Source organism: Nocardia sp. NPDC004260 (genome assembly GCF_053603155.1).
The window spans coordinates 1-55,720 of record NZ_JBSGEZ010000018.1; the positions used below are offsets into that span (position 1 = coordinate 1).

A 55,720-nucleotide genomic window follows, 5' to 3' on the forward strand; every position below is an offset into this window, starting at 1 on the left:
GACACGCAACTGAAGCGACACAACCGACTCCGCCTCACCCACCGACCGGTTCGCAAATTTGACGACCAGGTCAAACCCTTATGTGAGCGGCATTGCCCCTAGGTGGGCGGCGCATCCGAACGCTTGACGGCCCCTGCTAGAGTTAACGGGAACGATTTCCATTATGATCTAGAGCACGGCCAGGAGTACCCCACGTGAGAACCCGATTCGCCATCAGTTGCGCAGGTGTCGCCGTGGGAGTCGTCTCCGCCCTGACGCTGACCGCCTGCGGCGGCTCGAACGACGACGGGCGCCCGAACGTCGTCGCCTCCACCGACGTCTGGGGCGATATCGCCGCCGCCGTCGCGGGCCCCGACGCCGCCGTCCGGTCGCTGATCACCGATCCGTCCGCCGACCCGCACTCGCACGAGACCTCCGCGGTCGAGTCGGCGGCGCTCAGCGATGCCGACCTCGTGGTCTACAACGGCGGCGGCTACGACCGGTTCGCCGAGAAGGCGGTGGCGGGCACGAACAAGCGCACCGTGGACGCGTTCGCGCTGCGGGCCGATCAGAGCGACGACAACGAGCACGTCTGGTACGACGTGCGCACCGTCGACGTGGTCGCCGACCGGATCGCCGCCCAACTCGGCGAACTCGACCCGGGCAACGCCGCGGCCTACGCCGAGCGCGCGACGACGTTCAAGAACCGGCTCGCCACGGTTGCCGCCATCACGGGCACACTCGCCGCCGAGCATCCGAAAACGCCGGTGCTGCAGACCGAACCCCTCGCGCACTATCTCGTGGTCGCCGCCGGAGCCGACGACCGGACTCCGCACGAGTTCCAGGAAGCCATCGAGCAGGAGACCGACCCGGCCCCCGCGGCCGTCGCGGCGACGCAGGACCTGCTCACCGGCAAGCGGGTCCACGCCCTGATCTACAACGTGCAGACCGAGGACAAGATCACCAAAGACCTGCGCGCGACCGCGCAGCGCGCGGGCGTCGCCGTCGTCGACGTGACCGAGACCCTGCCCGACGGCGTGGATTACATTCAGTGGCAGACGAAGAACGCGCAGGCGCTCGCCGCCGCGCTGGGCTGAGCAGATGAACAAGGGAGCCGCGCTGACCGAACACGCCGACGAGGCGGAACGGCGATCGACCATCGGCGAATCGGCCGCGGTGCGACTGGAGGCCGCCCGCTTGTCGTTCGGGGACCGAACCCTTTGGGCGGGACTGGATCTCACTGTCGCGCCGGGTGAATTCGTCGCGGTCCTCGGGCCGAACGGTTCGGGCAAGACCTCGCTGCTGAAGGTGCTGTTGGGCCAGGTCGGCCTGAGTTCGGGCGCGGCTCGGATCGCGGGCTCTCCCGCGCGCACCGGCAATCACGACATCGGCTACATACCGCAACAGAAGACTATCGACGCCGGGGTGCAGTTGCGCGGTATCGATCTCGTCGGCCTCGGCGTCGACGGGCATCGCTGGGGGCTCGGGCTGCGCTCCCGCGCCGAACGCAAGCGGAAGGTGGCCGCGGCCATCGCCGACGTGGGCGCCGAGCGATTCGCCCACGCGCCACTGGAATCCATGTCCGGCGGCGAACAGCAGCGACTGCGGGTGGCGCAGGCGCTGGTCGGCGATCCGAAGGTGCTGCTGTGCGACGAACCGTTGCTCAGCCTGGACCTGGCGAATCAGCGACTGGTCGCCGAACTCATCGATCGCCGCAGGCGCACCCACGACACCGCGGTGCTCTTCGTGACGCACGAGATCAACCCGATCCTGCCCCTGGTGGACCGGGTGCTGTACCTGGTCGACGGCCGGTTCCGGATCGGGACGCCGGAAGAGGTGATGACCTCGACGGTGCTGTCGGAGTTGTACCGCACCCAGGTGGACGTACTACGGGTACGCGGGCGTCTGGTGGTCGTCGGCACCGGCGACACCATGGACGCGCTCGGCACCGCGGGCGGCCACTGCCACGGCCCGGCCGGCGACGAGTTCGCCCACGGCGATTCCGCCGGTAGCCCCGCACCGGACGATGACGCCACCTCGACCACGGGCTCCGTCGAAAAGCCGGCCCCCGCAGCGCCGATCTCAGCGCATGCCGCCGTCGCCGCCACCTCGACCGGCACGGAAACCCGCACACGAACCAGCCGCTCGGACACCAACGGCAGCGCCCCAGCCGAACGAACACCGGCAGTCCCGACGACCGACGCCCCGACTTCAGGCAGATCGTCGACCACCGACGAGGCACGCGTCGATGCGGCCTCGACCGACACGGGAACCGGCACACGAGCCGGCCGCGCGGCGACACACGGCACCGCTCCGGCCGAACGAACACCGGCAGTCCCGACGACCGCCATGCGCCCGAACTCGGGCCCACCCTGGATCGTCGAGGTGACGAGTGGTGGCTCGACGCCGATCGACCCGAAGACGAACGAACCGGCGGTGAGCAGCGCGCCGGTGACCGAATCGACATCGAGCGGCCTGGCATCCGCGGTCGACACATCGCCGGGCCCGGCGAACGGCAACGCGCCGACGGGCGACGTGGTGGCCGGCCGCTCGATACCCGGCAACGGTTCGACGGCGGGCCTCTCATCGGCGGAGCGTGTCCAAGGCGACGGCGACCGTCCGGCGGCGGATCCCGAGCAGAGCGGAGTGCGTTCGTGACCGACAAGCTCTCCAGCGTCCTCGGCAAGATGCTGGACTTCGGCACCACGGCGAACCTGCTGTCCTACGGTTTCGTCCAGCAGGCGCTGCTCGCGGCGGCTCTGCTGGGACTGCTGTCCGGCGTGATCGGTCCGCTGATCATCAGCAGGCAGATGTCGTTCGCGGTGCACGGCACCAGCGAGCTTTCGTTGACCGGTGCCGCCGCCGCGCTGCTGGCCGGTGTCGGGGTCGGTTTGGGCGCCATCGCGGGGTCGGTGGTCGCGGCGGTGTTGTTCGGCCTGCTCGGCGCGCGGGCGCGGGAACGCGATTCGGTGATCGCCGTGGTGCTCTCGTTCGGACTCGGACTCTCGGTGCTGTTCCTGTGGTTGGGCCCCGATCGCGCGGGATCGAAATTCTCCCTGCTGACCGGCCAAGTGGTCAGCGTCGGCAACAACGGGCTCGGCCTGCTCGCCGTCTGCACCGCCGGAGTGATCGCGGTGCTGGCCTTCGTCTACCGGCCGCTACTGTTCGCCAGTTCCGACCCGGAAGTGGCCGTGGCGCGCGGTGTCCCGGTGCGGGCGCTGTCCATCGTATTCGCCGTCCTGCTGGGCATCACGGCGGCGTTCGGCGTGCAGATCGTCGGCGCGCTGCTGGTCCTCGCCCTGCTGATCACCCCGGCCGCCGCGGCCGCCCAGCTCACCGCGGACCCGGTTCGAGCGACCGTGCTCGCCGTGGTGTTCGCGGAGATCGCCGCCGTTGGCGGCATCCTGCTTTCGCTCGCGCCGGGTGTCCCCGTCTCGACCTTCGTCACCACGATCTCGTTCCTGATCTACCTCGCCTGCCGCCTGCTCGGCAGCCGCAACCGCAGACTCGCGCACGCCCGCTGAAGGCGTCGCGCGCCGGTCTACTGACGCCGCACCGGCATGTCGAAAAGTCTTCGCGATCGACGTCCGGGTGATGGCGGTGACCTCATGGCGAGCGCAACGCCGACCAGCGGTGCCGCGACCGCCAGTCCAGCGGCTATCAGTGCTGATCAGCGCCTAGCTCGGAAACCGGGCCATCTTGATGGCAGCCGCCTTCAGTCACTGGCGGATGCTTTCGTATGCTCGATCCATCGCGCCCCCGAACGAATGGTGACCAACGATGATCGACTTCGCGATTCCCGCCGACCTCGCCGCCGAACGCGACCGAGTGCGCCGCTTCGTCATCGATAAGATCGTCCCCTACGAGCGCGACCCGCGCCTGACCGCGCACGGGCCGACCGACGAGCTGCGGCAGGAACTCGTCGAACTCGCCCGCGCCGAGAAGCTGCTCACCGTGCAGGCGCCCGAGTCGCTCGGCGGACGCGGACTGACCCACATCGAGCAGGCGGTGATCTACGAGGCGGCGGGCTGGTCCACGCTCGGCCCGGTCGCGATGAACTGCGCGGCGCCCGACGAGGGCAACATGTTCCTGCTATCCAAGGTGGCCGATCCCGACCAGGTCCAGCATTACCTGGCCCCCGTGATCGCGGGCCACCAGCGTTCGGTCTTCGCCATGACCGAGCCCGACGGGGCCGGCTCCGACCCGGCGCAGCTGGCCACCGGCGCCACCTTCGACGGCGAGAACTTCACCATCAACGGCCGCAAATGGCTGATCACCGGGGCGAACGGCGCGAAGACCTGGATCATCATGGCCCGCCTCGCCGCCAACCCGCATCTGCCCGAGGGCCCCACGCTGTTCCTGGCCGACGGCGAGGAACCCGGCATCGTCATCGAACGCACGATGAACACGATGGACCGCAACTACGTCGCCGGGCACGGTGTGGTCCGCTTCGACAACCTGACTCTGCCCAGGGAAGCGCTGCTCGGCGAGGCGGGCCAGGCGCTGCGCTACGCCCAGCTCCGGCTCGCCCCGGCCCGCCTGACCCATTGCATGCGGTGGCTCGGCGCGGCCGAACGCGCCCAGAGCATCGCCGTCGAGCACGCGCGCACCCGCACCGCGTTCGGCAAGCCGATCGGCGAACACGAGGGCGTGTCGTTCATGCTCGCCGACAACGAGATCGCCCTGCACCAGTGCAGGCTGACCATCTGGCACGCGTGCTGGCTGATGGACAACGGCGAGAAGGCGCGGCACGAGAGTTCGATCGCCAAATCGTTCGTGTCCGAGGAGTTGTTCAAGGTCGCCGACCGCTGCGTGCAGGTGCTCGGCGGCATCGGCATCAGCGACGAGACGGTGGTCGAGATGATCTTCCGGGACATGCGCGCCTTCCACCTCTACGACGGGCCCACCGAGGTGCACAAGTACGCCATCGGGCGCAAGGTGCTGCGCGGATAGCCGAGGACTTTCTGCCCCGGGTCAGCTCCGCGCGCGTCGGCTAACATCCTGTGGCATGAGTTCGGAACTGCACGTCGACGTCTCCAGGGGCGTCGCCGTGCTCACGCTCAACCGGCCCGCCCAGCAGAACGCCTTCACCCCCACGATGGCCGCCGAGTTGGGCGCCGCGTTGCAGCGCTGCGATTCGGAAGACGCCATCCGTGCCGTGATCATCACCGGCACCCCGCCCGCGTTCTGCGCGGGCGCGGACCTATCCAATCGGGTGGGCGAGGTCAGCGCCACCATCGATCCGCCGCCGTGGCGGGTGCGCAAACCGGTGATCGCGGCCGTCAACGGCCACGCGGTCGGCATCGGCTTGGCCCTGGCCTTGCAGTGCGATCTGCGGTACATGGCACGCGACGCGGTGTACGGGCTGAATCAGGTCCGCCGCGGCGTGCTGGCCGACGGCTATGCGCACTGGACGCTACCCAGGCTGGTCGGCATGGCCAACGCCGCCGACATCATGCTGACCGGGCGCACCTTCGACGGCGACGAGGCGAAGGCGATGGGCGTGACCAACAGCTCGCTGCCCGCGGGCGAGGTGCTACCGACCGCGCTGGCCGTCGCGCACGACATCGCGAACGGCTCGGCGCCGCTGCCGGTGGCACTGTCCAAGCGGCTGCTCTGGGAAGGGCTCGGGATGAACCCGGCCATGGTCGGTCAACTGGAAACCGAGCTCAACCAGCACGCGACCAAGAGCATCGACGGCGGCGAGGCCATGGCCGCGTTCCGGGACCGTAGGCAGCCCAGTTGGTCGGGCAGCGTCAGCACGGAATGGCCCGCCTGGGACGCCGCCGGGCGCGAACGGCCCAGCCTGGACTAGGCGGCGCGCCCGGCTGGGTGCGATGCCGCGAATGTCACCGCCGGCGGTAGCGCCCCTCCGCCCCACGCGAGCCTCGGTCAGCGCCGCTCAGGCATTACCGCCGAGCACGATGAGCAGGAACAGCAGCGCGAAGACGATCATCAGGACGGTGCCGATGACGCCGAGGACGTAGCCGACCAGCACCTGAGCGCGACCACCGTACGCGCCGCCGGATTCCTCGATCTGGTCGAGCGCCCGCCGTCCCAGCGCCCACGCCACCGGCCCCAGCACTCCGCAGCAGAGGACGCTCGCCGCGCCGAGAAACAACACCGCCGTCGCATTCGGATGCTCGACCGGCGCGCCAATGGGCTGATTGGGTATCACCACCAGCCGAATTCTACTGGGCTCCTCCGCCTCTCCGGGTTTTTAGGCCGTACGGGTCGGAGATCAGGCCCGACGTTGGCGGGCGACTTCGGAGAGCACCACACCGGCGGCGACCGACGCGTTCAACGATTCCACCGGGCCCGCCATCGGAATCGACAAGATCGAGTCACAAGTCTCCCGCACCAGGCGGGACAGTCCTTTGCCCTCCGAGCCGACCACGATCACAGTCGGCTCGCGACCGTCGAAATCGTCCAGCGTGGTATCGCCACCGGCGTCCAAGCCCACGACCCGAACGCCCCGAGCCGCCCAATCCTTCAGCGTGCGAGTGAGATTGGTCGCGCGGGCGACCGGAAGACGAGCGGCGGCGCCCGCGCTGGTGCGCCAGGCCACCGCGGTGACGCTCGCGCTGCGCCGCTGCGGGATCAGGACGCCGTGGCCACCGAAAGCCGCCACGGAACGCACCACCGCGCCCAGATTGCGCGGATCGGAGATGTTGTCCAGCGCCACCAGCAACGCGGGCTCCGCGGCGTTGCGCACCCCGTCGAGCAGATCGTCCGGGTGGGCGTAGCGATACGGCGGCACTTGGAGAGCCACACCCTGGTGCAATCCGTTGGCGCTCAACCGATCCAAGTCGGTGCGCGGCACCTCCAGGATGGAGATACCGGTGTCGGCGGCCAGCCGCACGCTCTCGGTCAGCCGGTCGTCGTTCTCGGTGCCGACCGCGACGTACAGTGCCGTCGCGGGCACGCCGGCACGCAAGCACTCGACCACCGGGTTGCGCCCGAGCACCAACTCCGGCCCGTCCTCGGTCTTGCGTCCGGCGGGCCGTGCCGCCGCGCCACGAGCGGACGGACGGCCCTGCGCGGCTTTGGTTTTCGCGGCCGCACGCTTGGCGGCGGGATGCTTGGTGCGCATCTCCGCGGGCGGTGTGGCGCCACGCCCCTCCAGTCCGCGCCTGCGCTTGCCGCCGGAGCCGACCACGGCGCCCTTCTTGCTGCCGCTCTTGCGGACCGCGCCGCGGCGCTGCGAATTGCCTGCCATCACTTGGCCTTTCCGGATTGCGGCGCACCGAGCGCCCATTCGGGACCGCCGGCCGTATCGGTGACCTCGATCCCCGCGGACTGCAGACGATCGCGCACGGCGTCGGCGGCCGCCCAGTCCTTCGCGGCCCGCGCCTCCTGACGGCGGTCGAGTTCCGCACGCACCAGCACATCCAGAGCCCCCAGCGCGGCCGAGGAATCACTCGGGGCGTACCAATGCGGATCGAGCGGGTCGACACCGAGAATGGCGAGCATGGCGCGCACCTGGCTCGCCAGGTCGCGCGCGGAGTCGATCGCGCCGACCTCCAGCGCCTTGTTGCCCTCGTGCACCGCGCGATGGATCTCCGCCAACGCCTTCGGCACCGCGAGATCGTCGTCGAGCGCGGCGGCGAACGCGTCGGTCCACTTGCCCACCGGGATCTCACCGGCCCGGTCCACCACTCGGTTCACGAACGCCTCGATGCGCTGATAGGACTGCGCCGCGTCGTGCAGCGCCTTGTCCGAGTACTCCAGCATCGAGCGGTAGTGCGCGCTGCCCAGGTAGAACCGCAGTTCGACGGCCCGCACCTGCTTCAGCACGTTCGGCACGGAGAGCACGTTGCCCAGCGACTTGGACATCTTCTCCCCGCCCATGGTCACCCAGCCGTTGTGCAGCCAGTACCTGGCGAAGCCGTCACCGGCGCCCTTCGACTGGGCGATCTCGTTCTCGTGGTGCGGGAACACCAGATCCATTCCGCCGCAATGGATGTCGAATTCCGCACCGAGATAGAACTCGGCCATCGCGGAGCACTCCAGGTGCCAGCCGGGGCGGCCGGGGCCCCAGGGGGACGGCCAGGTCGGCTCACCCGGCTTGGCCGCCTTCCACAAGGTGAAGTCCCGCGGATCGCGTTTGCCTTCGCCCGCGCTCTCGCCTTGATGCACATCATCGAGCTTGTGGCCGGACAGCTTGCCGTAATCGGGGTAGCTGACCACGTCGAAGTAGACGTTGCCCTCCGAAGCGTAGGCGTGACCGCGATCGATCAGTCGCTGCATCATCTCGACCATCTGCGTGATGTGGCCGGTGGCCCGGGGCTCCGCGGACGGCGGCAGCACACCGAGCCGTTCGTAGGCGCGATCGAAGGCGCGCTCATGCGTGGCGGCCCACTCCCACCACGGCCTGCCCGCCTCGGCGGCCTTGGTCAGGATCTTGTCCTCGATATCGGTGACGTTGCGGATGAAGAAGACGTCGATGTCATGCGCGAGCAGCCAGCGTCGCAGCACGTCGAACGCGACTCCGCTGCGCACATGGCCGATGTGCGGCTCGCCCTGCACGGTGGCGCCACAGAGGTACACCGAAGCACGGCCGGGGACCAAGGGCGCGAAATCGCGCACGGTCCGCGTGTCGGTGTCAAAGAGGCGCAGCGTCACGGCAGTCGATCCTAGCTGGTGTATAAGGTCGTTCGCGGACCGGCTCGGGTCCGTCGGAGCTGGATCAACGACAGGCTTGCAGCAAGGCCGTCGCCACGGCGGCGACGCCCTCGCCGCGACCGGTCAGGCCGAGCCCGTCGGTGGTGGTGCCGGACACCGATACCGGGGCGTCGAGCAGCTCGCCGAGTACCTGTTGCGCCTCGGCGCGCCTCGGCCCGATCTTGGGGCGATTGCCGATCACCTGCACCGCGGCGTTGACCACCTCGAAGCCCGCCTCGTCCAGCAGCCTGCGCACTTCCTTCAGCATCGCAGCGCCGGAGACACCCGCCCATTCCGGGCGTCCCGTGCCGAACACCGCGCCGACATCGCCGAGGCCCGCCGCGGACAGCAGCGCGTCGCACAGGGCGTGCGCGGCGACGTCGCCATCCGAGTGGCCCGCGCAGCCGTCGTCGCCGTCGAACAGGAGACCGGCCATCCAGCAGGGCCTGCCCGCTTCGATCGGATGGACGTCGCTGCCGATGCCGACGCGCATGGTCACGGCGTCACCGCCCGTCCGATGCCGGCGCCGTCGAGTACCGCGTCGGCGAGCCGGAGGTCGAGTGGAGTGGTGATCTTGAAGGCGAGCGGATCGCCGGGAATGGTGTGGACCGCGACGCCCAGCCGCTCGACCAGGCCCGCGTCATCGGTCGCCTGGATGCCCTCGGGCGCGTAGGCGGAGCGCAGCAAGTCGGCCGCGAAACCCTGCGGCGTCTGGATCGCGCGCAACCGGGCGCGGTCGGGCGTGCCGGTCACCGCGCCGACCGCGTCGACGGACTTGATGGTGTCGGCCACCGGGAGGCCGGGGACCACGGCGGGACGGCCCGCGCGTAGTTCCGCCGCGACCCGGGCGATGAGCTCGGGCGGCGTGAGAGCTCGGGCGGCGTCGTGCACCAGAAAATAGGCGGCGTCGGGCGCCGCGGCGATACCCGCCCGCACCGAGTCGATGCGTTCGGCGCCGCCGACGACCACCTGCACCGAATTCGTGGGCGGCAGCAGGGCAACGGCGCTGTCGACGAGTTCGGCGGGAACCATCACGATGATCCGCTCGACCGCGCCGGAGGCGAGTAAGCCTTCGACGGCGAGCCGGACCATGGGTGTGCCGCCGACCGGGACGAACGCCTTGGGTGTGGATTCACCCAGGCGTACGCCACGACCGGCGGCAGGCACCAGAGCAACGACGGGTCCGTCGGTGGAACGGACACCGTTGTCAGGTGTGTTCACGGTCAGGAAGCCGCTGCGAGGACCTCATCGAGCAGGGTCTCAGCCTTGCCGTCATCGGTGCCTTCGGCCAGCGCGAGCTCACCGACAAGAATCTGCCGAGCCTTGGCGAGCATGCGCTTCTCACCCGCGGACAGGCCGCGGTCCTGTTCCCGGCGCCACAGATCGCGGACGACCTCGGCCACCTTGTTCACATCGCCGGAAGCGAGCTTCTCGAGGTTGGCCTTGTAGCGGCGGGACCAGTTGGTCGGCTCCTCCGTATGCGGCGCACGAAGCACCTGGAAGACCCGATCGAGACCCTCCTGACCCACGACGTCACGCACGCCGACGTATTCGGCGTTCTCCGCGGGAACCCGAACAGTGAGATCGCCTTGGGCGACCTTCAGGACCAGATACTCTTTTTGCTCACCCTTGATGGTGCGAGTCTCGATTGCTTCGATCAGCGCCGCTCCGTGGTGGGGGTAAACGACGGTGTCTCCGACCTTAAAAATCATGTGTCCCGTGCCCCTTTCGATGTTCACAGTTTAACATGCGACTCGATAACGGCGCGATCAACTGTGCAGGTCAGGGCCACAACGAGGCAACCGTGGGGCTTGACAGATGCCAGGCTGTGTGCATTACGTTGTGCCAGAACGGGTTATCTCCCGGCTGGAGTCGGCGCCGCTCGCCGCCCACGCGTCGGCACCTTCGTGGCAACCTCCCGAAGTTCGATCGAACCGTTATCGACGCGCCGGGTGTCGGCGCGGGCGCCCGTGGCCCCGTCGTATGCGCCCGGGCCGAACCCCGAGTTCGACCCGGCCCCCGCGCCCGGGCTCTCGAGGGAACTACTACGCTGCCTAGTTACTACGCTCCCGCGCGGAGCCAGAGCCCGGTCGACATGGAGGGACAACCCGTGACTGCCCTGAAAGCTGTGACCGCCCCGAAGGGGGCGCGACGTCGCATGGTGACGGTTGCCGCACTCGCCGCCGGAGCGGCGATCGCGCTGTCCGGCTGCGGCGCGGGCCAGATCGCGCAGACCGCCGAACAGGTCGCCGCCGTGAACGGCAACCACGCCGACGTGGGCCGCATCGCGCTGCGCAACGTGCACATCGTGTACCCGTCCGAGGGCACCGCGTACAACAACGCCAAGGGCGGCAAGGCGCTCATCGCGCTGGCCATCATCAACAACAGCGAGTCCGTCCCCGACGAGCTGACCAGCATCACGACCGACCTCGGCACCGTCAAGATCACCCCCGCCTCCGGCAAGTCGGTCGTCGAAATCCCCCCGCAGCAGACCGTCGTCGCGGCGAGCCAGCCGGTCAAGCGCGAGGCCGCGCCGACCACCACCAGCGCGGCGCCGACCACGAGCGCCGGCGCGCCCACCTCCGCGCCGCGCTCTGCCGCGCCGACCACCACCGCCGGGTCGCACGGCTCCCCGGCCGCCGCCGAGGACCCGGAGGCCAACCCGATCCTGATCGAGATCACCGGACTGACCAAGGACATCGTCCCCGGCCTGACCTACAACGTCTCGTTCAACTTCAAGCAGAACGGCACCGTCCAGGTCCAGGTCCCGGTCGACGCGGGCCAACACACCGAACGCCACGAGTCCGACAAGTCGGGCCCGGCCGAAGCCGAGCACACCGGCGGTCACTGAGGCTGTGTCTGATTCGCAGCGCCTGCGGCGCTGCGTGTTCGTAAGACTCGCGCCCGGCGCACCGACGCCACGTCTTTCGAGCGAAGCGAGACCGAGCATCCGCCGTTCGCAGGCGCTGGAAGTCGTACACTGTCGGCCCTGGTGCGTATGGTGCCCGTGTGGCAAAGACCAAGCCGACCTTCCGCTGCTCCGCCTGTTCGCATGAAGTCGCAAAATGGGTGGGCAAGTGCCCCGAATGCGGGGCTTGGGGCACCGTCGACGAAGTAGTCGCCGCGGCGGGGGCGGTCGGGTCTCCCGGGCGCAAGGCGATGTTGCCGAGCACCGTGGCCGCGCCGATTTCGCAGATCGACTCCAAGGTCACCAGAGCGCGGCCGACGGGCGTCACCGAGTTGGACCGCGTGCTCGGCGGCGGGGTGGTGCCGGGATCGGTGGTATTGCTGTCCGGCGAGCCTGGGGTGGGCAAGTCGACGCTGTTGCTCGAGGTGGCGCATCGCTGGGCGGCTCAGCGCGACGAGAAGTCGCTGTACGTCACCGCCGAGGAGTCGGCGGGGCAGGTCCGGCTGCGGGCCGATCGCACCGGCGCGGTGCACGACCGGGTCTATCTGGCGGCGGAATCGGACCTGTCGATCGTGCTGGGACACGTCGAGCAGGTGCGGCCGACCCTCCTGGTGGTCGACTCGGTGCAGACCATGCTCGCCCCGGAGGTGGACGGCGTGATCGGCGGCGTCACCCAGGTGCGCGAGGTGACCGCCGCGCTGACCTCGCTGGCCAAGGCGAGCGGGATCGCGGTGCTGCTGGTCGGGCACGTCACCAAGGACGGCAACGTCGCGGGCCCGCGCACGCTCGAGCACCTGGTCGACGTGGTCCTCCAGTTCGAAGGCGACAAGAACTCCACGCTGCGCATGGTGCGCGGCATCAAGAACCGCTTCGGCAGCGCCGACGAGGTGGGCTGCTTCGAGTTGCACGAGGACGGCATCGCCTGTGTCGACGACCCGTCCGGCCTGTTCCTGCACCATCGAACGGATTCCGTGCCCGGCACGGCGGTGACCGTCGCGATGGACGGCAAGCGTCCGCTGGTCGGCGAGGTGCAGGGCCTGACCGTGAAGACCGAGATTCCGCAGCCGCGCCGCGCGGTGAGCGGCCTGGACTACAACCGGGTCGCCATGGTGCTGGCCGTCCTGCAGAGCCGCGGCCGGGTGTTCCTCGGCAAGAGCGACGTCTACGCCGCGACGGTCGGCGGCATGCGCCTGGTCGAGCCGTCCGCCGACCTGGCCATCGCGCTCGCCATCGCCAGCGCCGAGTCCGACGTCCCGATCCCCCCGGGCTGGGTGATCCTCGGTGAGGTCGGACTCGCCGGCGAGGTCCGCAAGGTAACCGGCCTCAACCGCAGACTGGCCGAAGCCGAACGCCTCGGCTTCACCACCGCCCTGGTGCCCCCCGGCCTCGCCCCGGTGAAAAGCGCCATGAAGATCCACGAGGTCACCGACCTCCGCTCCGCCATCCGCATAGCGGGCCTGCGCAAACTACGCGCCGCCCCCGAAGAAGCCGCGAGCTGATTCGACCCACCCGCGCTCGTGCGACCTACATCCGCCCGGCGGAGAGCGGACTGCCCAACGGCGTACACCGCTCACGTTCCCACCTCACCGCATCTACGCCTTTCGAGCGAAGCGAGACCGAGCATGGTCCACGGCCCGGCTCACGTGTGCGCGGCCGACGCGTACGTCGCGAGAGCACGCACCGGCTAGAACCAGCCCCACAACCCGCGCAGCGGGTAGCGAGCTTCGATACCGACGCACCCAGCGCACCCGACCACGTCTTTCGAGCGAAGCAAGACCGAGCATCCGCCATCCACGGCCCGGCTCGCGTTTGCGCGGCCGCCGCGCAGGCGACAAAGGAGCAAGCAGCAATCGAGCCCAGCTGACAGCCAACGAGCCAGCCACTACAAACCGCGCGCACTGAAAGCGCACTCCGCAACCGACGCGCCCAGCGCACCCCAACCACGTCTTTCGAGCGAAGCGAGACCGAGCATGCGCCGTTCGCGCGAAGGCGCGGCCAATCAAACCCAGCTCAAGCGATGTTGAACGGCTCGGCCATGCTGCGTACCGAGCCCAATTGCGCGACCACGCTGTACGCACCCGGTGGGACTTGCACGCGTTCGCCCGCGCAGTTGGGCTGGGATGTGGTGCCCGACCAGGTCACCGTGAACGCGGCCTGCTCGCCGCGGCTCATCGTGCGGACGTCGGGCTGGCCGTCCGGGTAGCAGTCGGTGCTCGACCACAGGCGCCGCTGGCCGTCGAGTGTGTGCACCGACACCTGTTGCAGGCCGGAACCCATATCGCGAGTGCAGGCCACCGCCGAGATGTTGGTGATGACGATGCCGAACACCGGCTGCTCGCCGGTCTTGTAGGTGGGCTGCTCGACGGTCACCTTGATCGCCAGCGATTGGTCCGGGCACGGGCCAGCCGCGACGCTGGTGGCCGCCGCGGAGGACTTCGGCGCGCCGGACTCGCCCGACGGCTTGGCCGCCGCGTCGGCGGACTTGGTCACGACCGAGCTGGTCCCGGCTGCCGCGGTGTCACCGGGCGAGTCGCCGCCGCGCGCGACCGCGAGCACGACCCAGATCACCAGCGCCAGGGCCACCACCAGGATCCCGATGGCGAACACGCGTCGACGCCAGTAGATCTCCGGTGGCAGCGGTCCATTCGGTTCCAGCACGCCTCAACGGTAAGGGCACCATCGGGCGCATCGTCTCAGGGGCACGGCGTGTCGGCCGCCCGCACCAGCGGGCGACGAGTACATTCCGCCGGCACGCTGGGCCGATGGCGGGCGCGCCGCGGCCTCAGACCACCTCGCCGATGTTGCCCACAACCCGTTGCAACTGCACTTTGCCCTCGGCCAGCTTGTAGGTGACGCAGGCGATGGCGCACTCACCGGTCGCGACCCGCTGCGAGATGATCATCGACCGCTGCATGAGCAGGCGGCTGGTCTCCACCACGTGCCTGGCCTCCATCTCGTCGACGGTGGACAGGCCTTCGCGCCGCCCGACCAGAATGGACGGCGTGACCCGCTCGACCACGCTGCGGATGAATCCGCCCGGCACCTCGCCGCCGTCGAGCGCGTCGATGGTGGCCTTCACGGCTCCGCAGCTGTCGTGCCCGAGCACTACGATGAGCGGCACGTTGAGCACCTGCACCCCGTACTCGATCGAGCCGAGCACCGAGCTGTCGACCACATGGCCCGCGGTACGCACCACGAACATGTCGCCGAGGCCCTGGTCGAAGATCAACTCAGCGGCGACCCTGGAGTCACCGCAACCGAACAGGATCGCGTGCGGGTGCTGGCCGCTGACGAGTTTGGCCCGGTCTGCGGCGCCCTGGCTAGGATGCAGCAGCGCACCGCTGACGAAGCGCTCGTTGCCTTCGCGCAGGGACTTCCAGGCACTGATCGGGTTGGAATCCGGCATACCGACCATTGTGCAGGACGGTGACGGTTACCAGCGAGTTCGGCCGGTTACAGGCGGGCAAATACCGCCTGGCGGCAGTAGTACGGGGATGGTGAGGACAGTGCGGAACGGCGCACCGAACGGCATCGACGCCGACACGTTGCTGGACTGGTACGAGGAGACCGCGCGCGATCTGCCGTGGCGCCGCCCGGGCGTCACCGCGTGGCAGATCCTGATGAGCGAGATCATGCTTCAGCAAACGCCCGTGGTCCGGGTCGAGCCGATCTGGCGGGAATGGGTGGCGCGCTGGCCGGTCCCTTCGGCGATGGCCGCCTCGTCGCAGGCGGAAGTGCTGCGCGCCTGGGGAAAGCTCGGGTACCCGCGCCGTGCGCTGCGGCTGCACGAATGCGCGAGGGTGCTGGCGAGCGAGCACGGCGACGAGGTGCCCGCCGACGTGGAGGTACTGCTCGGGCTACCGGGCATCGGCGCGTACACCGCGCGCGCCGTCGCCTGTTTCGCCTACGGACAACGCGTTCCGGTGGTGGACACGAACGTCCGCCGGGTGGTTGCCAGGGCGGTGCACGGGCGCGCGGAAGCGGGCAACCCGTCGTCGCGCGATCTCCCCGAGACCGAGGCGCTACTGCCGCTGCGGGTCGATCGCGCCGCGGTGTTCTCCGCCGCCCTCATGGAACTGGGTGCGACCGTGTGCACCGCCCGCACCCCCGATTGCTCGCGCTGCCCGCTGCCGAGCTGCGCGTGGGTCACCGCCGGGCGGCCGGTGAGCGAAGTGGTCCGCCGCACGCAGAAGTACGAGGGCACCGACCGCCAGGCGCGCGGTCGGCTGTTGGACGTGCTGCGCGCCGCGAGCGGTCCGGTGGAGCGGGTGCGCCTGGATCTGGCCTGGACTCGCGACCCGGGCCAGCGCGACCGCGCGTTGGACTCGCTGCTGGTGGACGGACTGATCGAACAAACACCCGGCGGGTTGTTCGCACTGGCGGGCGAGGGCGGGACTCCCGGGGCCGACAGCTGAACGCCGAGACGAACTCCTGCCCTAGCTGCCCAGGACCCGCCGGAGGAAGCGCTCGACCTCCGCTCGGTAGCGCTCCGGTTGGTCGTCGTGCACGAGGTGTCCCGCGCCGGGCACCAGGACATAGTCGGCGCCCGGATGGGCGGCGGCCATCTGCCGCATCTGTTCCGGCGGTGTGATGCTGTGCTCGCCCTCCAGCAGCAGGGCGGGCACCCGCACCGCATGCCAGTGCTGCCAGAAATCCCGCGTCCCCCACTCCTCGGAGATGTCGCGGAAAGTGGTGACCGAGCCGTGCAGCCGGTATCCCTCCGGCCCGCGTTCGAAAGAGTTCAGGAAGTATCGCCCGGCGACCGGTCCGAAGAAGGCCAGCACGGCTTCGTCGTCAGGGAACGGCTGCGGCCAGGCCTCGATCATCGCCGCCCAGTGCGTCGCGGTGCGGCCGGTGAAATCCGGCGCGATGTCCTCGATCACCAGCGCCCGCACCCGGTCGGGGTGAGTCGCCGCGAACACCCAGCCGTGCAGCGCACCCATCGAATGCCCGATCACCACCATCGGTTCCGCGATCGCGGCGGTGCCCGCGGCGAGATCCGCGATGAAGGCCTCGGTCGTCAGTTCCTCGGGCGCGGGCCTGCCGTGCCCGGCGGCGTCGAAGGTGTAGACGTGGCCGTGCTCGCGCAGCCAGTCCAGCTGGTCGCGCCAGGTGCGCGCGCTGCCCATCAGTCCGTGCAACAGCAGGATCGGCGCGCCTGCTCCGCCTTCGTCGTGCAACATCGGTTCGACAATACGAGGCACCGAGCATCTGCTCGGCATCAGCCGCTAGCTTGGACACATGGCTGTTGTGAAGATCAACGCGATCGAGGTTCCCGAGGGCGCGGGCCCCGAGCTGGAGAAGCGGTTCGCCCACCGTGCGCACGCGGTCGAGAACTCCCCCGGCTTCCTCGGCTTCCAGCTGCTGCGTCCGGTGGCCGGAGAGAAGCGGTATTTCGTTGTCACCCAATGGGATTCGGAAGAGTCCTTCGCGGCCTGGCGGGACGGACCTGCGCGCGAGGCGCACGCGGGCGAGCGCCAGAAGCCGGTCTCGACGGGTGCTTCGCTGCTCGAGTTCGAGGTCGTGCTCGACGTGGACGCGAAGCCCGCCGACTGAGTCCGGGGCTCACCGCCGGGCAGGCCCGCCTGCCCGGCGACTCGCCCGACGCCGTGGTACGCCCGTGCCGGACCCGGTTGACGCCGAGGGTGTGCGGGTGTCACAGTTCGAAGGACAAACGCGAGGGTGACGCGGTAATTCCGGTGCGATTCCGGAGCGGTCGCGCCACTGTGTTCCACGCACCGAGTCCGGTGCCGGAAAGCCAGACACCGGCACCGTCGCGCCACCACCCTACGGGACGCGTATCCCAAGGAGGACTCGAATGGCCATCGCGCATTCACCCAGCCGGGCAACCGATTCCCTGGCCACCGTGCTCATCACGGTCGGTGTCGTTCTTCTCGCACTGCTCACGCTGTACCTGGTCGGTTTCGACCAGGGCGTCATCTCGCGCAGCGGGATGTACCTGCACGAGCTGATGCACGACGGACGCCACCTGCTGGGGCTTCCGTGCCACTGATCGGTTCGCTCCGAACACTGCTGTTGCGCGGCCTGCTGGCCGGTCTGATCGCCGGACTGCTGGCCGCAACAGTCGGTTATTTCGTCGGCGAACCCAAGGTGGAAGCGGCCATCGCCATCGAGGAAGCGCACAGCGAACACGCCGCGGCCCCTGATGGGCACTCTCACGGCGACCACGCCGAATCTCCTGGCGGGCATTCCCACGGTGACGAGGAAGAACCGCTGGTGAGCCGCGGCGGCCAGAAGTTCGGACAGTTTCTCGCCCTGGGGCTGGCCGGTCTCGCTCTCGGCGCCATCTACGCCTCGGTCGCGCATTTCGCGCGGCGCCACACCACGCTGTCCGGGCCGCGCCTCGCGCTGACGCTCGGTCTGGCCGGTTGGGCCGCGATCGTCGCGGTGCCTTTCTTCAAGTACCCGGCCAACCCACCGGCGGTGGGCGACCCGGACACCATCAACGAGCGCACCCTGCTGTGGGTGGCGGCCGTCGTGCTCGGCATCGTGGCGGTCGGTGCGGCGGTGGCGGCGTTCACCGCGCTGCGCGCACAACTGCCCACCTTCCGGCTGATCGGTGGCGTCGCCGCGTTCGTACTGGTCACCACACTCGGCTACGTCCTGCTGCCCGGCGTGAACGAGGTGAGCGCGGATTTCCCGGCCACCCTGCTGTGGCAGTTCCGGGTGGCGTCGCTGGCCGAGACCGCGACCCTGTGGGCCTGCCTCGCTCTCGGTTTCGCGGCGCTCACCGAGTTCGCGACGCGTACCGATACCCGGGTACCGGTAGCCGCCGCTACCGGGGAGTGATTCGCGTCCGGAAACATTGAGGCAGTGTCGGTCCCATGACCGGCACTGCCTTTTCCGTCCGGCCCGCTTCGCCGCGTGTCCACCCGGGTGGACCGCCGCGCGCCGTCCGCGTCGCGTTCGTCGCGCTGGTCGTCGCGTTGGTCGCGGGTGGCGCCGAGGCGATCACGCGAGCCGTCCGCGCGTTCTCGACTGCCGACGCGGCGAGCCTCGCGATGGGGTTGGGGTTCCGCGCGGCGCTCTACCTTCTGGTGCTGGCCGTCGCGGTGCGCATGACCTACGGTGACCGCTGGGCCCGCCTGCTGATCACCGTCGGCATCGGCGTGTTCGGCCTGCTGTCCCTGATCATCGAGCCGCTGGCCGCGGCCATGTCCGCGAACCAATTGCGCGATCTGGTCCGGGACGCCGCACCCGCGTCCTTGCTGCTCGCGACGTTCCGCACCGTGCATGTCACAGCCGTGCTGATCGCCATCCCGGCTCTCTACACCCGCCGCGCCCGGCGCTACTTCCGCAAACGCTGACCGCGCCCGGCAGTTTCGTGCCCCGCACCTGTCACGGTGCGGGGCACGAAGCCCGCGCGGACTACGCGAGGGCAGCGTCGAGGGTGATGTGGTCGACGCCGGCGAGGGCCTTGCTGACGGGGCAGCCCGCCTTGGCGGCCTCGGCGGCGGCCTGGAAGGCGTCGGCGTCGATGCCGGAGACGCGACCGCGAACGGTCAGCTTGATCCCGGTGATCCGAAAGCCGCCCGCCGGATCGGGTCCGAGGGTCACGTCGGCGGTGACGTCCAGGCTGTCCGGGGAGCCGCCCGCGTTGCCGATCTGCGCCGACAGCGCCATCGCGTAGCACGAGGAGTGCGCGGCCGCGATGAGTTCCTCCGGGCTGGTGGTGCCGTCGGCCTCCTCGGCGGAGCGCTTGGGGAACGACACGTCGTACTTACCGACCCCCGAACTGGCCAGTTCGACCTGGCCCGAACCCTCCTGCAGGGTGCCGGTCCAGGCGGTACGCGCGGTACGTGTGGGCATCACGGTCCTTTCGCCGATGATCGTTTCACGATTCAGCACGAACCTACCCCGGCCGATTCGTCCCGGCCCACCTGTTCGCCGATCGGGTTCGCCCGACGCCCCGCGCACCCGCGCCGCGCGGTAAAGCCGCGGCGCGCCAAACGGATCCGCGCGGAGTTCTACTCCGGATTCGTGATCCTCGCCAGCACTATGCCGCCGAGGATCAACGCCAGGGCCAGCAAGCGCCCCGCACCGAGCGGGTCCTTGTGGACGACGATGCCGAGGGTGATCGCGCCGAGCGCGCCGATGCCGGTGAACACGGCGTAGGCGGTACCCACCGGCAACGTCTGCATGGCGCGCGACAGCAGATACACGGCGGTGACGCCGAGAACGAAGCAGATCAGGGTCGGGACGAGCCTGGTGAAGTTCTCGGTCGGTTTTATGCTCTGCGACCAGACGATCTCCACCACTCCGGCGGCGGCGAGGACTACCCAGTTCACGTCAGTGCTCCCCGGCCAGAGCACGCGCGGCGGCCAGAGCGCGGAGGTAGGACGTGTCGTGCTCGGCACGCAGGTGTGCCAGCGCTGGGTCCTGGCGGGAATTGGCTAACTCCGCGTGCACGAAAACGGTGTCGGAAACCGCGAAATGGCCCGCGAAGAAGTCGCGCAGGAAGCGCTCTTGATAGTCGTAGGCCGCTTTCGGAGCGCCGGGCGAGTAGGCGCCGCCGCGTGCGCTGGTCACGACGAACTTCCGGTGGCCGAGCGACATTCGCGGAAATGTCACCTGGTCCAGCCAGGCCTTGAGCGAAGCCGGAATCGAGTAGTTGTACATCGGGGTGCCGATCAGGATCACATCCGCCGCAAGCAACTCGGCCAGCAGGGGCTCGACGATCTCCCACGCGGCGGCATGTTCGGGAGTGCGCACCAATTCACCGATACGTTCGGCATCCGTGTTCTACAGGGTCAGCACAGCGTCACACAGCTGAGTCCACCCCTCCCCGATGAACGGCACCGGCTCGGCCGCCAGGTCACGGTAGCGGTAGCCGCCGTCCGGGTGCCGTGCGCGCCACGCGTCCGCGAAAGCGGCGCTCAATTCCCGGCTGATCGACCGTCGCCGGGCGCTGGCATCCAGATGCAACAAGGTTCTCATGACCAACCTCCGATTAAGCGGACATAGCGTCCGATTCCTTCCGGAATCGACGATACGGCCCATGTGGACACATTGTCCACTTATTGCCGAATCGGCTACAGTCACGGGCATGGAACCCCGATCCGACCTGCTCGCCGGTCACGGGCCGGGCCGGTCGGCGACCCCGCCGGAACGTGCGGACGCCGCACGCAACCGGGCCAAAGTGCTCGCCGCCGCCGCGGAGTTGTTCGCCGCCCGAGATCCCCGAACGGTGACGATGGACGACATCGCGAAGGCCGCCTGCGTCGGCCGAGGCACCCTCTACCGCCGTTATCCGGACACCAACTCGGTGGCGGTGGCCCTGCTGGACGAACACGAGCGAGCGCTGCAAGAGAAACTGCTCTCCGGTCCTCCGCCGCTCGGCCCCGGAGCTCCCCCCGCACAGCGGCTGGCCGCGTTCTACGCCGCGATGGTCGAATTGCTCGATACGCACGCGCATCTGGTGCTGGGCGCCGAGATCGGCGGCGCACGCTTCACGACCGGTGCTTACGGCTTCTGGTACGCGCATGTACGAGGACTGCTGGTCGCGGCGGGCATGCGGGAACCGGACGCATTGGTCGACCCGCTGCTCGCGCCGCTGGCAGCGGAGGTCTACCGGCAACAACGTGAGCGCGGCTTGACCTCCGGACAGATCGCCCACGCGCTGCGAATGATCGCCGAAACCGTTCTCGGTTCAGGGTGATTCCACGGAAAACCCTCGTCGCTCACACCAGATCGCGTCTGCGCATCAGCCAAATCGTGCCGCCCGCGAACAGCACCGAATAGACGGCCAGCACGACCAGCGATTCCGTCCGCGAAAGAATCTGCTGCACACCGGGCGTGGCGGGACCGTCCACGGTGCGCATCGCTCCGGCCAGCGACCCGGCCGCCGTGCCGGGCAGATGATCGGTGACCACCTCGATCGCCGCGAAGATCCCGGCTACGCCGCGCAACAGGTTCTCCACCGCCAGCACCCAGACCAGGCCGAGCCCCACCGCGAGCGCGGGCCCACGGGCGAGCGCGCCGATCAGCGCCCCCGCCAACGTCCACATACCGAGAATGGCTACGCCGGTGGAAATTCCGAGCAGCGACCGATCCAGTGCGGGCATGGTGAGCGCCTGCGACTGGGACGCCGCGATCAGCGCGGCGACCGCGATGTCGACGACGAATGCCGCACACACCAGCGCCACCACCACGGTCGCGAGACTCAACACCACCGCGGCGACCGCTTGCACACGCGAAGGCCCCTGGGTGTAAACGGTTTTCCAGGTTCCCCAGCCGTATCCGCTGCCCACGGTCAGCGCGCCGAGGATGAGCATCAGCGCGCCGCCGAACATGGCCATGCCTTGGGTGAATACTTCGGGAACCGCCGCGGGCAGCATCTGTTGCAGCAACGCCTCGCGCGGCAGCCCGTTGGACATCCGGCTCGATTCGCCGGAGGTGTAGGCCAGATAGTTGAACAGATACGCGAACGTGAGGTTCAGCAGAATCCAAGTTCCGAGAACGATCCAGAATGCCGGCCACTTTCGCAGCCGCAGCATCTCGGCATTCGTGCTCGCCATCAGGTCCCGGATCGCCATGCCGTTCATCGCGCCGCCTCCCATCGCGTCATCTCGAAGAACACTTCTTCCAGGGACTTCTCCTCGACCCGCAGCTCCAGTAGGTCCGCGCCCGCCGCCACGACCGCACGCGCCACGGCGGGCGCGGTGACGGTGTCCGACTCGATCCGGATGCCGCTCGCGGTCAACAGCGCTGAACGGTCACCCACCAGCCCGCGCACCGCGGGCAGGGCCACCTCCACCGGCTCGGCCCGCACCACCAGCGACGAGTTGCCGCGCAACTGCGCGACCGTCGCTTCGGTGCGCAGCCTGCCCTGCGAGATCACGCCGACCCGGTCGCAGATCGCCTGAACTTCGCTGAGCATGTGACTCGACAGCAGCACCGTCCGCCCCTCGGCGGCCAAAGCGGTGATCAGCTCCCGCATTTCGGCCATACCGGCGGGATCGAGGCCGTTGGTCGGCTCGTCCAGGATGAGCAGGTCGGGGTTGCCCAGCAATGCCGCGCCCACGCCGAGGCGCTGTTTCATGCCCAGCGAGTAGGTCCGGTACTTGTCCTCGGCACGGCCCGCCAGCCCGACTCGCTCGAGCGCGTCCTCCACCTCCGGGCGCCCGAGCCCGCGATATTCGGCGAGCACGCGCAGGTTGTCCCGGCCGGAAAGGTAGGGATAGAACCCGGGCCCCTCGATGAGCACGCCGATCCGGCGCACCACCGCTGGATCGCCGGGCCGATGCCCCGCGACGGTGGCCGTACCCTCGCTCGGACGGATCAGCCCGGCCAGCATCCGCAGGGTGGTGGTCTTGCCCGCACCGTTCGCGGACATCCGTCGCCGGGCGACGATCCGCATACGTAACTGAAACGACGGATCGATCCGTGGCCGTAACGGATCAGCTGGTGCGGAGCCGCTTCCATGGTCTGCGAACACCCGAATCGGTGCAATTTCCACGAAATACGTTTCCAGGCGGACGTCGAATCACGACCGAGCCGCATAGGCTACGTGGGTGCGGGTGGCAGGGATGACAGATCGGAGTTCGGTCGGCTGGGATTGGGGCGTCGCGCTCGTCGTCGCCGCGGTTCAGTTGGTCGGAGGCACTTTCGCGAACATGCGGCAGACCGGAGTGCACTCCCTCGACGCACTCGGTTACCTGCTCTTGCTGGCCGGCCCGGTGGCGCTGATCCGGCGGCGCGCGCAACCGCTGCCCGTGCTGATCGTCGTGCTCGCCGTGTGCCTGGCGTACTTTCTGCGAGGCTACGGATACGGCCCGATCTTCGTCTCGTTGGTCATCGCCTTCTTGACCGCCGCGAGCAGCGGATCACGGTGGTGGACTTATCCGCTCGTCCCGCTCGGTTACCTGGCGCTGGTCTGGCCGCTGCCCGCACTGCTCGACCGCCCCGCGAACCTGTGGCAGGTGTTCGCGCTGATGGCGTGGCTGGCCGTGCTGCTGCTGGTGGCCGAGGGCATCCGGCAGCGCAAGGCCGTACTCGTCGCGCGCGGGCAGCGCGCCGAGGCCGCGCGCCGGGACGAGGAGGCGCAGCGTGAGCGGCGGGCCAGCGAAGAGCGGCTCGCCATCGCCCGCGAGCTGCACGACGTGCTGGCGCACAGCCTGTCGACGATCAACGTGCAGTCCTCGGTGGCGCTGGAACTGCTCGACAAACGCCCGGAGCAGGCGGAGACGGCGCTCACGGCGATCAAGAACGCCAGTCGTGACGCCCTCGCCGAGGTGCACGCGCTCCTGCACACGATTCGGTCCGGAAGCGCACCCGCGGCGCCCAGCGAGCAATCGCCCACAGCCGAGGCGAATGCCGAGGAGACCCGCCGGACAACCGAGGCCGAGCCGCCGCCCGCCCCGCGTACCCCCGCCCCGAGCATCGGCGATTTGGACGACCTGTTGCAGCGCCCGCGCAGCACCGGACTGACCGTCACCACGCGATTGCTCGGCACCCCGCAGCAATTGCCCAGCGTCATCGACGTGGCAGCGGCGCGAATCATCCAGGAGTCGCTGACCAACGTGCTCCGGCACGCACCCGGCGCCGAAGCAACGGTGACCGTGCGCTACACCCCGGACTCGGTCGACATCACCGTCGACAACAGCCGCCCGACCAGTGCCCCGACGCGCTCCGGGAACGGCGGCGGCAACGGCATCATCGGCATGCGCGAGCGCACGCACGCCCTCGGCGGCGCACTCACCGCGGGCCCGCGCCCCAGCGGCGGGTTCCGGGTCGCGGCCCGGCTGCCCACGCGAACACCCGAACCCGGCGCGGCCACGGCGTCACCGGGAGTGCCGATCCGAGGCGCCGGGGCGGCAGAAGCGGACCGGAACAACGCGGTAGCGCAAGCTCCGGACCAATCCACCGTGGCGACGAGCACGCCGAGCCGCGGCGACGCGGCCGCGAGAAGAACCGAGCAGAGCGGCACGACATCGGCCGCGGCCGATCAGAGTTCCGCGAAGGCTGCCGGGAATCGCACTCGATGACCACGGGCACGTCGAGCGCCACCGGCTCGAGCGAGAGCGAGTCGCGTGCCACACCGGACCGACCCGCCGATACGGCCGTACGACCGAGCACCCCGGCCGGTCGCGCGCAGCGCTGACGCGATCGTCAGCCCACGGCAGAGGAGATCCGATGCACGAGCACCACGATCCGGTCCCGGCACGCGCTCCATCCGGCATCCGGGTGCTGGTGGCCGACGACCAGGCATTGGTGCGCGGCGGGTTCGTGGCATTGCTGGATGCCCAGGACGGCATCGAAGTGGTCGGCGAGGCGGAAAACGGGGAGCAGGCCGTGCGCATGACCCGCGATCTGCGTCCCGACGTAGTGCTGATGGACATCCGCATGCCCATCCTGGACGGCTTGGCCGCCACCCGCGTGATCGCCGAGGACCCCCTGCTGGCCGAGGTGCGCGTAGTCGTGCTGACCACCTTCGAACTCGACGAGTACGTCTTCGAGGCGATGCGCTCCGGCGCGACGGGGTTCCTGGTGAAGCACACCGAACCGGCGGATCTGGTTCGTGCCGTCCGGGTGGTCGCCGCCGGCGACGCGCTGCTGTCCCCCGGCGTGACCCGCACGCTGATCGCGGAATTCTCCACCCGCGCGAAAACGCCGCCGACGGCCACGCTCGCCGAGCTCACCGATCGCGAACGCGAGGTGATGACGCTGGTCGCCGAGGGTCTCACCAACGCCGAGATCGGCGAACGGCTCTACATGAGCCCGGCGACCGCCCGTACCCATGTCAGCCGCATTCTCACCAAACTGCACGCCAGAGACCGCACCCAACTGGTGGTCATGGCTTACGAATCCGGACTCGTCCGCCCCGGCTGGCACTGAGCCGCCGATCATTGCCCAGGGGCCGGACCGCTTCGCCGCACTGCCATGGGAACCGGAATCAAACTACCCCGGCGCCCATCCTCCGAATAAAGACGGCAGGCCGGCGACCAGTCTGTGGGCAAACCCGCGCCGAATTCCGTGATTCGCGGTCGGACCATCCGGCAGAATGAGCGTCCCACCCCTTCTTGCGCGTTCTTCGGTGCGCGACTACGGCCAGGACCAGGCACAGCCGCAGCCCAGTCCGAGATTCTTCCTCCTCGCGCGGCGCGCCAGCGCAGTGCGACACGGTCCGACTTCTCCCGATATCAGCCGATAGCAATTTCTCAGCGAACATTAATTGTCCAGTCTGATGCCGATTAGCAAATAACTGGTAAATCACCGCGGGCAGAGCCTTCGCGCTCCGGACGTACGTATCCAGGCGTATTCCGAGTGCCGACGCGCGACCGATGCCCCCGGCATGCCCTTCGGCGCAGTCTTTCGTCATGAATATTTTCACTCGACCCGAGGCCGTGAGTTTTGATCCCACCATGAGCATGACCTTCGGTATCGTTCTCACTCCGCGTTCGGGAGCGGACTGGGCGCGCGAGGCAGCCGCCGTCGAAGAGCAGGGCTACCGGACCATCCTGCTGCCGGACACCCGGTTCACCCCCTCGCCGTTTCCGGCCCTCGCCGCGGCGGCCGCCGTCACCACCACCATTCGGCTGCGCCCGAACGTCCTCGCCGCACCGCTGCGCACACCGGCCGCCACGGTCAGGGAGACCGCGGCATTGCAGCTGCTGTCGGGCGGGCGTTTCGAACTCGGAATCGGCTCGGGACGCCCGGACGCCGCCGCCGAAGCACAGTGGCTCGGCACGTCCTGGGGTTCGCCCGCGCAACGGCGCGCACAGCTGGTCGCCACCATCGCCGCCGTGCGGGCTGGAGTGAACCCCACCCCACCGGTCGTGGTCGCCGCCAACGGACCCAGAATGCTTGCGACGGCGGCGGAATTCGCCGACCGCATCCTGCTGGCCGCGGCACCCGCGGCCACCGAGACGGAGCTGGCCGAGCTGGTCCGCACCGCACGGGACGGGACCGACCGCACCCTGCGCTTCACCCATCAGGTGGTCGGCATCGGGCAGCGGCTACCGATCTGGACCGCGACGAAGCTCGGCCTGACCGCCGACGCCCTCGCGGACGCGGGCGCGGCGGGCATGATTCCCGCGGAACCGGCCGCCGCCGCCGAGATCCTCGACCGACGCCGGGAAAAGTACGGCATCGACGAGGTGATCGTGCCCGGCGAACTCGCCGCTGACTTCGCACCGATCCTTGCCTACTTCGCCGACCACGATTCCTGACCCGGCGCAGCGACCGAGACCGAATACGAAAAAGCCCGTGCCCACAGGTGGGCACGGGCTTTTTCGGTTGTGACTTACTCGCCCGAGGCAGCTTCGGTGGAGCCTTCCGTCGCGCCGGTGAGCACGACTTCGGGCTTCTCCTCGCCCGCGGCCTTGGTCAGCTTCGCCTTACCGGTGAAGGTGAACTTGGCGTCTTCGCCGGAGCCCTCGCCGTCCCAGCCCTCGACGTCGACCTCGATGGTCTGGCCCGGACCGATCTCGCCGAAGAGGATCTTCTCCGACAGCTGGTCCTCGATCTCGCGCTGGATGGTGCGGCGCAGCGGCCGGGCACCGAGCACGGGATCGAAGCCACGCTTGGCCAGCAGGTTCTTGGCGTTCGGGGTGAGCTCGATCGCCATGTCCTTGTTCTTCAGCTGCGTGGCGACGCGGCCGATCATCAGGTCCACCATCTCGACGATCTGCTCGTTGGTGAGCTGGTGGAAGACGATCACGTCGTCGATGCGGTTGAGGAACTCCGGCCGGAAGTGCTTCTTCAGCTCGTCGTTCACCTTGAGCTTCATCCGCTCGTAGTTCGAGCCCTCGTTGTTCGACTGGGTGAAGCCGAGACCAACGGCCTTCGAGATGTCCGAGGTGCCGAGGTTCGAGGTGAAGATCAGCACCGTGTTCTTGAAGTCCACGGTACGGCCCTGGCCATCGGTCAGGCGGCCATCCTCCAGGACCTGCAACAGGGTGTTGTAGATCTCCTGGTGGGCCTTCTCGATCTCGTCGAACAGCACGACCGAGAACGGCTTGCGGCGCACCTTCTCGGTGAGCTGGCCACCCTCTTCGTAGCCGACGTAGCCCGGAGGGGCGCCGAACAGCCGCGAAGCGGTGAAGCGGTCGTGGAACTCGCCCATGTCGATCTGAATGAGCGCGTCGTCGTCGCCGAACAGGAAGTTCGCCAGCGCCTTGGACAGCTCGGTCTTACCGACGCCGGACGGGCCGGCGAAGATGAACGAGCCGGACGGACGCTTCGGATCCTTCAGGCCGGCACGGGTGCGGCGGATGGCCTTGGAGACGGCCTTGACCGCGTCCTCCTGGCCGATGATCCGCTTGTGCAGCTCGTCCTCCATGCGGAGCAGACGGGTGGTCTCCTCCTCGGTGAGCTTGAACACCGGAATACCGGTCCAGTTCGCCAGCACCTCGGCGATCTGCTCGTCGTCGACCTCGGCCACGACGTCCAGATCACCCGAACGCCACTGCTTCTCCCGCTCTGCCCGCTTGGCGACGAGCTGCTTCTCCTTGTCCCGCAGCCGCGCGGCCTTCTCGAAGTCCTGCGCGTCGATCGCGGACTCCTTCTCCCGGCGCGCCTCCGCGATCTTGTCGTCGAATTCGCGCAGGTCCGGCGGAGCGGTCATGCGACGGATGCGCATCCGCGCGCCCGCCTCGTCGATCAGGTCGATCGCCTTGTCCGGCAGGAACCGGTCGTTGATGTAGCGGTCGGCAAGGGTGGCGGCGGCCACCAACGCGCCGTCGGTGATGGAGACCCGGTGGTGCGCCTCGTAGCGGTCGCGCAGACCCTTGAGGATGTTGATGGTGTGCTCGACGGTCGGCTCGCCCACCTGCACCGGCTGGAACCGGCGCTCCAGGGCGGCGTCCTTCTCGATGTACTTGCGGTACTCGTCGAGGGTGGTCGCGCCGATGGTCTGCAGCTCGCCGCGGGCCAGCTTCGGCTTCAGGATCGAGGCCGCGTCGATGGCGCCCTCGGCGGCGCCCGCACCGACCAGCGTGTGCAGCTCGTCGATGAACAGGATGATGTCGCCGCGGGTGTTGATCTCCTTGAGCACCTTCTTCAGGCGCTCTTCGAAGTCACCGCGGTAGCGGCTGCCCGCGACCAGGGAGCCCAGGTCGAGGGTGTAGAGCTGCTTGTCCTTCAGCGTCTCGGGGACCTCGCCGTTGACGATGGCCTGCGCGAGCCCCTCGACGACGGCGGTCTTGCCGACGCCGGGCTCGCCGATCAGCACCGGGTTGTTCTTGGTACGGCGGCTGAGCACCTGCATGACCCGCTCGATCTCTTTCGAGCGGCCGATGACCGGATCGAGTTTGCCCTCGAGCGCGGCCTGGGTCAGGTTGCGACCGAACTGGTCGAGCACGAGCGAGGTGGACGGTGTGCCCGCCTCGCCGCGCGAACCGGATTCGACCGGCTCCTTGCCCTGATATCCCGACAGCAACTGGATGACCTGCTGGCGCACACGGTTGAGATCGGCGCCCAGCTTCACCAGCACCTGCGCCGCCACGCCCTCGCCCTCACGGATGAGGCCGAGCAGGATGTGCTCGGTGCCGATGTAGTTGTGGCCGAGCTGCAGCGCTTCGCGAAGGCTCAGCTCAAGCACCTTCTTGGCGCGCGGGGTGAACGGGATATGACCGGACGGGGCCTGCTGGCCCTGGCCGATGATCTCCTCCACCTGGCTGCGCACGCCTTCCAGCGAAATGCCGAGCGACTCCAGCGACTTGGCCGCGACGCCCTCACCCTCGTGAATCAGCCCCAGCAGGATGTGCTCGGTGCCGATGTAGTTGTGGTTGAGCATCCGGGCCTCTTCCTGGGCCAGGACAACGACACGCCTCGCGCGGTCGGTGAACCTCTCGAACATCGCTCCCTCACTCTCCTGCTCCGACATTCTGGCAACAGACGCCGCAGTGTGCTGTGTACAACAACCGTGGGCGTCAGCCTGCCATGAAGCCCGGGGGTTGCGGCCCCCGCCTCCACTCTAGTTGGCGGGGGATGCCACCGCCGCCGGTCCACCCTATTGCCGACCGGCGACAGCACGGTCATTCACTCATAACGTGGGCGTCGCGGGATTCGTTTCCGGCCGGGTTTTGCCCTCAGCGAACAAACCGTCCGCCGACCGGATCTGCGCCGCACACGTACGACCTCGGCCGCCTACCCCGTGTACGGGTCGACGAAACCGCAGGGCACCGGGCGTTGATGAGCGGGATCGAGCGCGTTGAGCACGTAGGTCGCGGCCCTCTTGCTGCCCGCTATGCCCGTATGCCCAGAGTATTCCGTCGCGCAGCCGTCCTGAACCACGATGTTGGTCACATGGGGGCCGGTGACCAAGCCGGAGGTATACGGCACCACCAGTTCGTCCAGCTGGGTCGCGATATTGGTGTAGGTCACGTCGGGGTGGTAGACGCCGTCCGCGTTGAGCTCGCGCACGAACTCCGACCCTTGCAACACCTGCCTGCAGGCATTGCACGGCGATCCGGCCACGGCGTCGAACAGCGGACCGAGGCCGAGGCGTGTGCCGAACGCGTTCAGGTCCGCCATGCCGTACGCGTTCGAGCCTTGCCACGGCGGGGCCAGACCGACCATCTTGTCCACCTTGCCCGCGCCCGCGAGCCGTTTGACGAAGTAGTTGCCGATGAAGTTGCCCTGGGAATGGCCGATGAGGTCGACTTTGTGCGCACCGGTCGCGGCGCGCACCCGGTCTACGAAGGCGGCGAGCTGGGCCGCGCTCTGCTCGATCGGGAGCATGCCCCCGATGGCCGACGCGGGCCACGGCAGGTCGTAGGCGCCGAACGTGGCCGAGTACACGCAGTAGCCCTCGTTGGCCAGCAGCGGCGCGTACACGCCCCAGTTCGTCTGTGCGCCACCGCCCGTGCCGTGCACGAGGACCACGGGGTTCGGATGCTCGGAGTTCGGCCGGCAAGACCAGTCGTTGGTGCCAGGCAGCGAACCACCCGGATTGGACAGTTCGGCGGGAATGCCCGCGAAGAAGTTGAACTCGACCGGATATCGCTCCTGGGCGTGCGCAGCGCCCGCGGTGGCGCACACCGCGGTGAGCAGAACGATGAACAACGAAAAGCCTGGGACACGCCGCACGATAGCCTCCCGGTCCGGATCGTCTTCGGGGAAGCTACCGCACGGAGTGGCCCAGACGGCGCAGATTCCGGCGGGTCGTTGTGGAAATCAGCTCTGACCGAAGGCCGACGCGCCGGACGGGTACGACGCCGTGTAATCGCCTGCGGTGATCCGGCCCGGCGCCGCCGCGGCGGATGCCTTCCCCTGCTGGATTCCCGCGACGAACAGCGCACCGCACAGCACCAGGAAGGCCAGCGTGTGGAAGACGCCGCGCACGATGTTCCAACGCACCCAGGCGGATTCGAAATCGGCGCGCACCGCCGCCGGGTCGGCGATCGACGCCGGGTCGCCCGCGGCGGCCAGTTGGTCGTTGAGCGGAACATTCAGCCCGGAGGTCACCGCGAAGGCGATCACGTTGAGCACCAGAGCCAGGCCGATCCAGATCAGCGTGCTCCGGTGCTCACGTCCCAGATGCAGCGCCGCGGCCAGGATGGTGAACCCGACCGTGCCGAGGAAGCCGATCATGAACCAGGGGTTGATGATCACCACGTTGATCTTCTGCATCGCGTCGATCATCGCGCGATCGTCGGTGCGGGCCAGCGCGGGCATCACCGAATTGGCGTACGCGTAGAAAAGGCCCGCGACCAGGCCCGTAGCCGGTGTGGCGAGCACCAGTGCGGCGAGACGTGTGGCGGTCATGACTTTCCTCCTGCTTCGGAAACCGGCCGGAGCCATCGCCCCGGCCGCTTGTCTCCGAGTCAAGCCGTCGCCGCCCCGACTCTCCATGGTCGAGAAGCTCGATCGGATGAGCGAGCGTCTACGGTGGACGTCTCAGAGGTCCCGATCGGAAATGAGCCCACTCTGCATGGCCAGTCCGGCCAGCCGCACCCGCTTCTGGTTCTGCGGCAGATCCTCCACCCCGAACTTGGCGAACAACGCGCGTAGATGGGTCTTGATCGCGTCGACGCTGAGGAACAACTCCTCGGCGATCTGCTGATTCGAGGCGGGAGTGGCAAAACCCGCGCCGTGCTTGTACGGGCGGCACAGCGCGACCAGGACCGAGCGCTGCGTTTCGGTGAGCGACCGCGCGGTGGGTATCGAGCCGGTGGAGGTGCGGGTGATGTCGTCGGACACGCCGCCGAAGTCGTGAAAGGACACCCGAGACGTACCGACCCGGATGACGTCGCCCGCCATCAGTCTGCGGCGGCCGACCAGCCGGTCCCCGTTGACGAAAGTGCCGTTGCGGGAGAGGCCGTCGTCCACGATGGTCCAGTGCGCACCCAGGTATTCGACCGCCGCGTGCAACCGGGACACCTCGGCGTCCCAGCTCAGGGCGAGATCGGCATGCGGGGAGCGGCCGATGGTGACGCGGCCGCGGTCGGGCGTGAGCGTGAGCTCCTGCTGCCGACCGGCGTCATCGGTGAACCGCAAGAATGATCCGACGAATCCTGTCACTGCGCCGATACCTCACCTCTCCATACCGCCAGTGACCTTCGCACGTTTCCATGGTGCCGCTTCCGGGTACCACGAGCAAGATCGATTCATCCGCCGTGACGGGCCACCGTGCGATCAGGTCTCGCTGCTATATCGAAGCCCTATCACAAACAAGACCGCCGTCCCGACGTCGCACGATTCGCCGGGACGGCGGCCGGAAAAAGAACTATCCCTTCGCGGCCTTGTTGTACGCGTCGGTGATGTCGGCGGAGATGCGGCCCCGCGCGGACACCTTGTGCCCATTACGGCGCGCCCACTCACGAATTGCGGCGCTTTGTTCCCGATCGATCGAGACCCGGCTCTTCGGAGTGCCCGTTGCGGCCGCGGCGGCCTTGACCCGGCGCCGGCCACTGACCCGGCGCGCATTCGAAACCCACTCCTCCAAACCGTCGCGCAGCTTCGCCGCATTTGCCGACGACAGGTCGATCTCGTACGACACACCGTCGATCGCAAACTCGATGGTCTCGTCTGCGATGGACTCACCGTCGACATCGTCGATCAGGCTAACGGTGACCTTCTTTGCCATGAGATGAACGTCCTCTCGAAATCGTGCGACCCGCATACTAGGCCGATTACCCGAGGCAAGAATACCTCGAATTCCGGAAATTCCAAGACGGAGCCGCTGCTTTGCAATCCAGTGGTCACCTGGTGACCGGACGCACAATTGGGAACAGTATCGTTTCTCGGATTCCCAAACCCGTCAACGCCATCAACAACCGATCGATTCCCATACCCGTTCCGGTCGTCGGCGGCATGCCGTGCTCCATCGCGGCGAGGAAGTCCTCGTCCAGCACCATCGCCTCGTCGTCGCCCTGCGCGGCCAACCTGGCCTGGTCGACGAACCGCTCCCGCTGGATCACCGGGTCGACCAACTCCGAATAGCCCGTGGCCAACTCGAAGCCGCGCACATAGAGGTCCCACTTCTCCGTGACGCCTGCGGTGCTGCGATGCTGCCTGGTCAACGGGGATGTCTCCACCGGGAAGTCGCGCACGAAAGTCGGTGCGTACAGCTTGTCACCATACTGGTGTTCCCAAAGTTCCTCGACGAGTTTCCCGTGACCGTAGCCCTTGCCCTCCGGAATTTCCAGACCGACCCGATCCGCGAGTGCGCGCAATTCGGCGACCGATGTTTCCGGAGTGACCTGCACACCCAGCGCATCGGACAGCGACGAGTACATCTCGACGGTGGCCCACTCGCCACGGAGATCGTATTCGGTGCCGTCGGCCAGGGTCACCACCTGCGTGCCGAACGCCTCCTGCGCCACTTCCTGCACCAATTCCCGGGTCATCACCGCCGAGTCGTCATAGGTGCCGTAAGCCTGGTACGTCTCCAGCATCGCGAACTCGGGGGAATGCGTGGAGTCCGCCCCCTCGTTGCGGAAGTTCCGGTTGATCTCGAAGACCCGCTCCAAGCCGCCGACCACGCAGCGCTTCAGGAACAACTCGGGCGCGATGCGCAGGAAGAGGTCCATGTCGAGGGCATTGGAATGGGTGACGAACGGCCGGGCCGCGGCGCCGCCGTGCAGCGTCTGCAGCATCGGCGTCTCCACCTCGAGAAAGCCTCTGCGCTCGAGCGCGTTGCGCAGCGCGCGCACCACGGCGATGCGGGTACGGGCCATCTCCCTGGCCTCAGGGCGCACGATCAAGTCCACATAACGCTGCCGGACCCGCGACTCCTCGTTCATCTCCTTGTGCGCCACCGGCAGCGGCCGCAGGGCCTTCGCCGCCATGAACCAGGAATCGGCCATGACGCTCAGTTCCCCGGTTCGCGAAGAGATGACCTCACCGTGCACGAAAACGAAGTCACCGAGGTCGACGTCCGCCTTCCACGCGGCAAGCGCGTCCGCGCCGACCCCGTTCAGACTGATCATCGCCTGCAGCTTGGTGCCGTCGCCTTCCTGCAGTGTCGCGAAACACAACTTGCCGGTATTACGCAGGAATATGACGCGCCCGGCGACGCCCACCTCTTGTCCCGTGGAGGTGTCGGCGGCCAGGTCCGGATATGCGGCCCGAATTTCCGCCAGGGTATGCGTACGCGGCACGACGACGGGATAGGCCTCGCCACCGGCCGCGAGCAGCCGCTCCCGCTTCTCCCGGCGAATCCGTATCTGCTCCGGGGCATCGTCGGCGGCGGGCGCCACAGCGGGCCGCAAATCCGATGTCGATGCGGTCGAAGAGGCAGAGTTCGGGGTGCTCACATCGAACAACCCTAGCGTGCACCGGAAATCGTTTTGCGCGCCGCCCGGACTCCGACCCGGAGTAACGAAACGGTATCGATGCGGCGCACCGCCCGGGACGTCCCGGTCCGCGCCCCGGAGACGCAAAATAGCCGGTGCGCATCATCGTGTGTGCGAAAACACCTGCGCGCCCGGCTATTTCGAGATGGAGGTGTTGGCGGGGAAATTACAGCGAGGCGAGCGCCTCGGCCTCACGCACGAAGTGCGACGCCCCGACGGCGACGTTCAACAGCCCGGCCGCCTTCAACGCCTGGTAGCCGCCCACCAGATCGGTCGCCCGGTGCAGCCCGAGTTGCTGCAGGGCGGCGGCGGCCAAGCTGGAGGTATAGCCCTCGGAGCAGACGACGATCCATTCCACGTCGTGATCGGCGGCCAGCGCCAAGCGGGCCGAACTGGTGGGGTCCAGCCGCCATTCCAGGACATTGCGCTCGATCACCAAGGCGCCGGGCAAGGTGCCCTCGCGTCCGCGTTGCGCCTGCGGCCGGATATCCACCAGAATGGCGCCCCGCTCGATGGCTTCCGGCAATTCGAAGGCATAGATCCGGTCGAGTTGTGCCCGTGCGTTCTCGAGCATCTGATCGATGGTCAAACGGGTCATCACATGTCACCTTCGGGCTGGTCGGTGAGGACGGTTCGGGTGCGCCGCAGGGTGCCGTGGCCGGTCACCTCGTAATACGACATGGCGGTGAGCGGCGGGGAATAGGCGTGCACGCTGAGCGTCGGATCGAGCGGGCCCGCGGATTCGACGGCGCCGGGCACGTCGGCCGGCGCCCGCATGACGTCGTGCACCCAGCCGATCGGGAACGAGGCCTGGTCACCCGCCGCGAGCGTGCGGAAACGCAATTCCGTTCCGTTCCAACGGTATTCGGATAACGCGCCGCTGAGCACGGTGAGCGCGCCGAGCGACCCGGCATGGTCGTGCAACTCGGTCGACTTGCCCGGCGTCCAGCTGATCAGCCAGACGTCGACCTCGTCGTCGGCGAGCAGCCTGGTCGCCCAGCGCTCGTCGTGCGGCCATTTCCCATCAGCGGGAAGCAGGTGGTCATAGCGACCGGCGAGCACGTCCTCGGCGCCCTCGTCGGTCAGCCGCAGCAGATCGGCCGGGCGCAACCGAGTGGGCAGAGCGGGTGCCACCGAACGTTCCACCGGCGGAGTAGCCGACAGCGCCGTACGCGCGGAAGAAAGGGAAAGAACAGAAGAACGCATGAGCGAATCTCCAGGAGGAAGGTAACGGTCGAGGGCGGGAACTCAGCCTCGATCGGTCGAGGCACGTCAGCCTCGACAACACTCCTGGGTGCTCACGATGAAAGTCACGAGAGGGAGTTTAACAGCATGCGATGCGGTGTCGACAAGTCCCTGGCCTGCGACGAATCCAACACCGCGCATATCAGACATTTCCCTTGCGCCGCTGGTTGCGTTCGTATACGAGCCGCAGGCCGGTCAACGTGAGATGCGGATCGTGGTCGTCGATCGTTTCCGATTCCGGGACGATCAGCGGCGCGGTCGCGCCGGTCGCCACCACCGCGACATCGTCGCCGGCGAAGGCGTCGAACTCGTCGCGAATCCGATCGATCAGGCCGTCGACCATCCCGGCGAAACCGAATACCGCGCCGGACTGCATGCATTCCATGCTGTTCTTCCCCAGCACCGACCGTGGCCTGGTCAGCTCCGCCCGCCGCAGCGCACTGCGTTCTACCAGGGCTTCCGTGGAGATCTCCACACCGGGTGCGATGATCCCGCCGAGAAACTCGCCCTTCTTCGACACCAGATCGACGCAGATCGCCGTGCCGAAATCGACGACGATCGCGGGCCCGGAATACCGCTGGTAGGCGGCCAGGCAATTGACGATGCGGTCGGCGCCGACTTCTTTCGGATTGTCCACCAGCAGCGGAATCCCGGTGCGCACACCGGGTTCCACCAACACGTGCGGAACGTGTGCCCAGTATTGGCCCAGCATGCCGCGCAGTTCACGCAGCACGGGCGGCACCGTCGAAAGCGCCGAGACGCCGATCACCTCGTCAAGTTGCGCGCCCACCAACCCGCGCACCTGCATGGCGAATTCGTCGGCGGTCAGCAACGGATTGGTGTGCATACGCCAGTGGCGCACCAGTTTCGAATGCGCTCCGGAACCGGAGAACAAGCCGAGTTCGATACTCGTATTGCGGACATCGATGGTCAGCAACATGTCCGGTCGCCGCTGTTCAGACGAACGACAGCGAGCGCGGCGAGGTCAGGCCCGAGCCCTCCGGTGCGTGCGCCGGGTCCGAACCGAGCTCGACCGGGCGGTTGCGCTCGTCGACGAAGACCACCTTGGGGTCGTACTCCTTCAGTTCCTGCTCGTTCAGCTGGCCGTAGGCGATCAGGATCACGAGGTCGCCGGGATGCACCAGGTGGGCGGCGGCGCCGTTGATCCCGATCACCCCCGAACCCCGTTCACCGGCGATCACGTAGGTCTCCAGGCGGGCGCCGTTGTCGATGTCGACGATGCAGACCTGCTCGCCTTCCAGCAGATCGGCGGCGTCGAGCAGGTCCTGGTCCACGGTGACCGAGCCGACGTAGTGCAGGTCGGCGTGCGTCACGGTGGCACGGTGGATCTTCGACTTCATCATGGTGCGCAGCATTGCGTCGACCTTTCTAGTTCGCGGGAGGAAACGGGGCGGGATTCGACACCGCCGGAACGGACCGGGGGTCCACGGCGGGCCGCGAACCGGAGACGTTGGGATGGCCATCGATCGGTGCGCCGAGCGTGACGGCGATGTTGTCGATGAGCCGGGTAGTGCCCACCCGGGCCGCGATCAGCAATCTGGCGTTGCCCGCGGCCGGAGCGGGGCCCAGGGTGGCCGAGCGCAATTCCAGGTAGTCGACGTCCACGCCGGGCACGGCGTCGAGCACCTGACGGGCGGCCGCGAGCACCGCGTCGCCGCCGAGTCCGCCCGCGTGCTTGCCCGCCGACAAGGCGGCCGACAAGGCGAGCGCCGATTCGCGCTGCGCGGGGTCGAGATAGCGATTGCGTGAGGACATGGCCAAGCCGTCGGCCTGACGGACGGTGACCACCGGCGTGATCTTCACGTCGAAGTTCAGATCGCGAACCATCTGCCGGATCAACGTGAGCTGCTGGTAGTCCTTCTCGCCGAAGAACGCCTCGGTCGGCCGCGCGATCTGCAGGAGCTTGGCGACCACGGTGAGCATGCCCGCGAAATGGGTCGGGCGGCTCGCCCCTTCCAGCTCCGCGCCGAGCGGGCCTGGCTGCACCGTGGTCCGCGGGCCGTCCGGATACATGTCGGACACGCTGGGCGCGAACACCAGCTCGACACCCTCCGCGCGCAACAACTCGACGTCGGCGTCCAGCGTGCGTGGGTACTTGTCCAGGTCTTCGTTCGCCCCGAACTGCAACGGGTTGACGAAGACCGAGACGATGACCACCTGGTTGGTCCGCTTGGCCAGTCGCACAATCTCCAGGTGCCCCTCGTGCAGCGCACCCATGGTCGGCACCAGCGCCACGGTACGGCCGACGCCGCGCAGCGCGGCGGACACCGCGCCGAGCACGGCGGGATCGTGGTGGACGGTCAGCGCACCGGGCCGGTAGGCGCCGCGCAGTTTCGGGTCCAACATCAGCGTCCTTCCAGCAGTTCGATGACGGCGGGGGCGGTGCCCGCGCGTTCCGCCGTGCGTAGCGACAGTGCGCGATACGCCTCAGCCAGCCTGGCGTCCACCGACGCCAGCGCGGTCAGATGCGCGGCCACCGCGTCCGCGTCACCACGGGCAACCGGGCCGGTCAGCGCCGACTGGCCGCGCCGCAACGCGTTGTCCAGCGCCGCCGATGCCAGGGGCGCGAGCAGACGCTCGGCCAGGCCGTTGGGCTGCTCGTCGACCAGCTGCTGCCCCATCAGGCCGGGGCCGGCCAGGGCGGCGCGCAACGCGGCCACCGCGTCGACGATCACCGTGACCAGGTGATTGCTCCCGTGCGCGAGCGCGGCGTGGTACAGCGGCCGGTTCTCCTCCGGCACCCGGACCGGCTCGCCGCCCATCTCGATCACCAGCGACTGCGCGATGGCGTAGCCGACCTCATCGGCGGCGGTGATGCCGAAGCACGCGTTGCCGAGGCGGTTCACGTCCTCGTCGTGTCCGGTGAAGGTCATGGCCGGGTGGATGGCCAGCGGAAGCGCGCCGATCTCGGCCAGGGGCGCGAGTACGCCGACGCCGTTCGCGCCGGACGTGTGGGCGACGATGGTGCCAGGACGGACGACTTCCGCACCGGCCAGACCGCGCACCAGGCCGGGAAGCTCGGCGTCGGGCACGGCCAGCAACAGCAGCTCGCTGCGGGCGGCCACCTGTTCGATCGGCAGGATCTCCGAATCGGGCAGCCGGGTCCGGGCACGCCGCACCGACGCGTCGGAGATCGCGCAGACGCCGAACACGACGTGTCCGGCGCGCTCGAGTGCGACGCCCAATGCCGAGCCCACGCGTCCCGCCGAGACGATTCCCACCGTCAGGCGTGCGGGCGCGGGGTCGTGGCCCGAAGCAGCGTTGTCGGAATTCACGCTTCTCGAGGTCAACGTTGTCCTCTCGATGTCGTTCCAGTCCCGCCATGCGGGTACCGGACGGTACGCCACGAGGATATCTACAGGTGCTTCGCCGCCGCCACGGGGTGTCCGCGTGATCTAGGCCGCAGTACCGGGCCGGGCCCCGGCCCGCTCACCGGCCGTCGCGCTCCTCGGATTGCAGGTTGGCCATGATCTCCGCGACCGAGAGACGACGCGACGGCGTCTCGTCGTCGCTTTCCGCCCGGCGGCGCCTGCGCGCGCTCGGCGTGCCCATGGCGGGCGCTGAGGCCGGCCGAGGGGCCGGTTCCGGCGTCGGCTGGGGCCGTGCGGCGGGCTGGGTGGGTGGCTCGTCCAGCGGCTCCTCGTCCACCGTCTCGGTGAAGGCGTCGGCCCAGCCGCGCGGCTCGGCGTAGCGCGCCCGCTCCGCGTCTCCCTCGTCGGCGTCGTCGAGGGAGACGACCGCGGTCTCCGCGGTGACCGGATCATCGAAGGGGCTGGCGAAGACCGGTGGCTGGGGATGGTCGGGCTCGAAGATCGGCGTCATACTGCTACGCGGTTGCTGGTCGGCGAACATCGACCACATCCCGGCATTCGCGGAGCTATTGTTCCCCGGATCCGTGCCGGAGCTGGTCAGCTCCTGGATCCTGGTCGCGTCGGCGCGCAACGCGGGGCGATCCATCGGCAGATCGCCGTCGAACAGCCGCTGCAGGCTCTGCCGCAGCACGGTGAGCTCCGCGCGCAAGGCCGCGAGTTCGGTCGCGTCGGCGCCCACCTCCTCGCGGACCCGCGCCTCTACGCCGAGCTCGTACTCGCGGCGCGCGGCGACCTCACGCTCCAGTTGCAACGCGTAGACGGTTTGCAGATCGCGGACCTTCGCCTTGTCGATCGTCGCCTCTTTGCGGTACTTCGTCGCAGCAAGAGCCCCGATCGCCGCGGCCCACAGGGCCGCGACCAGACCTACCCGTACGAACTCGACGCTGTTGCTGAAGATCAGGAAAACACTGGCAACCAGACCGAGCACGATCAGGACGCCGACGAATAGTTTTCCCGCGTCGTCCCGCCGTCCACGGGAAGTGCTGCTACGGGAGGGTGAAACCATGCCAGCCAGGGTAGCCAATTGCTTCGGCCACGCCCAGATTCCGGTTTTGTTATTAAGTTCGTGAAACTAGCTATGTAGTTGCCGCATCGTCGGTGGGATCCTCCGGCGCCCGGCAGCAATACTCCAGCCAGAGGGCCGCAGCAACCAAAGCGAAGCCAGCCAGCATCCCGACGATCGCGCCGGGGCTGTCGGCCGCGGCCGCGCGCAAGGTGCCGCGCTGCGGGAAGACCCAGCACAGGAATCCGAGCCAGATACCCGCGGCGATCGAACCGACCTGCGCCGACGCCTTGGCCAACGCGACGGCGCGGGCCGCCGTGATCGGATGCAACTGGTGACGTCCATCGCCGATCTGGTGGTCGTTGACCCGCGCCCGGATGACGAAAGCGAGCACCGCTTCGATCGCGGCCACCGGATACAGCGATGCGCCCGCGAAGATCGAGATCGGCGGGAAGCTGTCATAGGCCACCCGGGTGGCGATCCACGCGACGATCGCGGCGATCAGCACGTTCGCCACGAGGTCGAGTATGCGAGTCGGCTTCAGTTTCACGACATCGCGCCCGTCAGCGAGAACGCGGTGCGACGCACCCCGGCGCGTTCGTCCGGATCGAGCCCGGCCAGCAGATCCGCGACAGCGTGCGGCACGCCGTCGACCTCGAGCACCGCGTCCGGCATCACGTCCAGCCACGGCGCCAGCACGAAGGCGCGCCGATGCGCCTGCGGGTGCGGCAGGATGAGATCCGGGTCGGCGCTACGGCACGCGACCTGCTCACCGCCGCGCAGTTCGGCGCACCACACCACGTCCACGTCGAGCGTGCGTGCGCCCCAGCGCACTTCACGCACTCGTCCCGAGGCCTGCTCCAGCTCCTGCCCGCGACGCAGCCAGTCGGCGCAGCCGAAGGCCGGATCCTCTACCAGCACAGCGGCATTGAGATAGTCGCCCTGCGGGACGCCACCCCAGGGCGCGGTGGAATACACGGCGGAGACCGCCAGCACGCGATGGCCGAACCCGTCCAGGACGCTACGCAGATGCGCGAGCCGATCACCCAGATTCGAACCGATGGACAGCACGGCACGGGTCATCGGCGCACCTCCGCGGCGCCCGGCACGGTGAAAAACACCGCGCCGCAGTTCCGCTGGCTCATCCGGCGGGCTCCCCCCGGTGCCGGGAGGTGATCACCCGCACATCGGCGAACGTGTGCGGGATCGGCGCGGACGGCTTGTGCAACACCACCTCGACCGACCGGATCCGCGGATCGGTCATCACGTCGTCGGCGATCTCCGAGACCACCGTCTCGATGAGATTGCGCGGCGGACCCTGGACGATGCGCACCGCGCGTTCGGCCAGCGCGCCGTAGTCCACGGTGGCCGCCAGGTCGTCGGACGCCGCCGCCACGTCGAAGTCCACCCATACCGTCAGGTCGACCAGGAACTCCTGACCGTCGCGGCGCTCGTGCTCGAACACGCCGTGGTGCCCGTAGGCGCGCAGGCCGCGCAACTCGATGCGGTCGGCGCCGCGCCGGATCGCCGAATCACCCGGCGGTGCCTCTTCTTCGGCGTGGATCGGGGACCGGCTCATCGTCGAGCTCCTTGCGCACTGGATCGGGCGGTGTCGTGCTGTTCGGCGCGCTGCCGTGCGGCATTCTGCCACGCGTCGGTGACCGTGATGGCGTCCAGCGAGGCGCGCACGTCGTGCACCCGTACACCCCACGCGCCGTGCACCGCGGCCAGCGCCGAGATGGTCGCGGTGGCCGTCTCCCTGCCGTCCGGTGGACGCGGCCCCGCCTCGTCGGCGAGCAGGGAGCCGAGAAAACGCTTGCGAGACGCCCCGATCAGGACCGGGAGCCCGTGCGCGACCAATTCCGGCAGCGCGCCGAGCAGAGCCCAGTTGTGTTCGGCGTTCTTCGCGAAGCCCAAGCCGGGGTCGAGAATCAGCCGGGACGGCTCCACGCCCGCGGCGACGGCCGAGTCCACCTGCGCGGTCAACTCGGCGAGCACCTCCGCGACCACGTCGTCGTAGTGGTCCGCCGGTCCGGTGTGCCGGTAGTCGGCGCCCGCCCGCCAGTGCATGAGGATCCACGGGACCCGCGCGGAGGCGACCACGCGCACCATGTCGGCATCGGCGCGGCCGCCGGAGACGTCGTTCACCACCGACACCCCGGCTTCGATCGCGGCTTCGGCGACGGCGGCGCGCATGGTGTCCACGCTGGTCGGCACGCCCTCCGCGACCAGTCCGCGGATGACCGGTGTCACCCGTGCGGTCTCGGTAGCCGCGTCGACGCGGACCGCACCCGGCCTGGTCGACTCGCCGCCGACGTCGATGACGTCCGCGCCCGCGGCGTGCAGCCGAACGCCGTGCGCGATGGCCAGCTCGGGATCGAGGTATCGCCCGCCGTCGGAGAACGAATCGCTGGTGACGTTCACCACACCCATCACCACACAGGAGCGCCCGTCGCGGGCGCCGAGGCTATCGAAGCGCCTCGGTTCGGGCACCGCGGGCCCGCTCACTTCCGCAGGATCAGATCGAGCGCCTCGGCGCGCGAGGCGGCGTTGGACTGCAGCAGTCCACGCACCGCGGAGGTGGTCGTGCTCGCGCCCGGCTTGCGGATGCCGCGCATCGCCATGCAGAGGTGCTCGGCCTCGACCACGACGATCGCGCCCCTCGGGTCCAGCTTGCGCATCATCGCGTCGGCGATCTGGCTGGTCAGCCGCTCCTGCACCTGCGGGCGCTTGGCGTACAGGTCGACCAGGCGGGCGAGTTTGGACAGGCCGGTGACCCGGCCGTGCGGACCGGGGATGTACCCGACATGGGCGACACCGTGGAAGGACACCAAGTGGTGCTCACAGGTCGAGTACATCGGAATGTCCCTGACCAGCACGAGTTCCTGATGGCCCTCGTCGAACGTGGTGTTGAGCACCGAATCCGGTTCCACGTAGAGCCCGGCGAACGTCTCGCGGTAGGCCCGCGCGACCCGGGCGGGCGTATCGAGCAGGCCGGGCCGGTCGGGGTCCTCGCCGACGGCGATCAGCAACTCCCGTACCGCCGCTTCGGCTCGCGCCTGATCGAACGACCTGCCCGTTTCCAGTGCCACGAGGCCCGGCTCCGGCAGGCCGATGTCGATGCCGTTGTGCTCCGCACTGTCCACTTCGGCGAGGGTGTGACCACCGCCATGCTCGTTGGCCGACAATCGAGGACACCTCCAAACTCCCCGGGCGCCGGCAATCTCTCGGCACCCCAGATGGTCGAGCCTAATCGTCACAGGTCAGTGACGACCGTTCGGTCCATCCCAATCACCGTCGCCCTCGCCGTTCGGATTCGTCCGGCGCGGCTCGTCGTAACCGCCGTGGTCGCCGTACCCGTCGTAGCCGCCTTCGGGGGAACCCTGCGGACCCCACGGCTGGTAACCGTGCCGCGGCTGCTGCGGGTCGCCCCAGCCGGGCTGACCCTGCTGCGGCTCGTCGCGCGGCGGCCAGCCGGGCGCGGACCAGCCCGCCGGAGCACCGTAGTCCGGCCGCGAACCGTGCGTGCCCTGGCGCGGATAGGCCGGAGCGGGCGCCTGCGGCAGCGGGTAGCCGGGCGCGGACGGGCGGGGGTACTGCGGCGGAGCGCCGTAACCGCTCTCGTGCGGCGGATACCCGTTGGCGGGCTGCGGCTCGCGCTGCGCGGACGCGGCCACCGGCTTCACCACCGGCTCCGGCGGCCACGACTCGCCGCGCTCGGCGGCCAGCTCGCCCGGGGTCTTCACCGGCGGCTTGTCCGAGGGGACGCGCTCGCCGAAATCGTTGAACGCGGTGATCCGCGGGCGCTTCTGCACGGAGGCGAGGATCTGCTCGAGATCCTTGCGGTGCAGCGTCTCCCGCTCCAACAGCGCGGTGGCCAGGTCGTCGAGCACGTCGCGGTACTCGTTCAGGATCGCCCACGCCTCGGTGTGCGCGGCCTCGATCAGGTTGCGCACCTCCACGTCGATCGCGCCCGCCACCTCGTGCGAGTACTCCGAACCCATGCCCATCGAGCGGCCGAGGAACGGGTCGCCCTGCTCCTGGCCGTAACGGACCGCGCCGAGCCGGGCGCTCATGCCGTACTCGGTGACCATCGCCCGGGCGATCTTGGTGGCCTGGTCGATATCGGAGGACGCGCCGGTGGTCGGCTCGTGGAACACCAGTTCCTCGGCCGCGCGGCCGCCCATCGCCATGACCAGGCGGGCGATCATCTCCGAGCGGGTCATCAGGCCCTTGTCGTCCTCGGGCACCGTCATGGCGTGGCCGCCGGTGCGACCGCGCGCCAGGATGGTGACCTTGTAGACCGGCTCGATGTCCGGCATCGCCCAGGCGGCCAAGGTGTGGCCGCCCTCGTGATAAGCGGTGATCTTCTTCTCGTGCTCGCTGATGATCCGGCTCTTGCGGCGCGGGCCGCCGATCACGCGGTCGACCGACTCCTCCAGCGATTCGCCGGTGATCATCGCGCCGTTCTCGCGGGCGGTGAGCAGCGCGGCCTCGTTGATGACGTTGGCGAGGTCCGCGCCGGACATGCCGACGGTGCGCTTGGCCAGGCCGTCCAGATCGGCATCCGGGGAGATCGGCTTGCCCTGCGAGTGCACGCGCAGGATCGCGCGGCGACCGGCGAGGTCCGGATTGCCGACCGGGATCTGCCGGTCGAAGCGGCCGGGACGCAGCAGCGCAGGGTCGAGGATGTCGGGGCGGTTGGTGGCGGCGATCAGGATGATGCCGGTGCGGTCGCCGAAGCCGTCCATCTCCACCAGCAGCTGATTGAGGGTCTGCTCGCGCTCGTCGTGACCGCCGCCGAGGCCCGCGCCGCGCTGGCGGCCGACCGCGTCGATCTCGTCGACGAAGATGATGCAGGGGCTGTTCTGCTTGGCCTGCTCGAACAGGTCGCGCACGCGGGAGGCGCCGACGCCGACGAACATCTCCACGAAGTCCGAACCGGAGATGGTGAAGAACGGCACGCCTGCCTCGCCCGCGACGGCACGGGCCAGCAGGGTCTTACCGGTGCCGGGCGGACCGTAGAGCAGGACGCCCTTGGGGATCTTGGCGCCGAGGGCCTGATAGCGGACCGGGTTCTGCAGGAAGTCCTTGATCTCGTAGAGTTCCTCGACCGCCTCGTCGGCTCCGGCCACGTCGGCGAACGTGGTCTTGGGCATGTCCTTGGACAGCTGCTTGGCCTTCGACTTGCCGAAGCCCATCATGCCGCCGCGGCCGCCGCCCTGCATGCGGGCCATCACGAAGACGAACAGGCCGAGCAGGATGACCATCGGCAGCACGAACAGCAGGATCTGGGTGAACCAGCTTTCCTGCTTGACCACGGTGTTGTACGGGGCGCCGGAGTTCTTCACGGCCGAGAAGATCTGGGCGGAGGTCTCGCTGCCGCCCGGATACTTCGCGATGATCTTGCTCTGTCCGCCGGTGGCGTCGTTGCCGTCCTTCAGCTCGATGCGCAGCTGCTGCTCACGATCATCGATCTGGACGTTCTGGACGTTGCTCTTGTTCTCGAGCTGGCTCAGGGCAACCGATGTATCGACGCTCTTCCAGCCCCGCGTGTCGTTGCCGAAGTAGCTGAACGCATAGATCACGAGCAAGATGCCCGAGACTATGGCCAGGGTGCGAAACACTGTCTTGCGGTTCATAGAGCGTCGGCCGGGGCGGCCAGTCCTTTCCGGTGTCTCCGGTTCTTGCCTAGCGATGCGTCTGGCGCGTCCGGTTCCGCAGGGGTTCGGATGCGGACAAGCCACGTTACCGCGTACGGTCTACTCGATACATCGCGCAGTTCGGCTGCAGGTGCAGTTAAAGAGGTAAACGGCCGGGGATCGACGGTGGTTCCCGATGTCTCCGGTTCGGCTTCCTCCAAGTGGCAACAATCATGGCATGTTCGGCCTATCGTGAGCGACGACACAACATCGCGGCGCGAGCGACGGGCACGTAGGCGGTAGCTCGCACACCACGAAAGGCCCCGGGAGCGCCGCAGACCAGACACGAGCGCAGGGGGTATGGACATAGTCGAGTTACGAACACCCACAGCGATATTGCGTCACGGCCGCGGCAGGTTGATCGTCTTGCGACCCGGATCCGACGGCGAGCGCGTGCTCGATGTCCCGGTCTCCGACCTGCTGAAGGTCCGGCTGAACCGGCGCGCGGACGACGCGGTGGTGATCGAGATCTATCTGCGCTACCCGACGCCCGTGCTCACCGGCGTCCCCGCGGACCGCACGCCTCTTCCGGTGATCATCGCCGAGCACGACTTTCCCGCGGCCACCGAGATCGTCGACCGCATCAACGCGCACATCCTGGCCACCCAGCGCATCGACGTGGCGGCGCCGGACCTGCGCCCGCCCACCCCTACCTGGGGACGTGGCGGCCCCACCCGCGCGGACGTGGAACGGGCGACGCGCAGGATGTCGCCGCGCCGTGAGGCGAAGCAAGCGATAGCGGCTCTGCATCGTTACGTGACGCCGGACGAGTACGTCCTGGAGACCGCCGTCGCGGTCGCGCACCCTCCGGCTGGTAGCGGCTCCGGCCTACTCGCCGCCACGACGACGCGGCTGCTGTTCATCGCGATCGGCGACAGCCGGTACGCGTACGAACTCCCGATTCCCGTGGTCGTATGGGCGCGCGTGACCGATACCCCCACCGCGGGGCGCGGCGAGATCGGCCCCGGACGCGGCGCGACCGGCGCCGAGGTACACGACGGCAGCCGCACGCTGCAATTCGCGGGCGCCGACCGCGCCGACACCGAGCGGGTCGTCTGCGCGGTGAACTTCGCGGTACGCCGGGAATCCGCCGACGGCGCCGCGGGATCCGCGGATCCCGGTGTGGCGCAGTTGTATTCGGAGTGGGAGCTGCTGGTCGAGCGACACTCCCTCGGCATGGTCGACGACGCGCAGTTCCAGCGCTACGGACGTGGGATCCTGCGTTCACTCCCCGACGGGAGCTGAGTTCAGCGCGATCCGCCGCCACGGGCTGGTCGGACGCAGCCACAGCCGCAGCAGCTCCTTGCGGCGGTCCACGCCGCCGTTCTTCAGCTCGGCCAGGTCCTCGCAAGCCTGCCAATAGGTCCAGCCAGTGAGGTAGGCGTCGCCGAACTGGCGCCAGTTGCGGTACTTGCTCTGGGCCACCGGCAGGGCGCGCGCCAGATAGCTCCAGGCCACGTCGGCGTCGAGATACCCGGCCGTGTAGGCCATCCTGGCCACCGCGACGACCCTGGCCAGATCCCAGGCGTGGATGTCACCCGGCAGCGGCCGGGCCAGATGGTCGGTGAATCCGATCTTGATCGCCTGCGACCAGATGTCGTAGTCGCGGACCAGCGCCTCGGGATTGTCCATCCCCCGGAACGCTCCGACCTGCCGCAGGAACGCCCGGTGCCGGTCGGCGCGCTCACCGAAACGATCGCGCTCACTGGCGTTGATCGAGGCCGTCACCAGCGGGTGCACCAGCGCGTAGAGCGGGGCGTGCATGCCGTCGAGCAACTGCTCCATCGACGCCTGCGCCTCGGTGCCGTCGGTGATGCCCCACGCGCCGGTGAGCGTGTCGATGGCCAGTTCACGCCGGTCACCGAGCGGATGCGCGCGTTCCGGGCCGAGCAGCAGCGCGTCGTGGAAGGCGTCCCAGCGCGCGGAGTAGAAGGCGCCGAGGGCCAGCGCCCGCAGTTCGTCGTCGGATACCGCGGCGCCGGACCAGTGGTCTTCCTCCCGCTCGTCCAGCTCCGCGTACGGAAAGGTCGTCAAGGTGGGTACGCCGCGCGAAGACATGCCCCGATTGTTCCCCATCCCGCGCGGGGTACGCGCGGGATTCGCGGATGGCCGCCTCTCGCGACGCCGGACCGCGGGCGCGTCCGCCGGGCGAATCGATTTCGGACTCGGTTGGTTCTTGCACTGACGCATGTCGTGATCTGGGGCTAGTGTGCTCGCATGTGTAGAAACATCACCGTCCTGCGTGGTCTGGAGCCTGCCGCAACCGAGCAGGAAATCTATGCCGCCGCACTGCAGTACGTGCGCAAGGTCGGTGGCGTGTCCGGCCTGAGCTCGACCACCAAACCGGCCGTCGACAAGGCCGTCGCGGCCATCGCAAACGCGACCACCACCTTGCTCGCCGAGTTACCCGACCGCAGGGTGGCCCCGACCACCGAACCGCCGCTGCGCCGGATCGCCGCACGGGAGGCCGCGGCGGGAGAGTAGACAGGCGGCCGGTTCAGGGCAGTGCGTCGGCGCCGTAGACGGCGACGCACACCAGCGCGATCTCCAGCGGCAGCCCGCGCTCTTCGATCGGATATCCCAACAGCTGTTCGATCCGCTGCACGCGGTAGCGGACCGTGTTCTTGTGTACGCCGAGCACCTTCGCGGTGGCCTCCGGGCTGCGTTGGCTGCGCAGATAGGCGTGCAGCGTCTCGCGCAGCCGTGCGGCGTTCCCGTCGCGCGCCGCCAGCGCGCCCAGTTCCCGCTCGACCAGTCCTCGCATGGCCGCTTCGTCCGCGCCGGCCAGATAGGCGATCTCCACCGTTCGATACCCGGTGACGCGCCGCCCGCCCACGGGTGCGCGCTCCGCGACCTGCCGCGCGGCGATCGCCTCGCGATGACTGCGACGGAAACCGGCGATTCCGGCGGCGGGCACACCGAACGCCACCCGTACCGGCGCCTCGACCTGCGCCGCGGCCAGCCGCTCCACCTCGCCCGGCACCGCGAGTTCGGCGCCGTGTTCCCCGTCGTCCGATCCGGCCCACGCCCACATCGCGCTGGCGCCGGAGGGAACGGTGAGCACCCGCGCGCTGCCCAGTGCCGCGGCCAGCCGCGCCGCGACCCGATCCAGCAGTCCGGTCGACTCCGCCTCCGCACCGGCGGGTTCTCCGGTCGGCTCGTCGGTCCATAACACGAAGGCCAGGTGCCGCTGGGAGAGCCGGTATCCCAGCCGCACCGAGGCCTGATCGACGTCCACGTGCTCGCCGTCCAGCAGAGCGCGGACGGTCTCGGCGCGCCGGTTGAAGGCGGCGCGCAGCACCTGCTCGCGCTCCTCCATGTAGGTGTCGGTGAGCAACTCGACCGACGTGCTGATCCACTTGGTGGCCCGTTCGAACAGCCGCAGCAGCACCACGCGTTCGAGTTCCGGCGTGGCCCGCCGCTGCTCGACGACCTCGGTCATGTAATCCAGCACCGCCTCCATGCCCACGTGATAGACCCGCAGCAGCAACCGCAGCTCGAAACCACGCCTGGCCACGCTGCGCGCGAACGCGTGCGCCTCCTCCGGGAGCGAGAACTCGAAGGTGTCGCTGGCCAGGCGGCTGAGCACGATCCTGGCGTGCGCCCTGGTGCTGGCCGCGAGGTCGCGGCGCATATCGCGATCGGCGAGTTCGGGGATGCGCGCGATGATCACGTCGTCGAGCCGGGTGACGATGCGTTCGAGCGCTTCGGCGCGCGTCGTCTCGTAGACGTACTCCGCGAGCCAGTCGCGCACTTCGTCGGGAGCGGGGCTCGGCCCGGCCGCGGCGCCCGGCGAAGGCACAACGGTCATCGCCCTCTCCTTCGGCTCGGCGGATACCGAACCATTGCTTGTTTCACGGACACAAAATCACCCGTTTTCCTTGACATTCTGGGCCAAGAAAGTCTGTTCGGATTGTGTCACGATCATAGTTCAGTGGCCTGCCTCACAGCAGTCAGCAGACCGCGGTTCAACACGACGTCAGTGGGAGAACAGCAGTGACCAACACCGAATCAGCGCCCGCGACCGAGAAGGCGCGGGCACGCGAAACGACCGCGAAGAAGGACGGTCCCGCCGTCATCGAAGTGCGCAATCCCGGCACGGGCGAGGTCGTCGGCACGGTGCCGGACGAGACCGCGGACGCGGTCGCGGCCAAGGTCCGCGAACTGCGGCTGTACCAGCCGGAGTGGGAGGCGATCGGCCCCGAAGGGCGCAAGGTCTGGCTGCTGAAGTTCCAGGACTGGTTGATCGATAACACCGACCGCCTTGCCGCCGTGCTGCAGTCGGAGACCGCAAAGCCCCGGGTGGACGCCCTGATCGATCCGGGTTTCGCGACCGATCTGATCGGCTACTACGCCCGCCGCGCGGCCAAGTTCCTCGCCGAAGACCACCCGTCACCGCACAGCCCGCTGGCCCGCGTCAAGCGCTTGACCACGGTCTACCGGCCCTATCCCGTGGTCGGCGTCATCACGCCGTGGAACTTCCCGCTTGCCATGCCGGTGATGGACGTGTTCCCCGCGCTCGCGGCCGGGGCGGCCGTCATCCTCAAGCCCTCCGAGGTGACCCCGCTCTCCGCGATCGAACTGGCGAAAGGCTGGGCGGAGATCGGCGCGCCGCCGATCTTCGCGGTGGTCACCGGCGCGGGCGCGACCGGAGCGGCCGTGGTGGGCAACGCCGACTACATCCAGTTCACCGGTTCCACCGCGACCGGCCGCAAGATCGCCGCCGCGTGCGTGGAACGGATGGTGCCCTACAGCCTGGAACTCGGCGGCAAGGATCCCGCGATCGTCCTGGCCGACGCCGACCTGGATCGCGCCGCGCACGGCATCGCCTTCGGTGGCATGTTCAACTCCGGCCAGGTCTGCATCTCCGTGGAGCGGGTGTACGTCGAAGCGCCGGTGTACGACGAGTTCGTCGCCAAACTCACCGCCAATGTGCAGGCGCTACGCCAAGGCCTGGACGGACGCGAGTCGAAATACGACGTGGGAGCGCTGGCCAACGAGAACCAGGCGGCCATCGTGCAGCGCCACGTCGACGAGGCCGTCGCGGCGGGCGCCAAGGTGCTCACCGGGGGCAAGCGGGCCGGATTCGGCACCGCCTTCGAGCCGACCGTGCTGGTCGATGTCGACCACACCATGTCCTGCGTCACCGAGGAGACCTTCGGCCCGACGCTGCCGGTGATGAAGGTGGCCGACGAGTCCGAGGCGATCCGGCTGGCCAACGACTCGGTGTACGGCCTGTCGGCCTCGGTGTGGACCGGCGACAAAGAGCGTGGCGAACGGATCGCACGGCAGCTGAACGCGGGCGCGGTCAACATCAACGACGTCTTCGCCAACCTGTTCAACTACGCCCTGCCCATGGGCGGCTGGGGGCTGTCCGGCGTCGGCGCCCGCTGGGGCGGCGCGAACGGCGTGCGCAAGTACTGCCGCCAGCAGGCGATCACCACGCCGATCCTGCCGACGCAGCAGAAGGAACTGTTCTGGTACCCGTACTCGATGCCGAAGCTGCTGTTCGCGCTCGGCGCCATGCGCGCGGCAGGCGCCCGCGGGCTGCGCCGCCTCGACCTTCCGGCCCTGCTGAAGCTCAAAGGGGACGACAAGTGACCGAAGCGAAGCAGATCCGCGGCAAGGTCGTGGTGATCACCGGTGGGGCACGCGGCATCGGACTCGCCACCGCGACCGCGCTCCAGGCTCTCGGCGCGCAGATCGCGATCGGCGATATCGACGAGACCACGGTCAAGGAGTCGGGCACGACACGCGGTTTCGAGCTCTACGGCAAACTCGACGTGACCGATCAAGAGTCGTTCGACGGCTTCCTCGACGAGGTGGAGCGCACCCTCGGCCCGATCGATGTGCTGATCAACAACGCGGGCATCATGCCGACCGGCAAGCTGGTGGACGAGCCGGACCCGCTGACCCGCCGGATCCTGGACATCAACGTCTACGGCGTGATCCTGGGCTCCAAACTGGCGCTGCGCCGGATGCTGCCGCGCGGCGGCGGCCACATCATCAACATCGCCTCACTGGCCGGGGAGACCCATATCCCCGGCCTGGCCACCTACAACGCCAGCAAGCACGCGGTGCTCGGCTTCACCGACACGCTGCGGGAGGAGTACCGCGGCACCGGCGTGCGCTTCTCCTCGGTACTGCCCACGCTGACCAACACCGAGCTCGGGACCGGCGTCACCGCGCCCAAGCTGATGCGGGCCGCCGAGCCGGAGGAGATCGCCGACGCCATCGCGAAGCTGATCGTCGCGCCGAAGTCGAAGGTCAGGGTGACGGCGGTGGCCGGGTTCATCGCACAGTTCGTCGGCCTGCTGCCGGAATCGCTCGGTGACAGCATCGGCCGCGCGCTCGGATCCGGCCGCGCCTTCCTCGACGACGTCGACGGCGAGAAGCGCAAGGCCTACGAGGAGCGCGCTCGCGGCGCGTGAGCGCGGCGCGAAGCAGGGGCGCCGCGGCCGGGATTCGTCTCGGCCGCGGCGCCCCGTCGTGTTCGAGGGCACATCGGGAGCGCCACACACCGACGGCATTGTGAGGAAAATCACGCTCGCACTCGCCGACATCGCGGAGCGGGTCAGCGGCAAATCCTCAGCCGATACTCGACGGCCACAAAGGTGTCCATAATCCGCCACAAAGACTCCCGATTCATGCTGGTCAAGTGCCCAAATCGAAGAACCCGACGGTAAACCACCACGGCATGCCGAAAATTCGCCAACCACCTGGTGCGCAGCACCATCGCAGGCAATATGCTGTCCCTAACAAACCTGCCGACTGTTTCGGCGCCCGTATCCGAACTTTTCGGCCTGATAAGGCTGGAAATTCCGGACCGATTCTGATAGCAAGGGGCTATGGACCCGCATTTGCGCGACCTGCGGTATTTCGTCGCCGTCGCTGAGGAACTGCATTTCACGAACGCCGCTCAGCGGCTGCACATCGCTCAACCCACCCTGTCGCGTCAGATCCGGCAGCTGGAACGTCAGCTCGACGTGGTCCTGTTCGACCGCAACCAGCGCAGTGTCGCGTTGACCGTCGCGGGCAAGGAACTGCTCGAAGGCGCACGCAAGATCCTGGAGTTGTGGGAGGTCACCAACGTCTCGCTGCAGGAGGCGGGCGAGGTGCTGCGCGTCGGCATCCAATCCACGCTCGGCCGCGGTCTGCTCAGTGATCTGGAGAGCGCGAGCGGACATCGTCTCGCACTGCACGCGGCTTCCTGGACCGATCCCTCCAGCGGCCTGGCGGGTCGGCAGGCCGATCTCGCTCTGGTCTGGCTGCCGTTGCCCGACCAGAGCCGCTACCGGTGGCAGGTGCTGCGCACCGAACCGCGCTGGGTGCTGCTTCCGGAGAACCACCCGCTGGCGATCTCGGAGACCATCGAATTCGCCGATCTGCTCGACGAACCGTTCGTCGCACTGCCTACCGAAGCCGGTGCGGTGCGCGATTTCTGGCTCGGCAACGACGGACGCGGCGGCCGTCCGCCGAAGATCGGCGCCGAAGCCGCGACCGCGGAGGACAAGCTGGAAGCCGTGAGCCTCGGCCTCGGCGTGTGCCTGCTCGCCGAGAACAACGTGCCGATGTACCGCTGGCCCGGGCTCACCGCGCGTCCCGTGTCGGGGCTCGCGCCGTGCGAGCTCGCCGTGGCCTGGCGGGCCGACGACAACCGGCCGACCATCCTGGAGTTCGCCGGACGGGCCGTCGAGGGCGGGTTCGCGGCGCAGCAGTCGCCGGTCAGCGTCTGAACCGCCCCGGCGGGGTCTCGGGGGCGGTGCGCTGCCACGGACGGCAGGCCTCCAATTGCGCGGCCAGCCGTAGCAGGGTGGATTCGCTGCCCGGTGGTCCCGCGAGCTGAGCGGCCACCGGCGTACCCGACCAGGGGTGCATGCCCATGGGAACGGAGGCGGCGGGCCAGCCGACCAGATTCCACAGCGGAGTGAAGGGTGCGAACCGCGCGCCGGTGAGCAGAGTGGCCGGACGATTGCGGAAGTGCCAGGCCCGCGCCGTCGGCGGCGGGGCGGCGAGCGTGGGAGTGATCACCACGTCGTAACGCTCGAAGAACTCCAGTAGTCGCGCCTCCACCCGGTCGATCTGGGCGGGACGAGCGAGCCGTAACCGATGCACCGTCCGGCCCAGAGCCAGGCGGTGCCGGGCTCTCCGCGATAGTCGGCCGGGCTGGAGTAGCGCGGGCGCCTCGCGGGCACCGAGGGCCAGCCAGCGTAGCGAGGCCACGAGCAGGGCGTTTCCGTACGGTAGCGCGGTCGGTTCCACCGAATGGCCTGCCGCCGCTGCCACCGAGGCCGCCCTGCGCGCCGCGGCGGTCCAGCGGCGGTCGACGCGCAGCAGGCGAGAAGGTGGATCCACCGCCAGTCCGATACGTAGTCGGCCGGGTGGATCCACCTCGGCTAGGTCCGGTCGCGCCGCCAGGACCGACAACGCCAGCGCGGCGTCGTCCACGCTTGTCGCGAGGACACCGTTCTCGGCCAGGCTCGACCACGGGCCCGCAGCGGGGACCGTGTACTGCCCCGGCTTGATCCCGAAGATTCCACAGCACGCGGCCGCGACCCGCACCTCCCCCAGGCCGTCGCAGCCGTGCGCCACCGGAACCAGTCCGGCGGCGATCGCGGCTCCGGCCGCGCTACCCGCGTAGCGCGTGGGGTTCCACGGATTGCGGATGACACGCTCGGTGCCCGCGCTGGTCACCCACCGACTCGGCTCGGGAGCCGCGACGAGGCCCATGACCACCGCTCCCGCGGCGCGCAGCCTGGCCACCACGGGGTGATCCGCGGCGGCTACCGGCCCCCACGGCACCGGCTCGCCCGCGAGGGGAACGCCGTGCTCGACAACGACCGGGACACCGGCCAGGGGCAGCACGTCGAGGTCGTCGCGTTCCATCAGGCCGACCGACTCGGCCGTCGCCTGTTCGGCGCGCAGGACGCTGAAGGCATGGCGTTTCCGGTCCGCCGCCGCGATCCGCGTCCCGGCATCCGCGGCCACTTGCCCGGGGTGCAGCAGGCCGTCTCGCACGCACGCCGCGATCGTCGCGGCCGGGCCGCGTTCGAGTGCGGTCTCGGCTTTCGGAGCGCCGTCGGGCCGCGCGTCTGCGACGGCTCCCAGCAATCGGGCGGGCATCGGCTCGCCGGTCTTCGGGTTCGGAATGGCGGTGTGCGGAGCGGCGTTTCCCGCTGAGATCGAGCCGTCCGCCACGATTGCGGCCTCGTCGGACATGTGCTGGTCATCCCCCGTCGCGTCGTTGTCGAAATCGGGTGATCCACTGTCGAGCCGCAAGTTATCATTTCGAATACGGCACGGGGGATGATGGTGTCGGGTGTGGCGGAAATTTTCGGCACATCGGACAACAACCGGTGCGGATTCCGCGGCGTCCGCCGAGCCACTAGGTCCGAGCATGAGTGCGAACTCTGAGAGAAGGTCCGACCCCGACACGGGTATTTCGACCCGGCCGAGGAGTGGCGAGGTGTCGCGTGCCGAATCCGAGGCGGTGGCCGCGTTCACCGCGGAGTGGGAATCCACCCGACGCCCACCGGCGATCGCCGAATATCTCCCGGACGCCAGTACCTTGCGTCGTGAGGCATTGCTGGAGCTGATCCGCGTCGACCTGCGTCATCGCTGGCTGCTTGGCCGCGGTAAAGGCGCGGGCACCGCGCCGGAACCGGCCGCGCGTATGCGCTTGACCGATTACTGCGCCGAATTCCCCGAACTCGCTTCCGACGATATTCCCGCCGGCTTGGTGTACGAGGAGTTCGTCACCCGCCGCCAGAGCGGCGAGCGGGTCGATCCGCGCGAATGCCTGCGCGAATATCCGCGGCAGGCGGAGCAACTGCGCGAGTTGCTGAACGCCGACGAGATCGACCAGAGCACCCGCCGCGCGACCCCGGAGGATTCCGTCTTGACCGCGGTCGCGCACAGCGACTCCGTTGTCGCCGACACCGTATTGAACCAAACCGCGGGGTCTGTTCGTGATTCCGAGGTGACCAGAACGACCGCCGCCGATCTGACGGGTACGGCCACCGCCGTGCCCACGACGATCGGGACCGGGCCGGGCCGCTCCGACC

The 55,720-nt window shown here is 68.8% G+C and carries 56 protein-coding genes, 2 pseudogenes and 1 riboswitch (1 of these 59 cut by a window edge); of the genes and pseudogenes, 22 read left to right on the forward strand and 36 right to left on the reverse strand.

The window, feature by feature from the left end; genetic code table 11:
• Window positions 1-233: 233 nt before the first annotated feature.
• The 5 genes and pseudogenes from ACWEO7_RS13140 to ACWEO7_RS13160 all read left to right on the forward strand — a co-directional run bounded on the left by ACWEO7_RS13140 (window position 234) and on the right by ACWEO7_RS13160 (window position 5,794).
• Complete coding sequence (locus tag ACWEO7_RS13140) at window positions 234-1,076, forward strand: metal ABC transporter solute-binding protein, Zn/Mn family (RefSeq protein ID WP_452423264.1); 843 nt, start codon at window positions 234-236, stop codon at window positions 1,074-1,076.
• A gap of 4 nt (window positions 1,077-1,080) precedes the next feature.
• Window positions 1,081-1,938 (forward strand): annotated as a pseudogene (locus tag ACWEO7_RS13145) (metal ABC transporter ATP-binding protein); the annotation flags it as partial.
• A gap of 695 nt (window positions 1,939-2,633) precedes the next feature.
• A complete protein-coding gene (locus ACWEO7_RS13150) occupies window positions 2,634-3,503 on the forward strand; it encodes a metal ABC transporter permease (protein ID WP_452423266.1) in 870 nt (289 codons plus the stop codon).
• Between the two features lie 256 nt (window positions 3,504-3,759).
• Window positions 3,760-4,932, forward strand: coding sequence for an acyl-CoA dehydrogenase family protein (locus tag ACWEO7_RS13155; protein WP_452423268.1), 1,173 nt, complete (start codon window positions 3,760-3,762; stop codon window positions 4,930-4,932).
• A 55-nt stretch (window positions 4,933-4,987) separates the two neighbouring features.
• Window positions 4,988-5,794, forward strand: coding sequence for an enoyl-CoA hydratase/isomerase family protein (locus tag ACWEO7_RS13160; RefSeq protein ID WP_452423270.1), 807 nt, complete (start codon window positions 4,988-4,990; stop codon window positions 5,792-5,794).
• Between the two features lie 87 nt (window positions 5,795-5,881).
• Here ACWEO7_RS13160 and ACWEO7_RS13165 read toward each other — a convergent pair whose 3' ends face one another.
• The 6 genes from ACWEO7_RS13165 to carD form a co-directional block, all read right to left on the reverse strand.
• Window positions 5,882-6,160, reverse strand: a complete 279-nt coding sequence (locus ACWEO7_RS13165; protein ID WP_452423272.1) for a DUF4190 domain-containing protein — start codon at window positions 6,158-6,160, stop codon at window positions 5,882-5,884.
• Window positions 6,161-6,220: 60 nt separating this feature from the next.
• Entirely contained in the window at window positions 6,221-7,198 is a 978-nt protein-coding gene (gene rlmB, locus ACWEO7_RS13170) for a 23S rRNA (guanosine(2251)-2'-O)-methyltransferase RlmB (RefSeq protein ID WP_452423274.1), read from the reverse strand.
• Window positions 7,198-8,604 (reverse strand): cysteine--tRNA ligase, encoded by a 1,407-nt coding sequence (gene cysS / locus ACWEO7_RS13175; RefSeq protein ID WP_379250282.1) that lies wholly within the window; start codon window positions 8,602-8,604, stop codon window positions 7,198-7,200. Before cysS ends, rlmB begins: the two co-directional genes overlap by 1 nt.
• Window positions 8,605-8,668: 64 nt before the next feature.
• Window positions 8,669-9,136 (reverse strand): 2-C-methyl-D-erythritol 2,4-cyclodiphosphate synthase, encoded by a 468-nt coding sequence (ispF, locus tag ACWEO7_RS13180; protein WP_062968866.1) that lies wholly within the window; start codon window positions 9,134-9,136, stop codon window positions 8,669-8,671.
• Window positions 9,137-9,138: 2 nt separating this feature from the next.
• Entirely contained in the window at window positions 9,139-9,864 is a 726-nt protein-coding gene (gene ispD, locus ACWEO7_RS13185; protein ID WP_452423276.1) for a 2-C-methyl-D-erythritol 4-phosphate cytidylyltransferase, read from the reverse strand.
• 2 nt (window positions 9,865-9,866) lie between these two features.
• Window positions 9,867-10,355 carry an RNA polymerase-binding transcription factor CarD gene (carD, locus tag ACWEO7_RS13190; protein ID WP_011206964.1) on the reverse strand — a complete coding sequence of 163 codons (489 nt, stop codon included), beginning with the start codon at window positions 10,353-10,355 and terminating at the stop codon, window positions 9,867-9,869.
• Window positions 10,356-10,753: 398 nt separating this feature from the next.
• Between carD and ACWEO7_RS13195 the strand changes: the two genes are divergently transcribed.
• Both ACWEO7_RS13195 and radA read left to right on the forward strand, forming a co-directional pair.
• Window positions 10,754-11,494: a hypothetical protein gene (locus ACWEO7_RS13195; protein WP_452423278.1), complete on the forward strand. Its 741-nt coding sequence runs from the start codon at window positions 10,754-10,756 to the stop codon at window positions 11,492-11,494.
• A 158-nt stretch (window positions 11,495-11,652) separates the two neighbouring features.
• On the forward strand, window positions 11,653-13,050 hold the full coding sequence (gene radA / locus ACWEO7_RS13200) for a DNA repair protein RadA (RefSeq protein ID WP_452423280.1): 1,398 nt from the start codon (window positions 11,653-11,655) through the stop codon (window positions 13,048-13,050).
• Window positions 13,051-13,561: 511 nt separating this feature from the next.
• Here the strand turns inward: radA and ACWEO7_RS13205 are convergent.
• Both ACWEO7_RS13205 and ACWEO7_RS13210 read right to left on the reverse strand, forming a co-directional pair.
• Entirely contained in the window at window positions 13,562-14,209 is a 648-nt protein-coding gene (locus ACWEO7_RS13205) for a hypothetical protein (RefSeq protein ID WP_379250278.1), read from the reverse strand.
• Window positions 14,210-14,333: 124 nt separating this feature from the next.
• Window positions 14,334-14,957, reverse strand: a complete 624-nt coding sequence (locus ACWEO7_RS13210) for a carbonic anhydrase (protein WP_450018174.1) — start codon at window positions 14,955-14,957, stop codon at window positions 14,334-14,336.
• Window positions 14,958-15,045: 88 nt separating this feature from the next.
• Between ACWEO7_RS13210 and ACWEO7_RS13215 the strand changes: the two genes are divergently transcribed.
• Window positions 15,046-15,966 carry an A/G-specific adenine glycosylase gene (locus ACWEO7_RS13215; RefSeq protein WP_452423282.1) on the forward strand — a complete coding sequence of 307 codons (921 nt, stop codon included), beginning with the start codon at window positions 15,046-15,048 and terminating at the stop codon, window positions 15,964-15,966.
• A 21-nt stretch (window positions 15,967-15,987) separates the two neighbouring features.
• Here the strand turns inward: ACWEO7_RS13215 and ACWEO7_RS13220 are convergent, their stop codons facing one another.
• Window positions 15,988-16,734, reverse strand: a complete 747-nt coding sequence (locus ACWEO7_RS13220; RefSeq protein ID WP_452423284.1) for an alpha/beta fold hydrolase — start codon at window positions 16,732-16,734, stop codon at window positions 15,988-15,990.
• Between the two features lie 58 nt (window positions 16,735-16,792).
• On the opposite strand from ACWEO7_RS13220, the gene mhuD reads away from it, so the two are divergent.
• The 4 genes from mhuD to ACWEO7_RS13240 all read left to right on the forward strand — a co-directional run bounded on the left by mhuD (window position 16,793) and on the right by ACWEO7_RS13240 (window position 18,879).
• Window positions 16,793-17,107 (forward strand): mycobilin-forming heme oxygenase MhuD, encoded by a 315-nt coding sequence (mhuD, locus tag ACWEO7_RS13225; RefSeq protein WP_355076719.1) that lies wholly within the window; start codon window positions 16,793-16,795, stop codon window positions 17,105-17,107.
• 80 nt (window positions 17,108-17,187) lie between these two features.
• A riboswitch (cobalamin riboswitch) is annotated at window positions 17,188-17,339 on the forward strand.
• Between the two features lie 30 nt (window positions 17,340-17,369).
• Complete coding sequence (locus ACWEO7_RS13230) at window positions 17,370-17,564, forward strand: CbtB domain-containing protein (RefSeq protein ID WP_452423286.1); 195 nt, start codon at window positions 17,370-17,372, stop codon at window positions 17,562-17,564.
• Window positions 17,555-18,361, forward strand: a complete 807-nt coding sequence (locus tag ACWEO7_RS13235) for a CbtA family protein (RefSeq protein ID WP_452423288.1) — start codon at window positions 17,555-17,557, stop codon at window positions 18,359-18,361. Before ACWEO7_RS13230 ends, ACWEO7_RS13235 begins: the two co-directional genes overlap by 10 nt.
• A gap of 35 nt (window positions 18,362-18,396) precedes the next feature.
• Window positions 18,397-18,879 (forward strand): hypothetical protein, encoded by a 483-nt coding sequence (locus tag ACWEO7_RS13240; RefSeq protein WP_452423290.1) that lies wholly within the window; start codon window positions 18,397-18,399, stop codon window positions 18,877-18,879.
• 61 nt (window positions 18,880-18,940) lie between these two features.
• Here the strand turns inward: ACWEO7_RS13240 and ACWEO7_RS13245 are convergent, their stop codons facing one another.
• The 3 genes and pseudogenes from ACWEO7_RS13245 to ACWEO7_RS13255 form a co-directional block, all read right to left on the reverse strand.
• Window positions 18,941-19,381 carry an OsmC family peroxiredoxin gene (locus ACWEO7_RS13245; protein ID WP_450018163.1) on the reverse strand — a complete coding sequence of 147 codons (441 nt, stop codon included), beginning with the start codon at window positions 19,379-19,381 and terminating at the stop codon, window positions 18,941-18,943.
• Between the two features lie 158 nt (window positions 19,382-19,539).
• Window positions 19,540-19,860 carry a DMT family transporter gene (locus ACWEO7_RS13250; protein WP_355081674.1) on the reverse strand — a complete coding sequence of 107 codons (321 nt, stop codon included), beginning with the start codon at window positions 19,858-19,860 and terminating at the stop codon, window positions 19,540-19,542.
• Window position 19,861: 1 nt separating this feature from the next.
• Window positions 19,862-20,620, reverse strand: a pseudogene (locus ACWEO7_RS13255) (FMN-dependent NADH-azoreductase).
• On the opposite strand from ACWEO7_RS13255, the gene ACWEO7_RS13260 reads away from it, so the two are divergent.
• The gene (locus ACWEO7_RS13260) at window positions 20,619-21,230 is read left to right on the forward strand and encodes a TetR/AcrR family transcriptional regulator (protein WP_452423292.1); all 612 of its coding nucleotides are present in this window, start codon (window positions 20,619-20,621) and stop codon (window positions 21,228-21,230) included. The pseudogene ACWEO7_RS13255 and the gene ACWEO7_RS13260 sit on opposite strands and share 2 nt — an antisense overlap.
• A gap of 22 nt (window positions 21,231-21,252) precedes the next feature.
• Here the strand turns inward: ACWEO7_RS13260 and ACWEO7_RS13265 are convergent, their stop codons facing one another.
• Both ACWEO7_RS13265 and ACWEO7_RS13270 read right to left on the reverse strand, forming a co-directional pair.
• Window positions 21,253-22,116, reverse strand: coding sequence for an ABC transporter permease (locus ACWEO7_RS13265; RefSeq protein WP_452423294.1), 864 nt, complete (start codon window positions 22,114-22,116; stop codon window positions 21,253-21,255).
• Window positions 22,113-22,907 (reverse strand): ATP-binding cassette domain-containing protein, encoded by a 795-nt coding sequence (locus ACWEO7_RS13270; protein ID WP_452423296.1) that lies wholly within the window; start codon window positions 22,905-22,907, stop codon window positions 22,113-22,115. Before ACWEO7_RS13270 ends, ACWEO7_RS13265 begins: the two co-directional genes overlap by 4 nt.
• Window positions 22,908-23,100: 193 nt before the next feature.
• Between ACWEO7_RS13270 and ACWEO7_RS13275 the strand changes: the two genes are divergently transcribed.
• The 3 genes from ACWEO7_RS13275 (at window position 23,101) to ACWEO7_RS13285 (ending at window position 26,742) form a co-directional block, all read left to right on the forward strand.
• Window positions 23,101-24,558, forward strand: coding sequence for a histidine kinase (locus tag ACWEO7_RS13275; protein WP_452423298.1), 1,458 nt, complete (start codon window positions 23,101-23,103; stop codon window positions 24,556-24,558).
• Window positions 24,559-24,706: 148 nt separating this feature from the next.
• Entirely contained in the window at window positions 24,707-25,408 is a 702-nt protein-coding gene (locus tag ACWEO7_RS13280) for a response regulator (protein ID WP_452423300.1), read from the forward strand.
• Window positions 25,409-25,935: 527 nt separating this feature from the next.
• On the forward strand, window positions 25,936-26,742 hold the full coding sequence (locus ACWEO7_RS13285; RefSeq protein WP_452423302.1) for an LLM class flavin-dependent oxidoreductase: 807 nt from the start codon (window positions 25,936-25,938) through the stop codon (window positions 26,740-26,742).
• A 74-nt stretch (window positions 26,743-26,816) separates the two neighbouring features.
• Here ACWEO7_RS13285 and ACWEO7_RS13290 read toward each other — a convergent pair whose 3' ends face one another.
• The 19 genes from ACWEO7_RS13290 to ftsH all read right to left on the reverse strand — a co-directional run bounded on the left by ACWEO7_RS13290 (window position 26,817) and on the right by ftsH (window position 45,596).
• Complete coding sequence (locus tag ACWEO7_RS13290) at window positions 26,817-29,372, reverse strand: ATP-dependent Clp protease ATP-binding subunit (protein ID WP_450018146.1); 2,556 nt, start codon at window positions 29,370-29,372, stop codon at window positions 26,817-26,819.
• Window positions 29,373-29,662: 290 nt separating this feature from the next.
• Window positions 29,663-30,604, reverse strand: a complete 942-nt coding sequence (locus ACWEO7_RS13295; RefSeq protein WP_452423304.1) for an esterase/lipase family protein — start codon at window positions 30,602-30,604, stop codon at window positions 29,663-29,665.
• Between the two features lie 87 nt (window positions 30,605-30,691).
• Window positions 30,692-31,282, reverse strand: a complete 591-nt coding sequence (locus tag ACWEO7_RS13300) for an anthrone oxygenase family protein (RefSeq protein ID WP_452423306.1) — start codon at window positions 31,280-31,282, stop codon at window positions 30,692-30,694.
• 132 nt (window positions 31,283-31,414) lie between these two features.
• Window positions 31,415-32,014, reverse strand: coding sequence for an FHA domain-containing protein (locus ACWEO7_RS13305; protein ID WP_355079137.1), 600 nt, complete (start codon window positions 32,012-32,014; stop codon window positions 31,415-31,417).
• A gap of 229 nt (window positions 32,015-32,243) precedes the next feature.
• Entirely contained in the window at window positions 32,244-32,603 is a 360-nt protein-coding gene (locus tag ACWEO7_RS13310) for a histone-like nucleoid-structuring protein Lsr2 (RefSeq protein WP_039794672.1), read from the reverse strand.
• 115 nt (window positions 32,604-32,718) lie between these two features.
• Window positions 32,719-34,218 carry a lysine--tRNA ligase gene (gene lysS / locus ACWEO7_RS13315; protein WP_452423389.1) on the reverse strand — a complete coding sequence of 500 codons (1,500 nt, stop codon included), beginning with the start codon at window positions 34,216-34,218 and terminating at the stop codon, window positions 32,719-32,721.
• 262 nt (window positions 34,219-34,480) lie between these two features.
• Window positions 34,481-34,903 carry a rhodanese-like domain-containing protein gene (locus ACWEO7_RS13320; RefSeq protein WP_355079260.1) on the reverse strand — a complete coding sequence of 141 codons (423 nt, stop codon included), beginning with the start codon at window positions 34,901-34,903 and terminating at the stop codon, window positions 34,481-34,483.
• A gap of 8 nt (window positions 34,904-34,911) precedes the next feature.
• Window positions 34,912-35,520: a cysteine dioxygenase gene (locus tag ACWEO7_RS13325; RefSeq protein ID WP_450018139.1), complete on the reverse strand. Its 609-nt coding sequence runs from the start codon at window positions 35,518-35,520 to the stop codon at window positions 34,912-34,914.
• A 181-nt stretch (window positions 35,521-35,701) separates the two neighbouring features.
• On the reverse strand, window positions 35,702-36,499 hold the full coding sequence (locus tag ACWEO7_RS13330) for a type III pantothenate kinase (protein ID WP_452423308.1): 798 nt from the start codon (window positions 36,497-36,499) through the stop codon (window positions 35,702-35,704).
• A gap of 16 nt (window positions 36,500-36,515) precedes the next feature.
• Complete coding sequence (gene panD, locus ACWEO7_RS13335; RefSeq protein WP_355079144.1) at window positions 36,516-36,935, reverse strand: aspartate 1-decarboxylase; 420 nt, start codon at window positions 36,933-36,935, stop codon at window positions 36,516-36,518.
• A gap of 13 nt (window positions 36,936-36,948) precedes the next feature.
• A complete protein-coding gene (gene panC, locus ACWEO7_RS13340; RefSeq protein ID WP_452423310.1) occupies window positions 36,949-37,926 on the reverse strand; it encodes a pantoate--beta-alanine ligase in 978 nt (325 codons plus the stop codon).
• Window positions 37,926-38,855, reverse strand: a complete 930-nt coding sequence (locus ACWEO7_RS13345; RefSeq protein ID WP_452423312.1) for a Rossmann-like and DUF2520 domain-containing protein — start codon at window positions 38,853-38,855, stop codon at window positions 37,926-37,928. The genes panC and ACWEO7_RS13345 overlap by 1 nt, the downstream gene beginning before the upstream one ends.
• A 154-nt stretch (window positions 38,856-39,009) precedes the next feature.
• Window positions 39,010-39,957, reverse strand: coding sequence for a DUF6779 domain-containing protein (locus ACWEO7_RS13350; RefSeq protein ID WP_452423314.1), 948 nt, complete (start codon window positions 39,955-39,957; stop codon window positions 39,010-39,012).
• A 70-nt stretch (window positions 39,958-40,027) separates the two neighbouring features.
• Complete coding sequence (locus tag ACWEO7_RS13355) at window positions 40,028-40,498, reverse strand: DUF3180 domain-containing protein (RefSeq protein ID WP_450018193.1); 471 nt, start codon at window positions 40,496-40,498, stop codon at window positions 40,028-40,030.
• Window positions 40,499-40,500: 2 nt separating this feature from the next.
• Window positions 40,501-41,037, reverse strand: a complete 537-nt coding sequence (gene folK / locus ACWEO7_RS13360; protein WP_452423316.1) for a 2-amino-4-hydroxy-6-hydroxymethyldihydropteridine diphosphokinase — start codon at window positions 41,035-41,037, stop codon at window positions 40,501-40,503.
• A gap of 58 nt (window positions 41,038-41,095) precedes the next feature.
• Window positions 41,096-41,533 (reverse strand): dihydroneopterin aldolase, encoded by a 438-nt coding sequence (gene folB, locus ACWEO7_RS13365; RefSeq protein WP_452423318.1) that lies wholly within the window; start codon window positions 41,531-41,533, stop codon window positions 41,096-41,098.
• Window positions 41,530-42,387: a dihydropteroate synthase gene (folP, locus tag ACWEO7_RS13370; protein WP_452423391.1), complete on the reverse strand. Its 858-nt coding sequence runs from the start codon at window positions 42,385-42,387 to the stop codon at window positions 41,530-41,532. The genes folB and folP overlap by 4 nt, the downstream gene beginning before the upstream one ends.
• 71 nt (window positions 42,388-42,458) lie before the next feature.
• Complete coding sequence (gene folE, locus ACWEO7_RS13375) at window positions 42,459-43,100, reverse strand: GTP cyclohydrolase I FolE (protein WP_450018189.1); 642 nt, start codon at window positions 43,098-43,100, stop codon at window positions 42,459-42,461.
• Between the two features lie 117 nt (window positions 43,101-43,217).
• Complete coding sequence (ftsH, locus tag ACWEO7_RS13380; RefSeq protein WP_452423320.1) at window positions 43,218-45,596, reverse strand: ATP-dependent zinc metalloprotease FtsH; 2,379 nt, start codon at window positions 45,594-45,596, stop codon at window positions 43,218-43,220.
• 360 nt (window positions 45,597-45,956) lie between these two features.
• Here ftsH and ACWEO7_RS13385 point away from each other — a divergent pair, with 360 nt between their 5' ends.
• Window positions 45,957-46,901 carry a hypothetical protein gene (locus tag ACWEO7_RS13385; RefSeq protein WP_452423322.1) on the forward strand — a complete coding sequence of 315 codons (945 nt, stop codon included), beginning with the start codon at window positions 45,957-45,959 and terminating at the stop codon, window positions 46,899-46,901.
• On the opposite strand, the gene ACWEO7_RS13390 is transcribed toward ACWEO7_RS13385, so the two are convergent.
• Window positions 46,881-47,714, reverse strand: coding sequence for a DUF1266 domain-containing protein (locus ACWEO7_RS13390; RefSeq protein ID WP_452423324.1), 834 nt, complete (start codon window positions 47,712-47,714; stop codon window positions 46,881-46,883). The genes ACWEO7_RS13385 and ACWEO7_RS13390 overlap by 21 nt on opposite strands.
• 159 nt (window positions 47,715-47,873) lie before the next feature.
• Between ACWEO7_RS13390 and ACWEO7_RS13395 the strand changes: the two genes are divergently transcribed.
• Entirely contained in the window at window positions 47,874-48,140 is a 267-nt protein-coding gene (locus ACWEO7_RS13395) for a DUF2277 domain-containing protein (protein WP_067794607.1), read from the forward strand.
• A gap of 13 nt (window positions 48,141-48,153) precedes the next feature.
• On the opposite strand, the gene ACWEO7_RS13400 is transcribed toward ACWEO7_RS13395, so the two are convergent.
• Window positions 48,154-49,467: a PucR family transcriptional regulator gene (locus tag ACWEO7_RS13400; protein ID WP_452423326.1), complete on the reverse strand. Its 1,314-nt coding sequence runs from the start codon at window positions 49,465-49,467 to the stop codon at window positions 48,154-48,156.
• 185 nt (window positions 49,468-49,652) lie between these two features.
• Here ACWEO7_RS13400 and ACWEO7_RS13405 point away from each other — a divergent pair, with 185 nt between their 5' ends.
• From ACWEO7_RS13405 to ACWEO7_RS13415, 3 genes are all read left to right on the forward strand, one after another.
• Entirely contained in the window at window positions 49,653-51,257 is a 1,605-nt protein-coding gene (locus ACWEO7_RS13405) for an aldehyde dehydrogenase family protein (protein WP_452423328.1), read from the forward strand.
• The gene (locus ACWEO7_RS13410; protein ID WP_452423330.1) at window positions 51,254-52,087 is read left to right on the forward strand and encodes an SDR family oxidoreductase; all 834 of its coding nucleotides are present in this window, start codon (window positions 51,254-51,256) and stop codon (window positions 52,085-52,087) included. The genes ACWEO7_RS13405 and ACWEO7_RS13410 overlap by 4 nt, the downstream gene beginning before the upstream one ends.
• Window positions 52,088-52,504: 417 nt before the next feature.
• Window positions 52,505-53,392, forward strand: a complete 888-nt coding sequence (locus ACWEO7_RS13415) for a LysR family transcriptional regulator (protein ID WP_039794639.1) — start codon at window positions 52,505-52,507, stop codon at window positions 53,390-53,392.
• On the opposite strand, the gene ACWEO7_RS13420 is transcribed toward ACWEO7_RS13415, so the two are convergent.
• The gene (locus ACWEO7_RS13420; RefSeq protein WP_452423332.1) at window positions 53,382-54,875 is read right to left on the reverse strand and encodes an amidase; all 1,494 of its coding nucleotides are present in this window, start codon (window positions 54,873-54,875) and stop codon (window positions 53,382-53,384) included. The two genes, ACWEO7_RS13415 and ACWEO7_RS13420, sit on opposite strands and share 11 nt — an antisense overlap.
• A 178-nt stretch (window positions 54,876-55,053) precedes the next feature.
• Between ACWEO7_RS13420 and ACWEO7_RS13425 the strand changes: the two genes are divergently transcribed.
• Window positions 55,054-55,720 carry the 5' end (the start) of a serine/threonine-protein kinase gene (locus tag ACWEO7_RS13425; RefSeq protein WP_452423334.1) on the forward strand. Its footprint extends 1,889 nt past the window's final position, so only the first 667 of its 2,556 coding nucleotides appear in the window; the start codon lies at window positions 55,054-55,056; its stop codon lies off the right edge, out of view.

Excerpts from the sequence above, each read along its gene's own strand:
- ACWEO7_RS13155 (WP_452423268.1), top strand. The coding sequence starts at position 3,760 with ATGATCGACTTCGCGATTCCCGCCGACCTCGCCGCCGAACGCGACCGA.
- ACWEO7_RS13160 (WP_452423270.1), top strand. The coding sequence starts at position 4,988 with ATGAGTTCGGAACTGCACGTCGACGTCTCCAGGGGCGTCGCCGTGCTC.
- rlmB (WP_452423274.1), bottom strand. The coding sequence starts at position 7,198 with ATGGCAGGCAATTCGCAGCGCCGCGGCGCGGTCCGCAAGAGCGGCAGC.
- ispF (WP_062968866.1), bottom strand. The coding sequence starts at position 9,136 with ATGCGCGTCGGCATCGGCAGCGACGTCCATCCGATCGAAGCGGGCAGG.
- carD (WP_011206964.1), bottom strand. The coding sequence starts at position 10,355 with ATGATTTTTAAGGTCGGAGACACCGTCGTTTACCCCCACCACGGAGCG.
- ACWEO7_RS13210 (WP_450018174.1), bottom strand. The coding sequence starts at position 14,957 with ATGCCGGATTCCAACCCGATCAGTGCCTGGAAGTCCCTGCGCGAAGGC.
- ACWEO7_RS13215 (WP_452423282.1), top strand. The coding sequence starts at position 15,046 with ATGGTGAGGACAGTGCGGAACGGCGCACCGAACGGCATCGACGCCGAC.
- ACWEO7_RS13220 (WP_452423284.1), bottom strand. The coding sequence starts at position 16,734 with ATGTTGCACGACGAAGGCGGAGCAGGCGCGCCGATCCTGCTGTTGCAC.
- mhuD (WP_355076719.1), top strand. The coding sequence starts at position 16,793 with ATGGCTGTTGTGAAGATCAACGCGATCGAGGTTCCCGAGGGCGCGGGC.
- ACWEO7_RS13230 (WP_452423286.1), top strand. The coding sequence starts at position 17,370 with ATGGCCATCGCGCATTCACCCAGCCGGGCAACCGATTCCCTGGCCACC.
- ACWEO7_RS13240 (WP_452423290.1), top strand. The coding sequence starts at position 18,397 with ATGACCGGCACTGCCTTTTCCGTCCGGCCCGCTTCGCCGCGTGTCCAC.
- ACWEO7_RS13245 (WP_450018163.1), bottom strand. The coding sequence starts at position 19,381 with ATGCCCACACGTACCGCGCGTACCGCCTGGACCGGCACCCTGCAGGAG.
- ACWEO7_RS13260 (WP_452423292.1), top strand. The coding sequence starts at position 20,619 with ATGGAACCCCGATCCGACCTGCTCGCCGGTCACGGGCCGGGCCGGTCG.
- ACWEO7_RS13265 (WP_452423294.1), bottom strand. The coding sequence starts at position 22,116 with ATGAACGGCATGGCGATCCGGGACCTGATGGCGAGCACGAATGCCGAG.
- ACWEO7_RS13270 (WP_452423296.1), bottom strand. The coding sequence starts at position 22,907 with ATGTCCGCGAACGGTGCGGGCAAGACCACCACCCTGCGGATGCTGGCC.
- ACWEO7_RS13275 (WP_452423298.1), top strand. The coding sequence starts at position 23,101 with ATGACAGATCGGAGTTCGGTCGGCTGGGATTGGGGCGTCGCGCTCGTC.
- ACWEO7_RS13280 (WP_452423300.1), top strand. The coding sequence starts at position 24,707 with ATGCACGAGCACCACGATCCGGTCCCGGCACGCGCTCCATCCGGCATC.
- ACWEO7_RS13285 (WP_452423302.1), top strand. The coding sequence starts at position 25,936 with ATGAGCATGACCTTCGGTATCGTTCTCACTCCGCGTTCGGGAGCGGAC.
- ACWEO7_RS13290 (WP_450018146.1), bottom strand. The coding sequence starts at position 29,372 with ATGTTCGAGAGGTTCACCGACCGCGCGAGGCGTGTCGTTGTCCTGGCC.
- ACWEO7_RS13300 (WP_452423306.1), bottom strand. The coding sequence starts at position 31,282 with ATGACCGCCACACGTCTCGCCGCACTGGTGCTCGCCACACCGGCTACG.
- ACWEO7_RS13310 (WP_039794672.1), bottom strand. The coding sequence starts at position 32,603 with ATGGCAAAGAAGGTCACCGTTAGCCTGATCGACGATGTCGACGGTGAG.
- ACWEO7_RS13325 (WP_450018139.1), bottom strand. The coding sequence starts at position 35,520 with ATGCGTTCTTCTGTTCTTTCCCTTTCTTCCGCGCGTACGGCGCTGTCG.
- ACWEO7_RS13330 (WP_452423308.1), bottom strand. The coding sequence starts at position 36,499 with ATGTTGCTGACCATCGATGTCCGCAATACGAGTATCGAACTCGGCTTG.
- panD (WP_355079144.1), bottom strand. The coding sequence starts at position 36,935 with ATGCTGCGCACCATGATGAAGTCGAAGATCCACCGTGCCACCGTGACG.
- panC (WP_452423310.1), bottom strand. The coding sequence starts at position 37,926 with ATGTTGGACCCGAAACTGCGCGGCGCCTACCGGCCCGGTGCGCTGACC.
- ACWEO7_RS13350 (WP_452423314.1), bottom strand. The coding sequence starts at position 39,957 with ATGGTTTCACCCTCCCGTAGCAGCACTTCCCGTGGACGGCGGGACGAC.
- folK (WP_452423316.1), bottom strand. The coding sequence starts at position 41,037 with ATGACCCGTGCCGTGCTGTCCATCGGTTCGAATCTGGGTGATCGGCTC.
- folB (WP_452423318.1), bottom strand. The coding sequence starts at position 41,533 with ATGAGCCGGTCCCCGATCCACGCCGAAGAAGAGGCACCGCCGGGTGAT.
- folP (WP_452423391.1), bottom strand. The coding sequence starts at position 42,387 with ATGGGTGTGGTGAACGTCACCAGCGATTCGTTCTCCGACGGCGGGCGA.
- ftsH (WP_452423320.1), bottom strand. The coding sequence starts at position 45,596 with ATGAACCGCAAGACAGTGTTTCGCACCCTGGCCATAGTCTCGGGCATC.
- ACWEO7_RS13385 (WP_452423322.1), top strand. The coding sequence starts at position 45,957 with ATGGACATAGTCGAGTTACGAACACCCACAGCGATATTGCGTCACGGC.
- ACWEO7_RS13390 (WP_452423324.1), bottom strand. The coding sequence starts at position 47,714 with ATGTCTTCGCGCGGCGTACCCACCTTGACGACCTTTCCGTACGCGGAG.
- ACWEO7_RS13395 (WP_067794607.1), top strand. The coding sequence starts at position 47,874 with ATGTGTAGAAACATCACCGTCCTGCGTGGTCTGGAGCCTGCCGCAACC.
- ACWEO7_RS13400 (WP_452423326.1), bottom strand. The coding sequence starts at position 49,467 with ATGACCGTTGTGCCTTCGCCGGGCGCCGCGGCCGGGCCGAGCCCCGCT.
- ACWEO7_RS13415 (WP_039794639.1), top strand. The coding sequence starts at position 52,505 with ATGGACCCGCATTTGCGCGACCTGCGGTATTTCGTCGCCGTCGCTGAG.
- ACWEO7_RS13420 (WP_452423332.1), bottom strand. The coding sequence starts at position 54,875 with ATGTCCGACGAGGCCGCAATCGTGGCGGACGGCTCGATCTCAGCGGGA.